Here is a 57,671-nt window from a genome sequence, read left to right as displayed (position 1 = left end):
GCTCTGTCGCTAAAGAAGCCGAACAGCTCTCATTACGTCAGGAAACGGCAATTCTTCTTTGTTCGCCGCCTGTCAGAATGTATGTGAAACAGCTTCTGGAACGATACTTCCCTGATCTTCCGGTACTTTCTTATAACGAACTTGAGGCAAATGTTGAGGTTCAAAGCATTGGAGTGGTGGATATTTAATGAAAATAAAAAAATTTACTGCTGCTTCAATGCAAGAAGCGGCACTACTCATCAGAAAAGAGTTAGGTAATGAAGCAGTCATATTAAATTCGAAAAAAATCAAAAAACGAAAATGGTTTGGCCTCATTAACAAGCCTGCTGTTGAAGTTATTGCCGTATTAGACCAGGATTTTCTTGAGCAAAAAATGCCTCAAAAAGCAGCTGAGCCGAAACAAATATTAAAAACTCCGGTCAGCAATCCGAAAAAAGAGGAGAGGATATTTCCTCCTCAAATTTCGGTGCAACAAGAGCCCGGTGATTTTTCAGCCTATCAATCCGTACTTCCTGAGCCGCTGCGAAAAGCAGAGAAGCTATTGCAAGAAACGGGAATTAAAGAGTCAGCGAAGACGAGCACTTTGAAAAAAATGCTTCGCTATTCTGTGGAGGCAGGCGGTCTGACGGAAGAAAACGTGGTTGGCAAACTTCAGGATATATTATGTGATATGCTGCCTTCAGCAGACAAGTGGCAGGAGCCTATTCACTCAAAGTATATCGTGTTGTTTGGTTCAACAGGAGCTGGAAAAACAACAACGCTGGCTAAGCTCGCAGCCATATCTATGCTTGAAAAACATAAAAAAATCGCCTTTATTACAACGGACACGTATCGGATAGCAGCTGTCGAACAGTTGAGAACCTATGCCGAGCTGCTGCAGGCTCCTCTGGAAGTGTGCTATACAAAAGAAGAATTCCAGCAGGCAAAGGAGTTATTTTCTGAGTATGATCATGTGTTTATTGATACAGCCGGAAGAAACTTCAAGGAGCAGCAATACATTGATGAATTGAAAGAAACGATTCCTTTTGAAAGCAGTATTCAATCATTTCTCGTTTTATCCGCGACTGCAAAATATGAAGATATGAAGCATATTGTCAAACGGTTTTCTTCCGTTCCTGTCAATCAGTTTATTTTTACGAAAATAGATGAAACGACTTCCTTAGGTTCTATATTTAATATTCTGGCAGAATCAAAAATAGGAGCAGGTTTTATAACGAACGGCCAAAATGTGCCGGAGGATATACAGACTGTATCTCCACTTGATTTTGTAAGGATGCTGTGCAGATGAACAGATTTGACCAAGCAGCAACTTTACGGGCGGAAATGGAAAAACGTCAGCATGTTCTGCCAAGGGTTTATCCGCAAAAAGCGAAGACAATTGCTGTTATAAGCGGCAAGGGCGGTGTCGGAAAATCCAATATTACCTTAAATATGGCCATCGCGCTTCAAGATAAAGGTAAGAAGGTGCTGCTCATCGATCTTGATATCGGGATGGGGAACATTGATATATTAATGGGAAACTCACCGTCCGCCACGATTATCGATGTATTAACTGACCGCAAGCCGTTAATGCAGTCATTATCCATTGGGCCAAAGGGTTTGCGGTATATATCAGGCGGAACCGGTCTTGATGTGATGTTTCAGTTGGATCAAAGAAAATGGACGTTTTTTTCCAATGAGCTTTCTCACGCGTTGGGCCAGTTCGATTATGTACTGTTTGACATGGGAGCGGGCTTATCAAAAGATCAACTGCCTTTTATTTTGTCGGCAGAAGATATTTTGATTATAACAACTCCCGAACCGACGGCCATCATGGACGCATACAGCGCTGTCAAGCATTTGGTTTTGACGGAGAATAAACTTTCAATGAAGGTCGCTGTCAATCGGTGCAGCGATCAAAAGGAAGGGCTGGACACTTTTACCCGTCTTTCCCGCACGATTCATATGTTTTTGGATGTTCAGGTTCAGTTTGCGGGCTCCGTTTCTGACGATGCGATCGTGAGCAAAGCGGTTGTCGAACAGGTTCCTTTTTTCATAAAAAACCCTCAGGCAAAAGCTAGCCGGTCAGTCCGACTTTTAGCGGACGCCTTGTTTGAAAGAGAAGAAACAAGACATAAAGAAGAAAAACAGACATTTATTGAGAAATTATCTTCTTTTTTAATGAGGAGGGCTTAATTTGATTCGTGTGCTTGTAGTTGATGATTCAGCTTTCATGAGAAAAATGATAAGTGATTTTCTAACCGAAGAACAGCAGATAGAAGTAATCGGAACTGCGAGAAACGGAGAAGAAGCACTTAAGAAAATTGAATTGCTAAATCCTGATGTTGTAACTCTTGATGTTGAAATGCCGGTCATGAATGGGACAGACACACTGCGCAAAATCATTGAGATTTATAACTTGCCGGTCATCATGGTGTCAAGCCAGACCGAAAAAGGAAAAGAGTGCACAATTAATTGTTTAGAGATCGGTGCCTTCGACTTTATCACAAAGCCATCTGGTTCTATTTCTCTGGATTTGTACAAAATTAAAGAACAATTAGTTGAGCGTGTCATGACGGCTGGGCTATCTGGCAAGAGGACACGTCCTGTATCGCAGGCGGCAGTACGGCCTGCACCTATCGTGCGTGCTGTAAAGCTTGAAAGCAGCAAACTGAAACCCGGCACAGGCAGACAAATTGTATGTATCGGCACATCAACTGGCGGTCCAAGGGCGTTACAAAAGGTAATACCGAAGCTCCCTAAAGATTTAGACGCACCAGTGGTTGTTGTTCAGCATATGCCTGAAGGTTTTACTGCTTCTTTGGCTGAGCGGCTGAATCATTTATCTGACATTCAGGTAAAAGAAGCGAAAGATGGTGAAGCGGCTCATAAAGGCTGTGTATACATAGCACCGGGAGGAAAAAACATATCCGTGATCAAAAACAGCGGAGGACTCCAAATTGTGCTTGATAACTTCGATACGCCAAGCCGTCATAAACCATCTGTTGATTATTTATTCCGTTCTGTCAGTAAACTGGAAGACTATGAAAAAACAGCGGTTATCATGACCGGCATGGGCAGTGACGGCACTGCCGGCTTAAAGGACATGCTTGCGGCCGGCAATGTGAAAGCCATTGCGGAGTCTGAAGAATCTTGTGTCGTATATGGGATGCCAAAAGCAGCTGTTAAAGCGGGCCTCATCCATGAGGTTAAACATGTGGAAGATATCGCAGCATCCATTGCTAGCTGTGTGAAAAAAGAGAGGGTGTGATTCAAATGGATATGAATCAGTATTTAGATGTCTTTATTGATGAAAGTAAAGAGCATTTACAAACATGTAATGAAAAGCTTCTCCTTTTAGAGAAAGACCCGACTGACCTTCAGCTCGTTCATGATATATTCAGAGCTGCCCATACATTAAAAGGGATGAGCGCAACGATGGGCTATACAGACTTAGCACATCTAACCCACTTGCTTGAAAACGTTCTGGATGCAATCCGAAACGGAGACATGGCCGTTACCCCAGAGTGGCTGGATGTTTTATTTGAAGCTCTGGATCACCTGGACGCTATGGTTCAGTCTATTATTGATGGCGGAGATGGTAAAAGAGATATCTCAGAAGTGAGCGCCAAGCTTGATGTAAATGGAGCGCACGCGGAAACGGCTGCCACTGCGGAAACTGCAGAAGCACAGCATTCAGCAAGTGATTGGGAATATGATGAATTTGAACGAACTGTCATACAAGAAGCGGAGGAGCAAGGCTTCAAACGGTATGAAATCAAGATTTCTCTAAACGAAAACTGTATGTTAAAAGCAGTTCGTGTCTATATGGTGTTTGAAAAACTTAATGAAGTCGGAGAAGTAGCCAAAACAATCCCGAATGCAGAAGTGCTTGAAACAGAAGATTTCGGCAATGACTTTCAAGTTTGTTTCTTAACACATCAATCAGCAGAAGAGATTGAACAATTAATCAATGGCATTTCAGAAATTGAGCATGTTGAAGTTATTCAAGGAGCTCCTTTAACATCAGCTGAACAGCCGGAAGCATCTAAGCCGGCAGATTCGCCTGCACCTGTATCTGCGAAGCAGGAGAAGCAAAAGCAGCCTGCTAAAAACGATGAACAGGCAAAACATACGGCCGGCGGATCTAAAACAATTCGTGTCAACATTGAGAGACTCGATTCATTAATGAATTTATTTGAAGAGCTTGTCATTGATCGCGGGCGCCTTGAGCAAATTGCAAAAGAACTTGAGCATAATGAACTGACTGATACGGTTGAACGAATGACGAGAATTTCGGGAGATTTGCAATCCATTATTCTTAATATGAGAATGGTTCCGGTTGAAACCGTTTTTAATCGGTTCCCGAGAATGATTCGCCAGCTTCAAAAAGAGCTGAATAAAAAAATCGAACTCTCGATTATCGGTGCGGAAACTGAATTGGATCGAACAGTGATTGATGAAATCGGTGATCCGCTCGTTCACTTGATCAGAAACAGTATCGACCATGGAATCGAAGCGCCGGAAACACGTTTGCAAAAGGGAAAAGCAGAATCAGGAAAAGTTGTACTTAAAGCCTATCACAGCGGCAACCATGTCTTTATCGAAGTCGAGGACGACGGTGCAGGCCTTAATCGTAAAAAAATTCTCGAAAAAGCGCTAGAACGCGGAGTCATTACGGAAAAAGAATCCGAAACCTTAGAGGATAATGAAATTTACGAATTGATTTTTGCGCCAGGGTTCTCAACTGCTGATCAAATTTCTGATATTTCCGGGCGCGGTGTGGGACTTGATGTTGTGAAAAATAAACTGGAGTCTCTTGGCGGTTCAGTCAGTGTGAGATCTGCCGAAGGCCAAGGTTCTCTATTCAGCATCCAGCTGCCGCTCACGCTGTCCATTATTTCAGTTCTGCTGGTCAAATTGGAAGAAGAGACATTTGCCATTCCAATTTCTTCAATCATTGAGACAGCAGTTATTGACAGAAAAGACATTTTGCAAACGCATGGCCGAGAAGTGATTGACTTTAGAGGGCACATTGTCCCTGTCGTTTATTTAAAAGAAGAGTTTAAAATAGAAGATACAAGACAAGATGCGGAACAGCTCCATATCATTATCGTGAAAAAAGGCGACAAACCTACTGCATTTGTGGTCGACTCCTTTATTGGCCAGCAGGAAGTTGTATTGAAATCACTCGGTGATTATTTAACAAACGTCTTTGCAATTTCCGGAGCTACTATTTTAGGAGACGGAGAAGTAGCGCTCATTATTGATTGTAATGCACTGATTATTTAACCATTCGAGGAGGTGTCTCACATGACTGCAGAAATTAAAACCGGCGAAAAAATGATTGTTTTTATGGTGAATGGCAAAGAGTATGCCATATCTGTCACTCAGGTGAAATCGATTGAAAAATGGCAAAAGCCAACAAGAGTGCCTGGTGTCGAACCATATATTTGCGGGGTAATCAATTTGCGCGGAGTGGTAACCCCGGTTATTGATTTAAGAAAACGCCTGAACTTGCCAGAGTATGAAATTACCGATGAAACACGAATTATCATTATTGCTTATCGTGATACTGAAATCGGCTGGATTGTGGATGAAGCGAATGATGTGATTACCGTGCACGAAAATGAAATTGAATCCGCACCAGAAAGCATTCAAAAAGATACGGATGTGTCAATCGAACAGATTGTAAAACAAGAGAACAGACTCTTAAATATTATTGATGCGAACGCGGTTTTGGATAAAGAATCATCTCAGTCCGCTGTGCCCGATCAAGCTTAATCTAAAGGGGTTATGACATGAGTATTTTTAATGGAATCAAAGAAGAGCAGATGGACATTTTGCGGGAAGTCGGCAATATAGGCGCCGGCCATTCCGCTTCTGCGATGGCCCAGCTGTTAAATAGAAAGATAGATATGGAAGTCCCGTTTGCAAAGCTGCTGTCTTTCGATGAGCTTGTCGATTTTTTCGGCGGTGCTGATACCCCGGTTGCCAGCATCTTTTTAAGAATGGAAGGCGATTTAACGGGTTCGATGTTCTTTATAATGCCTTTTTATCAGGCGGAACAGTTTATTAGAGAGCTGATCGGAAACCCCGATTTTGATATAGAAGACTTAGGTGAAGATCATATAAGCTCATCCGCTTTACATGAACTAGGCAATATTTTAGCAGGGTCATATTTAACAGCCTTGGCGGATTTGACGAAACTCCAGCTGTATCCAAGTGTTCCAGAAGTGTCATTGGACATGTTTGGTGCTGTGATCAGCGAAGGGCTGATGGAGCTCAGCCAGGTTGGAGAACACGCTATTGTTGTTGACGCGTCAATTTTTGACCAAAGCCATCAGCAAGAGCTGAAAGCGCATATGTTTATGCTGCCGGACTATGATTCATTTGAAAAGCTCTTTGTCGCTTTAGGTGCATCATTATGAGTACAAGTGAGGCTGTTGTTGTAAAGGTTGGAATTGCTGACGTGAAAATCGCCCGCTTTCCGGACACCATCAGGACCTCTGGGTTGGGATCATGTGTCGGACTGGTGCTTTATGATAAAGAAAAGCAAACGGCGGGGCTCGTCCATGTTATGCTGCCGGATTCGACGCTGTCAAAAACGCCAGAACTAAATCAGGCTAAGTATGCTGACACTGCCGTCAAGACAACGATTGATATGCTGATAGAAGCGGGTTGCCGGAAATTTGCATTAAAAGCAAAGCTGGCCGGCGGATCAGAGATGTTTAAATTTAAATCGACAAACGATTTGATGAAAATAGGACCGAGAAATGTTTTAGCGATAAAGGAACAGCTGTCTTTATATAACATTCCTATTGTGAGTGAAGATACGGGCGGCTCAAGCGGCCGGACGATAGAATTTGAACCGAAGTCCTGCATGCTGCATATTCGAACTGTTAAACAAGGTGAAAAAACGATTTAATTAAGGTATTAGGGGGATAACAATGCAATCCTTGAATTATGAAGATCAGGTGCTTTGGACGCGCTGGAAAGAGTGGAAAGATCCTAAAGCCGGTGATGATTTAATGCGCCGTTACATGCCGCTTGTCACATATCATGTAGGCAGAATTTCTGTCGGACTGCCGAAATCAGTGCATAAAGACGATCTTATGAGCCTTGGTATGCTTGGTTTATATGATGCCCTTGAAAAATTTGACCCCAGCCGGGACTTAAAATTTGATACCTACGCCTCGTTTAGAATTCGCGGCGCAATTATAGACGGGCTTCGTAAAGAAGATTGGCTGCCCAGAACCTCACGCGAAAAAACAAAAAAGGTTGAAGCAGCGATTGAACAGCTTGAACAGCGCTATCTCCGGAACGTATCGCCCGCAGAAATTGCAGAGGAACTCGGAATGACGGTGCAGGATGTAGTGTCAACAATGAATGAAGGTTTTTTTGCAAACCTTCTGTCAATTGATGAAAAGCTTCATGATCAAGATGATGGGGAAAACATTCAGGTTATGATCAGAGATGATAAAAATGTTCCGCCCGAAGAAAAGATCATGAAAGATGAATTAATTGCACAGCTTGCTGAAAAAATTCATGAACTCTCTGAAAAAGAACAGCTGGTAGTCAGTTTGTTCTACAAAGAGGAGCTGACACTGACAGAAATCGGACACGTATTAAATCTTTCTACGTCCCGCATATCACAGATCCATTCAAAGGCACTATTTAAATTAAAGAATCTGCTGGAAAAAGTGATTCAATAATCAATTTCATGGTTAGCGAGTGAAAAACATGTCAACACTATTATGGCTTTTAAGCTTTACGCTCCACGGCATTCTTCTGTACGCTGTCGTGATCCTGTATATGAGGCTCGCAGCTGTGAAGGAAACTGAAAAACAGCAAAAGAAAATACTTGAAGAGACGGAAAACACGTTGGCGGCATTTCTTCTTGAATTAAAAGAAGAAAATGAGAAATTGATAGAAAATACCCCTTCACCTTCAAGTCAAATGAAAGAAGAAACCCAAAAGACAGATCTTCGGCTCGCTGAAAAAAAGTCAGAACAGGAGGCAGTTCAAGAAGAAGAGAATTTTCTTGAACATATTGAAGGTCTGATTACTGAAGTTGAGCGTCAAGAAGAGAACGTAAACAGCAATACACAATCATTTGAAGACAAGGTCATGGAATTATATGAGCAGGGGTACTCAGCCAGTCAAATTGCTCAGAAACTGAAAAGCGGAAAGACAGAAATCGAGCTGTTTTTAAAATTTCGCTCCAAAGGTGTAAAGGATTCTTGATTGTCGGATAAAGCTGTGTTATATTATGTCTTGGTGTTAAATACACACGCTTAACGATTTATGCAGAGGGTGCTGCAGGCGGCAGTTCTGCACAAAAATGAATTAAGCGGAGGAAAAAAACCATTATATTAGGAGGAAATAACATGTCAGTCATTTCTATGAAGCAATTGCTTGAAGCTGGTGTTCACTTCGGTCACCAAACACGCCGTTGGAACCCAAAAATGAAGCGTTACATTTTCACGGAGCGTAACGGAATCTACATCATTGACCTTCAAAAAACAGTCAAAAAGGTAGAGGAAGCTTATAATTTCACTAAAAATCTTGCTGCTGAAGGCGGAAAAATCCTTTTCGTTGGAACAAAAAAACAAGCTCAAGATTCTGTTAAGGAAGAAGCTCAGCGCTCTGGCATGTACTATGTCAACCAACGTTGGTTGGGCGGTACATTAACAAACTTTGAAACAATCCAAAAACGCATTAAGCGTCTTAAAGACATTGAAAAAATGCAAGAAAACGGCACGTTTGATGTGCTTCCTAAAAAAGAAGTCGTTCAATTGAAAAAAGAATTAGAGCGTCTTGAAAAATTCCTAGGCGGAATTAAGGATATGAAGGGTCTTCCTGATGCATTGTTCATCATCGATCCTCGTAAAGAGCGTATCGCTGTTGCGGAAGCTCACAAATTAAACATCCCTATCATCGGTATCGTAGATACTAACTGTGATCCAGATGAAATCGATGTTGTAATCCCAGCGAACGATGACGCTATCCGCGCTGTTAAACTTCTAACTTCTAAAATGGCAGATGCAATCTTAGAAGCGAAGCAAGGCGAAGAAGAAGCGGAAGTTGCTGAAGAAACTGCACCAGAAACAGAAACAACAACTGCGTAACCTATTCAAAAGGTGATAAGAGGGACTGCCTTTTATCACCTTTTTTCAAGAAAAATGTGTAATATACATACTCTTGTTTAAACATATAAGGAGGAATACAAATGGCTATTACTGCACAGCAAGTAAAAGAACTGCGTGAAAAAACTGGCGCGGGCATGATGGATTGTAAAAAAGCGTTAACTGAAACTGACGGAGATATGGATAAAGCAATTGACCTTTTAAGAGAAAAAGGGATTGCGAAAGCAGCGAAAAAAGCTGACCGTATTGCAGCTGAAGGTTCTACTCTTATTAAAACTGACGGCAATAAAGGTGTTATCTTAGAAGTAAACTCTGAGACTGACTTCGTGGCGAAAAACGAAGGCTTCAAAGAGCTTCTTAATACGTTAGCTGACCACCTTCTTGCAAATACTCCAGCAGATGTTGAAGAAGCGTTGAAACAAAAAATGGAAAATGGCTCTACTGTTGAAGAGTACATCACAGGCGCAGTTGCTAAAATCGGTGAGAAAATCACTCTTCGCCGCTTTACAGTTCTTACAAAAGACGACAGCTCCGCATTCGGTGCATACCTTCATATGGGCGGACGCATCGGAGTATTAACTGTTCTGAACGGTACAACTGAAGAAGACATTGCGAAAGATATCGCTATGCACGTTGCTGCTGTTAACCCTCGTTACATTTCTCGTGATCAAGTGTCTGAAGAAGAAAGAAATCATGAGCGCCAAATCTTAACTCAGCAAGCCCTTCAAGAAGGCAAACCTGAAAACATTGTAGCGAAAATGGTTGAAGGCCGTCTGAACAAATTCTTCGAAGAAATTTGTCTTTTAGACCAAGCGTTCGTTAAAAACCCAGATGAAAAAGTGAAACAAGTTGTGGCAGCGAAAAACGCAACAGTTCAAACTTTTGTCCGCTATGAAGTGGGAGAAGGCATTGAAAAACGTCAAGAAAACTTTGCTGAAGAAGTAATGAACCAAGTGAAAAAATAATGGTGAAAAGATTTCGCGGCCTAGTCGCGTCTTTTCAGGCAGTATAGGGGACACACTTTGTGTTCCCTATTTTTAAAACTATATTTACAAACCTTTTTTTCTCTTGCATAATAGAAAACGGCAATGTTTACACTTGGAGGTTATCATGGAAAAACCAAAATACAAACGTATCGTATTAAAGCTTAGCGGGGAAGCATTGGCAGGAGAACAAGGAAACGGAATTAATCCAACTGTCATTCAATCCATTGCAAAGCAAGTGAAAGAAATCGCTGAGCTTGATGTCGAAGTGGCTGTTGTAGTAGGCGGCGGCAACTTATGGCGTGGAAAAACAGGAAGTGACCTGGGCATGGACCGTGCAACTGCTGACTATATGGGTATGCTGGCGACAGTTATGAATTCGCTTGCTCTTCAAGACAGCTTAGAAACACTGGGCATCCAGTCCAGAGTGCAAACATCCATTGAAATGAGACAAGTTGCTGAACCGTACATAAGAAGAAAAGCGATTCGCCACTTAGAGAAAAAACGTGTCGTTGTTTTCGCTGCGGGCACAGGAAACCCGTATTTCTCAACTGATACGACAGCTGCATTGCGGGCTGCTGAAATTGAAGCAGACGTTATTTTAATGGCTAAAAATAATGTTGACGGTGTGTATAACGCTGATCCTAGAAAAGATGAATCAGCTGTTAAGTATGAGTCACTTTCTTATCTTGACGTTCTTAAAGACGGCCTGGAAGTCATGGATTCAACAGCATCATCTTTATGCATGGATAATGACATTCCGCTTATCGTCTTTTCTATTATGGAAGAAGGAAACATTAAACGTGCCGTTATCGGTGAATCCATCGGAACGATCGTGAGGGGGAAATAACGTGTCAAAAGAAGTATTAACACAAACGAAAGAAAAAATGGAAAAAGCAATTGCTGCTTATCAACGCGAATTGGCTTCTGTGCGCGCAGGCCGTGCCAATCCATCTTTATTAGATAAAGTAACAGTTGAATATTACGGAGCACAGACACCTTTAAATCAGCTGTCTTCTATTAACGTGCCTGAAGCTCGTATGCTCGTGATTACACCATACGATAAAACAGCAATCGGAGATATCGAAAAAGCGATTTTAAAAGCTGATTTAGGTCTTACGCCAACAAGTGACGGCAATATCATTCGAATTTCGATTCCGGCATTAACAGAAGAAAGACGGAAAGAATTAGTGAAAGTTGTGAAAAAATATTCTGAAGAAGCGAAAGTAGCTGTCCGTAACGTTCGCCGTGATGCTAACGATGATCTCAAAAAGCTTGAGAAAAACGGAGACATTACCGAGGATGAACTGCGTACTTCAACTGAAGACGTTCAAAAACTGACAGATGAATATGTGTCAAAAATTGACAGTCTCACAAAAGACAAAGAAAAAGAAATCATGGAAGTTTAATGAAAAACTATGTACAATAGATAATAGTGAAAAGACCCTCTCATGTTTACAGGGGGTTTTTTTGTTAATACTGTTGATTACATTGATTATCAGCAGGGAATGCAACCTTTTTGGGTGACGGAGGAATCTCATGCTCAACATACTCAAAAATTGGAAGAACCAGCAAACTGCGGCTTCCAACTTAGAACGTTATACAAAAGAAGACATACTTAAGGGTGAAATACCCGAACACATTGCTATCATCATGGATGGAAATGGCCGTTGGGCTAAAAAGCGCTCTCTTCCCCGAATTGCAGGCCATCATGAAGGGATGAAGGTGGTCAAAAGGACAACGAAACTCGCAAACGCATTAGGTGTCAAAGTATTGACATTGTATGCATTTTCAACGGAGAATTGGAAAAGGCCGAAAATGGAAGTCGATTTCTTAATGAAGCTTCCAGAAGAATTTTTGAATACGTATCTTCCAGAGCTTGTTGAGGAAAATGTACAGGTCCGGATCATTGGAGATAAAACAGCTTTGCCGGCCCATACATTACGTGCGATTGAAAAGGCAGTGCGGGATACGGCGCAAAACGATGGAATGATCCTTAATTTTGCTCTTAACTATGGAGGACGTACTGAAATAGTTACTGCTGCAAAAATACTCGCGGAGAAAGTGAAAGATGGTTCTTTGAATATAGAAGACATTGATGAATCGATTTTTTCTAGCTATTTAATGACTGAATCTTTGCAGGATCCTGAACTTTTAATTCGAACGAGCGGTGAGATCAGATTGAGCAATTTTATGCTATGGCAGGTTGCTTACAGTGAATTTGTCTTTACTGACGTCTTGTGGCCTGACTTTAAAGAAGATCACTTTTTACAAGCGTTAGGAGAATATCAGCAGAGGGGCCGGAGGTTTGGCGGAATTTAGAGGATGGTGGACATGAAACAAAGAATTTTAACAGGTGTTCTGGCAGCAATTGTATTTTTATATTTGGTTATTGTCGGGAAATTGCCGTTCACCATATTAATTTATGCAATGGGCAGTGTGGCGCTTTTTGAACTTTTACGGATGAAAAAGCTGAAGCTGATTTCGCTGCCAGGTTTGATCGGTCTTTTATTATTATGGATGTTCTTATTGCCGAGCCAGTATTCATTTTTGGAAGCGGATGGAATTTCAAAGATGGAAATCGCTTTGTTTGCGGTATTGCTTTTGCTGATTTACACAGTGTTGGTGAAAAACACCTTTACTTTTGATGAAGTCGGTTTTATTACGCTTGCAGCAATTTATATCGGAATGTGTTTTCATTATTTTATAGAAATCAGAAATCTTGACCAATACGGGTTAACATACATTTTTTACGCGTGTGTTGTCATTTGGTCCACTGATTCTGGTGCATATTTTGTTGGAAAAGCGCTTGGTAAGCGAAAATTGTGGCCTGAAATCAGTCCGAATAAAACAGTGGAAGGATTTGCAGGCGGAATTGTTATTGCGCTTGTTCTGGCGACGATTTTTCAGTTGATTGCACAACTTCCGATCCCATATATCTATCTGCTGTTGATCACGCTGTTTTTATCTGTTTTCGGACAACTTGGAGATTTAGTGGAATCCGCCTTGAAAAGACATTACAATGTTAAGGATTCTGGGAAAATTCTTCCCGGGCATGGCGGTATATTAGACCGTTTTGACAGTTTCTTGTTTGTCATGCCTTTCTTGTACTTTCTGCTTGCCCTTTTTTCATAAAAAAGTCTAATATGAATTTGAGACTGATCATGCAGTAAAAAGAATAGGAGTAGTGGCAGCTTTGAAAAATATTTGTCTTTTAGGAGCAACAGGATCAATCGGCGAACAGACTCTTGACGTATTGCGTACACATCAAGATCAATTTCAGCTGGTATCTATGTCGTTTGGCAGAAATATTGATAAGGCCGTTCCGATGATAGAGGCCTTTAAGCCGAAGTTTGTCTCTGTCGGTGATCTGGATACATATCATAAATTAAAACAACTGTCTTTTTCTTTTGAATGCCAAATTGGGATGGGAGAAGAAGGGCTGATAGAAGCAGCCGTGATGGAGGAGGTTGACATTGTTGTTAACGCCTTGCTCGGAAGCGTCGGTCTTATCCCCACGTTAAAGGCAATTGAACAGAAAAAAACAATTGCGCTCGCAAATAAGGAAACTCTCGTCACTGCAGGGCATATAGTAAAAGAACATGCTAAGAAATACGATGTTCCGCTGCTGCCCGTTGACAGTGAGCATTCGGCCATTTTTCAAGCTTTGCAGGGCGAACAGGCTAAAAACATTGAGCGCCTCATCATTACGGCATCCGGCGGAAGCTTTCGGGACAAGACGCGGGAGGAGCTCGAATCAGTAACAGTCGAAGACGCATTAAAACACCCGAATTGGTCAATGGGTGCAAAAATTACGATTGATTCGGCTACAATGATGAATAAGGGCTTAGAAGTGATCGAAGCACACTGGCTTTTTGATATACCATATGAACAAATTGATGTGGTTTTACATAAGGAGAGCATCATCCATTCAATGGTTGAGTTTCATGACAAAAGTGTGATCGCACAGCTCGGAACTCCAGATATGAGGGTTCCCATACAATATGCGCTCACTTACCCCGACCGGTTGCCATTGCCAGATGCAAAAAGGCTAGAATTGTGGGAAATCGGCAGCCTCCATTTTGAGAAAGCTGATTTTGACAGGTTCCGATGCTTACAATTTGCTTTTGAATCAGGTAAAATAGGGGGAACAATGCCGACAGTGCTAAATGCGGCAAATGAAGTGGCTGTTGCTGCCTTTTTAGCCGGCAAGATATCGTTTTTAGCTATTGAAGACTGTATCGAAAAGGCACTATCCCGCCATCAGTTCATAAAAAAACCGAGCTTGGCGGATATTCAAGAAGTGGACAAAGATACCCGGGGATACGTCAATTCAATACTCACATAAGGTGGTATGTTCGTGAACACAGTTATAGCGTTTATCATTATTTTTGGAACGCTCGTTTTCTTCCATGAACTGGGCCATTTATTGCTAGCCCAAAGAGCGGGAATCCTCTGCCGTGAATTCGCGATTGGCTTTGGTCCAAAGATTTTTTCGTTCAAAAAAAATGAAACAGTTTATACGATCAGGCTCCTTCCAGTCGGCGGATTTGTCCGTATGGCTGGAGAAGATCCGGAAATGATTGAAGTGAAACCCGGTTACACGGTTGGGCTTCTGTTTAATAAAGAAGAGCAAGTTGAGAAAGTCATTATCAATCAAAAGGAAAAATATCCGGATGCCTTAGTCATCGAAGTGGAAACAGCGGATTTAGAGCATGATATGAAGATCACCGGCTATGAACAGGGGAAAGAGGAGGAACTCTCTGCCTTTACTGTCAGTGAAACTTCCTTTTTTGTTGTAGACGGAGAAGAAGTGCAAATTGCGCCGTATAATCGTCAATTTGGTTCCAAACCTGTATGGCAGCGGATTAAAGCGATTGCTGCAGGTCCGATTATGAACTTTATTTTAGCTTACGTCATTTTAGTGATGCTTGGGCTGATTCAAGGAGTGCCTTCAAATGAGCCTATGCTTGGGCAGCTTACTGACAATGGCCGGGCGGCAGAGGCTGGGCTAAAAGAAGGGGATCACATCCAAAGCATTAATGGAGATAAAATGAGGTCTTGGGCTGACATTGTCTCTACTGTAAAAGAAAATCCAGAAAAAGAAATGGATGTCGCTGTAAAAAGAGATAACAAAACGCTTCATATTTCAGTGACTCCGGAAGCTGTGAAAGATGAGAACAAAAAAACAATCGGGCGTTTCGGTTCCTATGCTCCGACTGAAAAAGGTGTTCTCTCAGCAGTTGCTTACGGTGCTACATCAACTGTTGATGTCACTAAAGCGATTTTAACCAACTTAAGCAAATTAGTAACAGGGCAATTTAAAATAGACATGCTGTCAGGTCCTGTCGGCATATACGACATGACAGACCAAGTGGCGAAAACAGGGTTGGTAAACTTATTCCAGTTTGCTGCGTTTTTAAGTATTAACCTTGGGATTGTCAACTTGCTTCCGATTCCGGCACTTGACGGAGGAAGACTGTTATTCCTATTTATTGAAGCGATTCGGGGCAAACCGATTAACAGGGAAAAAGAAGCATTTGTTGTGTTTATCGGGGTAGCTTTCTTAATGCTTCTTATGCTGGTCGTCACATGGAACGATATCCAGCGGCTGTTCTTGTAAACGAAAAGTAAATCAATTAGAGGTGCGAAGAAATGAGACAAAGCTTGACGCTTATTCCTACGCTCCGTGAAGTTCCAGCTGATGCCGAAGCAAAAAGTCATCAGCTTCTTCTGAGAGCAGGATTTATCAGACAGAATACAAGCGGGGTATACAGCTATATGCCTCTTGCGTATAAGGTGATTCAAAACATTCAGCAAATTGTTCGTGAGGAAATGGAAAAAATTGATGCTGTAGAAATGCTCATGCCCGCACTTCAGCAGGCTGAAACATGGCAGGAATCAGGCAGATGGTATACGTATGGTCCTGAACTAATGAGATTAAAAGACCGTCATGGCCGTGAGTTCGCTTTAGGGGCAACACATGAAGAAGTTATCACTTCACTTGTTCGTGATGAGGTTAAATCTTATAAGCGTCTTCCTCTGACTCTGTATCAAATTCAGTCTAAGTTCAGAGATGAAAAGCGTCCTCGCTTCGGTTTGTTAAGGGGCCGCGAATTTATTATGAAAGATGCATATTCTTTTCATGCTTCTGAAGAGAGCCTGGATGAAACGTATCAAAAAATGTATAAAGCCTATACGAATATTTTTGCCCGCTGCGGCATTAATGTTAGACCTGTCATCGCCGATTCAGGTGCAATGGGAGGAAAGGATACACATGAGTTTATGGCGCTGTCTGCCATCGGCGAGGATACGATTGCGTATTCTGATGAATCACAATATGCAGCAAATATCGAAATGGCTGAAGTCCTTTATCAGGAAGTTTCTTCAGATGAAGAACCTAAAGATTTAGAGAAGGTTCATACGCCTAATGTGAAAACAATCGAAGAGCTGACCGCGTTCCTGCAGGTTTCCGCTGAAGACTGCATCAAGTCAGTTTTATTTAAAGCGGATGAGCGTTTTGTCTTAGTGCTTGTAAGAGGAGATCATGAAGTCAACGATATTAAAGTGAAAAACTTGCTTCATGCAGAAATTGTAGAGCTTGCTTCCCATGAAGAGGTCATTCAGCAGCTCGGAACTGAGCCGGGTTTTGTCGGCCCTGTCGGTGTCAACCAAGATGTGGAAGTATACGCTGATCAGGCGGTGAAAGCAATGGTCAATGCTGTTGCCGGTGCAAATGAAGGAGACCAACATTATCGAAATGTCAACGTGAGCCGTGACGCGGAAATTAAGGAATTTGCTGATCTTCGTTTTATTAAAGAAGGAGATCCTTCACCAGACGGGAAAGGCACGATCCGTTTTGCAGAAGGAATCGAGGTCGGACAAGTCTTTAAGCTGGGAACACGCTATTCAGAAGCGATGAATGCGACATATTTAGATGAAAACGGGCGCGCACAGCCAATGCTGATGGGTTGTTACGGAGTCGGCGTGTCAAGAACACTTTCTGCTATTGCTGAACAGCATCACGATGAAAAAGGATTAATATGGCCAAAAAGCATTGCGCCTTACGATCTTCACATTCTTGCTTTGAATGTGAAAAACGATGGGCAAAGAGAGCTTGCTGAAAAGCTGTATGCTGAATTAAAAGCGGAAGGCTATGAAGTGCTTTATGACGATCGTGCTGAGCGAGCAGGGGTGAAATTCGCTGATTCAGATCTCATCGGCCTTCCAATCCGCATCACTGTCGGAAAACGGGCAGAAGAAGGAATTGTTGAGGTGAAAATCCGTCAAACGGGTGAGTCAACCGAGGTTTCAGTAGCCGAATTAGCTGCATTTATCAGCAAGCAGTAATCACCATGACGATTTACGAAAAAACATGTTAAAATAGAAATATAAGAAGGTACCTCATTGCCTGAGGTACCTTCACTTATGATGTTTTTAGGGAGGGATACTGTCTTAATGGAACAGTTATCAGTAAACAGAAGGCAGTTTCAAATTCTTCTGCAGCAGATTAATATGACAGATGATACCTTCATGACATACTTTGAAGATGGCGAGATTAAAAAATTGACGATCCACAAAGCGTCAAAGTCTTGGCATTTTCATTTTCAATTTAAATCTTTGCTGCCGTTCCAAATATATGACACATTAACAACAAGGCTGACGCAATCGTTTGCCCACATAGCAAAAGTTACATCTTCAATTGAAGTGCAGGATGCCGAGATCAGTGAGAGTCTAGTTCAAGATTACTGGTCACGCTGTATTGAAGAATTGCAAGGCATTTCGCCGCCGATTATCAGTCTTTTAAACCAGCAAAAACCGAAGCTGAAGGGCAATAAACTGATTGTCAAAACAAAAACAGACACAGAAGCAGCTGCCCTTAAGAACAAATATAGTTCCATGATTCAAGCAGGCTACCGTCAATTTGGTTTTCCGGATCTTCAGCTTGATGCCGACATATTTGTATCCGAGCAAGAAGTTCAAAAGTTCCGTGAGCAAAAGCTTGCAGAAGACCAAGAGCGGGCTATGCAGGCCTTGATTGAAATGGAGAAGAAAGATAAAGAAAGTGATGAAGATCAAGTGCCGTCTGGTCCGCTTGTCATCGGTTACCAAATTAAAGATAACGAAGAAATCCGGACGCTTGACAGCATCATGGACGAAGAACGGAGAATTACAGTCCAGGGTTACGTGTTTGATGTGGAGACCCGAGAACTGAAAAGCGGACGAACTCTATGCATCTTCAAGATTACAGACTATACAAACAGCATTTTAATTAAAATGTTTGCACGTGAAAAAGAAGACGCGGCACTGATGAAGTCTCTGAAAAAAGGAATGTGGGTAAAAGCACGCGGAAGCATTCAAAATGATACCTTCGTCAGAGATCTCGTCATGATCGCAAATGATGTAAACGAAATGAAAGCTAAAACCCGTGAAGATTCAGCACCTGAAGGAGAAAAAAGAGTGGAATTGCACCTGCATTCTCCTATGAGTCAAATGGATGCTGTTACGGGAGTTGGAAAGCTAGTTGAACAGGCGAAAAAATGGGGGCATGAAGCTATCGCTTTGACTGACCATGCTGTCGTGCAATCCTTCCCTGATGCGTATTCTGCTGCCCAAAAGCATGGCATCAAAATGATCTACGGGATGGAAGCGAATTTGGTTGATGATGGCGTGCCGATTGCTTATAATGCTGCACATCGTCTGCTCGAGGAAGAAACATATGTTGTTTTTGACGTGGAGACGACAGGGCTGTCTGCTGTATACGATACGATTATTGAGCTGGCTGCAGTAAAAGTAAAAGGCGGAGAAATTATTGATAAATTTGAGGCGTTTGCGAACCCTCATCGCCCGCTTTCCGCCACAATCATAGAGCTGACTGGCATCACTGATGATATGCTTCGCGACGCTCCCGATGCTGTAGATGTGATAAGAGATTTCAGAGAGTGGATCGGCGATGACATCCTTGTCGCTCATAATGCGAGCTTTGATATGGGATTCTTAAACGTAGCCTATAAAAAGCTTCTTGAAGTCGAGAAAGCTAAAAACCCAGTCATTGATACGCTTGAGCTTGGACGTTTTCTCTATCCAGAATTTAAGAACCACCGGTTGAATACGCTCTGTAAAAAGTTTGATATCGAACTCACACAGCATCACCGTGCGATCTACGATACCGAAGCAACTGCTTATTTGCTCTTGAAAATGCTGAAGGACGCAGATGAAAAAGGCATTCAGTATCATGACGAGCTGAATGAAAATATGGGGCAGTCCAACGCTTATCAAAGGTCAAGACCGCATCATGCAACATTGCTTGCTGTCAACAGCACAGGGCTTAAAAATTTATTTAAACTTGTGTCACTTTCCCATATTCATTATTTTTACAGAGTGCCTCGTATCCCGAGATCTCAGCTTGAGAAATACAGGGAAGGGCTTCTGATCGGTTCGGCTTGTGACAGGGGAGAGGTTTTTGAAGGAATGATGCAAAAGTCGCCTGAAGAGGTTGAAGATGTCGCGTCATTCTATGATTATCTTGAGGTTCAGCCTCCTGAAGTATACCGTCACTTGCTGGAGCTTGAACTCGTCCGAGATGAAAAATCGCTGAAAGAAATCATTGCAAATATCACGAAACTGGGTGAAAAGCTAAACAAACCGGTTGTTGCTACAGGAAATGTTCATTACTTGAATGATGAGGATAAAATCTATAGAAAGATTTTAGTATCCTCTCAAGGCGGAGCCAATCCGCTTAACAGGCATGAACTGCCGAAAGTGCATTTCAGAACGACAGACGAAATGCTTGAGGCATTTTCTTTCTTAGGCGAAGAAAAAGCGAAGGAAATCGTTGTCACCAATACCCAAAAGGTTGCTTCTTTAATCGATGACATCAAGCCGATTAAAGATGATTTGTATACACCGAAAATCGAAGGCGCGGATGAAGAGATCAGAGAAATGAGCTACAAGCGTGCAAAAAGTATTTACGGCGAACAGCTGCCTGAAATTGTCGAAGCGCGGATTGAAAAAGAATTAAAAAGTATCATTGGACACGGCTTCGCTGTTATTTACTTAATCTCTCACAAACTTGTTAAACGTTCACTGGATGACGGGTATCTCGTAGGCTCCCGTGGTTCCGTAGGATCTTCATTAGTTGCGACACTTACTGAAATCACTGAGGTGAACCCGCTGCCGCCGCACTATGTTTGCTCTGAGTGTCAGCATTCTGAGTTCTTTAATGATGGTTCTGTCGGTTCCGGTTTTGACCTGCCTGACAAGACATGTCCGCATTGCGGAACGCCTTTGAAAAAAGACGGCCATGATATTCCGTTTGAAACGTTCTTAGGATTTAAAGGGGATAAAGTACCTGATATTGATTTGAACTTCTCAGGGGAATATCAGCCGCAGGCGCATAATTACACAAAAGTATTGTTTGGCGAAGACAATGTATATCGAGCGGGAACAATAGGCACAGTTGCAGAAAAAACAGCCTACGGCTATGTCAAAGGCTATGCCGGAGATCATAATCTTCACATGCGCGGAGCCGAAATCGATCGGCTCGTACAGGGGTGTACAGGTGTAAAACGTACAACCGGTCAGCACCCTGGTGGGATTATCGTTGTTCCGGATTATATGGATATTTATGATTTTTCACCGATTCAGTTCCCGGCAGATGCCACAGGTTCAGAGTGGAAAACGACGCATTTTGATTTCCACTCCATCCATGACAACCTGTTAAAGCTGGATATTCTCGGACACGATGACCCGACCGTCATTCGGATGCTTCAAGACCTAAGCGGAATTGATCCGAAAACAATTCCAACCGATGATCCTGAAGTGATGAAGATCTTTCAGGGAACCGAGTCGCTTGGTGTGACACAAGAACAGATCGGCTGTAAAACAGGAACTCTTGGAATCCCTGAATTCGGAACTCGATTTGTCCGGCAGATGCTAGAAGATACAAAGCCGACAACCTTTTCCGAGCTCGTTCAGATTTCAGGCTTGTCTCACGGAACCGATGTATGGCTCGGCAACGCGCAGGAACTCATCCACAATAACATTTGTGAGCTGAGTGAGGTTATCGGCTGCCGTGATGACATTATGGTTTATTTAATCTATCAAGGGCTTGAACCGTCCCTTGCCTTTAAAATCATGGAGTTTGTGCGTAAAGGAAAAGGACTAACACCTGAATGGGAAGAAGAAATGAGAAATAACAATGTCCCGGACTGGTATATTGATTCTTGTAAAAAGATTAAATACATGTTCCCGAAAGCCCACGCTGCAGCCTATGTATTAATGGCAGTCCGGATTGCTTACTTTAAAGTGCATCACGCGCTTCTGTATTATGCGGCTTATTTTACCGTTCGTGCAGACGATTTTGATATCGATACAATGATCAAGGGCTCTACAGCAATCAAGGCGGTAATGGAGGATATTAACTCGAAGGGGCTTGATGCTTCACCGAAGGAAAAAAACCTTCTCACTGTGCTAGAATTAGCGCTTGAAATGTGTGAGAGAGGATTTTCATTCCAAAAAGTCGATTTGTACCGCTCAAGCGCTGCAGAGTTTGTGATTGACGGCAACAGTCTTATCCCGCCGTTTAACTCCATTCCTGGATTAGGGACGAATGCCGCTCTGAACATTGTAAAGGCTCGTGAAGAAGGTGAATTTCTTTCAAAAGAAGATTTGCAAAAAAGAGGAAAAGTGTCAAAAACGATTCTAGAGTATTTAGATCGTCATGGCTGTCTCGAATCACTGCCTGATCAAAACCAACTGTCACTGTTCTAACATGTAAAGCAGAATTTCTCTGGAAATTCTGCTTTTATGCATACATAAGCACAAAAAATGCCATCGTAATATTAGGGTTTCTGTCATTAGCTTAGCCATGAAGGTAAGCGCATATCCATTTGCAATAAAAATATGGTTATGGTATAGTTTTATTGGAAATGCTAACGATTACCGAGGCAAAGAGTGGGGAAACCCGCTCTTTTGTATTGAACAGGAGAATTTTGTCTCGACATGTTCATCGTTTACTTTTTAGCCCCTGCTCTTCTGAAGCAGGGTTTTTATGCAGAGTGACGAGATGAATATGATATCGACAGCACAAGGAGGAAGAACATGAGCAAAAAAGTGACTGACACCGTTCAAGAAATGGCTCAGCCAATCGTAGACAGCCTTCAGCTGGAACTCGTTGACATTGAATTTGTCAAAGAGGGTCAAAGCTGGTTCCTTCGCGTGTTTATTGATTCCGATGACGGTGTGGATATTGAGGAATGTGCCAAAGTAAGTGAAGCTTTAAGCGAAAAGCTTGATGAGGCAGACCCAATCAGCCAAAATTACTTTCTTGAAGTCTCATCTCCTGGAGCTGAGCGTCCGCTAAAGAAAAAAGCCGATTTCGAAAAATCACTTGGGAAAAATGTGTATATTAAAACGTATGAGCCTATAGAGGGCGTAAAAGTGTTTGAAGGTGAACTGGCTGAATTTGATGGACAAACAGTGACAGTTGAGATCACGATCAAAACAAGAAAGAAACGGATCAATATTCCGTATGAAAAGATAGCTAGTGCAAGATTAGCTGTTACATTTTAATGAATACAAATGTTTTAAGGGGGGAGACCGTTAAATGAGCAGTGAATTATTAGATGCTCTCACGATTCTTGAAAAAGAAAAAGGCATCAGTAAAGAAATTATCATTGAAGCAATCGAAGCTGCGTTAATTTCTGCTTATAAGCGGAATTTTAATCAAGCGCAAAATGTACGGGTGGATTTAAACCGTGATACAGGCTCCATCCGCGTATTTGCAAGAAAAGATGTCGTTGACGAGGTATACGACCAAAGACTGGAGATTTCTATTGAAGAGGCGCAAGGCATCCATCCGGAATATGTGGTCGGCGATGTCGTTGAAATCGAAGTCACACCTAAGGACTTCGGCCGCATAGCTGCTCAAACAGCGAAGCAGGTCGTCACACAACGTGTGCGTGAAGCTGAGCGCGGTGTGATATATACTGAATTTATCGACCGGGAAGAAGACATCATGACAGGTATCGTTCAGCGTCTGGATAATAAGTTTATCTATGTGTCTTTAGGCAAAATTGAAGCTTTGCTGCCGGTTAATGAGCAAATGCCGAATGAAAGCTACAAGCCTCATGACCGCATTAAAGTGTATATCACAAAAGTAGAAAAAACGACGAAGGGCCCGCAGATTTATGTGTCAAGAACACACCCAGGCCTGTTAAAGCGTTTGTTTGAAATCGAAGTGCCTGAAATTTATGATGGAACTGTCGAGCTAAAATCTGTTGCCAGAGAAGCTGGAGACCGGTCGAAAATTTCTGTCCGCACAGATGATCCTGACGTGGATCCTGTCGGTTCATGTGTAGGACCTAAAGGCCAGCGTGTTCAGGCAATCGTCAATGAATTAAAAGGTGAAAAAATTGACATTGTCAACTGGTCTAATGATCCTGTAGAATTTGTCGCGAATGCGCTCAGCCCTTCGAAAGTGCTGGAAGTCATCGTTGATGAAGAAGAAAAAGCGACAACTGTTATTGTTCCTGATTACCAGCTGTCTCTGGCGATCGGCAAAAGAGGACAAAACGCACGCTTGGCTGCTAAACTGACAGGCTGGAAGATTGATATTAAGAGCGAAACGGACGCAAGAGAACTTGGAATCTATCCGAGAGAACTTGAAGAAGACGATGAGCCGCTCTTTACGGAGCCTGAAACTGCTGAATCGGATGAATAAGAGGTGACCTTAGGTGAATAAACACAAAAAGATCCCGTTACGCAAATGTGTAGTGACTGGTGAAATGAAGCCTAAAAAGGAACTGATCCGAGTTGTACGTTCAAAAGAAGGCGATGTCTCAGTAGACCCGACTGGAAAAAAGAACGGGCGAGGTGCATATGTAACGCTGGATAAAGAGTGTATCTTAGCTGCAAAAAAGAAACACACTTTACAAAATCAATTTCAATCACAAATCGATGACCAGATTTTCGAAGAATTGCTGGAGCTGGCGGAAAAGGTGAAAAAATAAAATGTCTGGAATGGAATGGTTTCCCTTGCTGGGTCTGGCCAATCGAGCTCGTAAGGTCGTGTCAGGCGAGGACTTGGTCATAAAAGAAATCAGGAATGCGCGTGCTAAGCTTGTCCTGCTTACAGAGGATGCATCATCTAACACAGCGAAAAAAGTAACCGACAAGTGCAATTATTATAAAGTTCCTTATAAAAAAGTCGAGAGTCGCGCGGTTCTTGGACGCTCCATCGGTAAAGAAGCCCGTGTCGTTGTCGCCGTCACTGACCAAGGTTTTGCGAATAAGCTAATCAGCTTGCTCGATTAATATTTTTGGGGGTGAACGAATGGCTAAAATGAGAGTATATGAATATGCAAAAGCGTTAAATGTTTCAAGTAAGGAAATTTTGACCGCACTGAAAAACATGGATTTAGAAGTGAATAATCACATGGCCATGCTTGAAGAAAAGGCCATTAAACAGCTTGATGCCAAATTTAAAAAAAGCGGCGCAGCCGCTGCATCTCAAAAGCCAGCACAAACGAACAAAAACAAACAGCCGCAAGGGATCAATCAGCAATCAGCTGGAAATCAACCAAACAAAATTCGAGACGGAAAGAAGAATGACGTGCAGAATAATCAATTTAACAAAAACAAGAAAAATAACAACAACAAAAAAAATAAACGCAATAACAATAACAATAAAAACCAATATCAGCAAAAGCCTGTAAAGCCGAAAAAAGAGCTTCCTGAGAAAATTACATTCTCCGGAACATTAACAGTCGGCGCATTGGCTGAAGAGCTTGGCAAAGAGCCATCAGAACTCATTAAAAAGCTGATGCTTCTCGGTGTAATGGCAACCATTAACCAAGAGCTTGATAAAGACACAATCGAACTTATTGCATCAGAATATGGCGTTGAAACAGAAGAAGTTATTGTACTTGAAGAAACAGAGCTGGAAAAATACGAAGAGCCTGATAAAGAAGAGGATCTTGAAATCCGTCCTCCTGTCGTTACGATCATGGGGCACGTTGACCACGGGAAAACGACGCTTCTTGACAGCATCCGCAAAACGAAAGTTGTTGAAGGAGAAGCTGGCGGGATCACTCAGCATATCGGTGCTTACCAAATTGAAGAAAACGGGAAGAAAATTACGTTTTTGGATACCCCGGGGCACGCCGCATTTACAACGATGCGCGCACGCGGTGCAGAAGTAACTGATATTACAATTCTCGTTGTTGCTGCCGATGACGGTGTCATGCCGCAAACAGTAGAAGCGATTAACCACGCAAAAGCAGCTGAGGTTCCAATCATCGTTGCTGTGAATAAAGTTGATAAAGAATCCGCAAACCCTGACCGTGTGATGCAAGAATTGACGGAATACGGACTTGTTCCTGAAGCTTGGGGCGGCGAAACAATTTTTGTTCCTCTTTCCGCGTTAACTGGAAAAGGCATTGATGAACTCGTTGAAATGATTTTACTTGTCAGTGAAGTAGAAGAACTGAAAGCGAACCCGAATCGCCAGGCAAAAGGAACGGTGATTGAAGCACAACTTGATAAAGGCAGAGGTTCAGTTGCGACATTGCTCGTACAGACTGGAACACTGCATGTCGGTGATCCAATCGTAGTCGGCAACACATTTGGCCGTGTCCGTGCAATGGTTAACGACATTGGACGCCGTGTGAAAACTGCCGGTCCGTCAACTCCGGTCGAAATTACCGGTTTAAATGATGTCCCTCAAGCGGGCGACCAATTCCTTGTCTTTAAAGATGAAAAAACAGCTCGTTCTGTCGGGGAAGCCCGTGCTTCGAAACAGCTTGAAGAGCAGCGCAGTGATAAAGCGAAGCTCAGTCTTGATGACTTATTCGAGCAAATTAAACAAGGTGATGTAAAAGACATCAACCTCATCGTAAAAGCTGACGTTCAAGGATCTGCTGAAGCTTTAACGGCTGCGCTTCAAAAAATTGAAGTAGAAGGCGTTAAAGTAAAAATCATCCATACAGGCGTTGGTGCGATTACTGAATCTGACATTATCCTGGCATCTGCTTCCAATGCAATTGTTATCGGGTTTAATGTGAGACCGGACGGAAATGCTAAGAGTACGGCTGAAGCTGAGAATGTAGATATTCGACTTCACCGTATCATTTACAAAGTCATCGATGAAATTGAAGCTGCCATGAAAGGTATGCTTGATCCTGAATATGAAGAAAAAGTAATTGGTCAAGTAGAAGTGCGCCAAACATTCAAAGTATCTAAAATCGGTACCATTGCCGGCGGATATGTTACTGAAGGAAACATTACTCGCGACAGCGGTCTCCGGTTAATTCGTGACGGCGTTGTCATCTTCGAGGGTGAAGTCGACGTTCTGAAACGTTTTAAAGATGATGTGAAAGAAGTTTCACAAGGCTATGAATGTGGTATTACAATTAAGAAATACAATGACATTCGTGAAGGTGACATCATTGAAGCGTTTGTCATGCAAGAAATTGAAAGAAAGTGATCGGATTTGCGGAGTGTGAATGCATCATTTATGACGCAGGATCGCTAAAGGAAAAGCGTGCCGTTCTGAAGCGGATTTTAACCAGGGTTCAAAACAAGTTCAATGTTTCGATTTCAGAAATTGACTATCAGGACACATGGCAAAGGACCAGCTTCGGAATCGCCGCTGTTTCTTCCTCTCGCGTTCAAACAGAAAAAGAACTGCAGCGCGTCCTAGCGTTTATCGATTCTTTTCCTGAAATTGAACGGACGATCACTAGAACAGAGTGGTTTTAACTTAGAGGTGATTGAAATGAGTATGAGAGCAAACCGTGTTGGCGAGCAAATGAAAAAAGAACTCGGTGACATTATCAGCCGCAAGCTGAAAGATCCGAGAATTGGTTTTCTGACAGTAACAGATGTACGTGTATCAGGTGATTTGCAAATTGCAAAGGTGTATATCTCGGTTCTCGGCGACGAGAAAAAACGAGAGGATGCGCTGAAAGGGCTGGCCAAAGCGAAAGGATTCATCCGCTCCGAAATCGGCAGCCGCATCAGACTTCGAAAAACACCTGAAATTGAATTTGAGTTCGATGAATCAATTGATTACGGAAATCGTATCGAAACATTGATTCACGAAATCCATTCAGAGAATCCATCTGAATAAAAATGGAGAGGATAGGCGTATATCGTCTGTCCTCTTTTCTGCGTTTTGAAGAGAACAGTGAAAAGAAGGAGTGAAAGACAAATGGTTAACGGAGTTCTCCTTTTACATAAACCAATTGGCATGACATCGCATGACTGTGTCATGAAGATCCGAAAACTGTTAAAAACAAAAAAAGTAGGGCACACGGGAACGCTTGATCCAGAAGTATCAGGCGTGCTGCCGATATGTGTGGGAAGAGCGACAAAAATTGTCGAATACTTAACTGAAAAGTCTAAAACGTATGATGCGGAAATCACGCTTGGTTTTTCAACAACAACAGAGGATCAAACGGGTGAAACGGTTGAAACAAAGCCTGTTAACCAAAACGTTGATAAAGCCGAAGTGGAAAAGGTGTTAAACAGTTTAAAGGGGAAACAAGAACAAATTCCTCCTATGTATTCTGCGGTAAAAGTAAATGGCAAAAAGTTATATGAGTACGCAAGAGCAGGGATTGAAGTGGAACGCCCGAAACGTATGATTACTATTGAAGACATTACCCTGACGACAGAGATTAATCATAACGGAGAAACTGCGAGCTTCCGATTTCAAGTGACCTGCTCCAAAGGAACTTATGTAAGAACACTGGCGGTTATGATCGGTGAAAAGCTCGGATATCCGGCTCATATGTCTCATTTAATCCGTACGGCATCGGGAGATTTTTCACTTGATGAATGCTTTACCTTTGAAGAACTGGAAGCACAGGTTCAATCTGAAACCGTTGGCGAGCATATCGTTCCTATTGAGCGTGCGCTCAATCATTTGCCGAAATGGATGATAAGTGATACATTAGCTAAGAAAGTAGAAAACGGGGCTTTGCTAGAGTTGCCCGAGCAGTTTTCTGAAATGACAAGCGAAGACCGTATAGCTGTTTTTACTGAATCCGGAAGCTGTTTGGCGATCTATTTCCCCCATCCAGCAAAAAAAGGGCTGTTAAAACCGGCAAAAGTATTGATGCAAAAAAGCGAACAATAGAAAAAAGGTGACCGTTCTGTGAAGACGATACATATTACACATCCTCATCATTTAATAAAAGAGGAGCAGGCAAAGTCTGTGATGGCGTTAGGTTATTTTGACGGCGTTCATCTTGGACATCAAAAGGTAATCGGCACAGCGAAGCAAATCGCCGAAGAAAAGGGACTGGCTTTAGCTGTGATGACCTTTCATCCTCACCCTTCTCATGTATTGGGACGGGATCAGGAGCCAAAGGATTTGATTACGCCTCTGGAAGATAAAATAAACCAGATTGAACAATTAGGCGCAGAGATTTTGTATGTTGTTACATTTAATGAAGTATTTGCTTCTCTTTCTCCTAAGCAGTTTGCAGACCAGTATATTATCGGTCTGAATGTACAGCACGCAGTGGCGGGCTTTGATTTTACGTACGGCAAATACGGCAAAGGAACAATGGAAACCATGCCGCATGATTTAGACGGAAAAGCAGCGTGCACAATGGTGGAAAAATTAACGGAGCAAGATAAAAAAATCAGCTCCTCATATATCCGTACTGCGCTTCAAAACGGGAACGTTGAATTGGCGAATGTCCTGCTTGGAAAGCCTTATTTTATAAAAGGAATTGTCATTCACGGTGATAAAAGAGGACGGACCATCGGATTTCCGACAGCAAATGTCGGTTTAAATGACAGCTATATCGTTCCGCCGACAGGTGTATATGCCGTAAAAGCGGAAGTGAATGGTGAAGTCTTTGATGGCGTTTGTAATATCGGCTATAAGCCGACGTTTTATGAAAAACGTCCGGATCAGCCCTCCATCGAGGTCAATCTGTTTGAGTTCGATCAGGAGATATACGGAGCTGCTATAAAAATCGAATGGTATAAACGGATTAGAAGCGAGCGGAAATTTAATGGCATCAAAGAATTAACAGAGCAAATTGAGAAAGATAAACAGGAAGCTATCCGATATTTCAGCAATTTGCGGAAATAACATACAACGCACACAAATTTTATTCTAAAATATTTGCATATAGGCATGATTTTTAGTATGATAGTTTTCGTAGTCTTAAAACCATTGCTTGGCAATCCGAAGTCACCGACGGTTGCTAGGTAACTGGGGCTAAATATAATTTGGAGGTGAAACAGGATGGCAATTACTCAAGAGCGTAAAAACCAACTCATCAGTGAGTTCAAAACACACGAATCTGATACTGGATCTCCAGAAGTTCAGATCGCTATCCTAACTGACTCAATTAACAATTTGAACGAGCATTTACGTACTCATAAGAAAGACCACCACTCACGTCGCGGTCTTCTAAAAATGGTAGGTAAGCGTCGTAATCTTCTTACGTATCTGCGTAATAAAGACGTAACTCGTTATCGTGAGTTAATTAACAAACTAGGCTTACGTCGATAATCGTAAAAAGCGGGAGGATTCCCGCTTTTTTATCGTATTAAAGCGAAAATTATGATAACAAATCATTGAAATCCTTTTACATACTACTTTGACATTGATATGTTCAATTCATTTCGTTCATAATAGGAGTAATTGATTATTTCACACAACGAAGAGAGGAGTTCTTAATCGTATGGGACAAGAAAAACATGTCTTTACCATAGATTGGGCCGGAAGAACGCTTACCGTTGAAACCGGCCAGCTTGCCAAACAGGCAAACGGTGCTGTGATGATCCGCTACGGCGATACAGCAGTACTTAGTACAGCAACCGCTTCAAAAGAACCAAAGCCGCTTGATTTCTTCCCGCTTACTGTAAACTATGAAGAAAGATTATATGCAGTAGGGAAAATTCCGGGCGGATTTATTAAAAGAGAAGGACGTCCAAGTGAAAAAGCGATTCTTGCGAGCCGTTTAATCGACCGTCCGATCCGTCCATTGTTTGCCGATGGATTCCGTAATGAAGTGCAAGTCATCAGCATTGTCATGAGTGTTGATCAAGACTGCTCTTCTGAAATGGCTGCCATGTTCGGTTCATCTCTCGCTCTTTCTGTATCGGATATTCCGTTTGAAGGACCGATTGCAGGGGTTACTGTCGGGCGCATTGATGACCAATTTATCATTAACCCAACAGTTGATCAGCTTGAGAAAAGCGACATCAACCTTATCGTTGCCGGCACAAAAGATGCCATTAACATGGTAGAGGCGGGAGCGGACGAAGTTCCTGAGGAAATCATGCTTGAAGCTATTATGTTCGGCCATGAAGAGATTAAACGCCTGATTGCATTCCAAGAAGAAATTGTAGCAGCAGTCGGTAAAGAAAAATCAGAAATTGCACTTTATGAAATTGATGAAGCGCTTAGTGAAAAAGTAAAAGCTTTAGCGGAAGAAGATCTGCTGAAAGCTATCCAGGTTCACGAAAAGCATGCCCGCGAAGCTGCCATTAATGAAGTGAAAAAGACTGTTGTGGCAAAATTCGAAGACGAAGAGCATGATGAAGATACACTTAAGCAAGTGAAGCAGATTTTATCTAAGATGGTAAAAAATGAAGTGCGCCGCCTGATTACTGAAGATAAAGTAAGACCGGACGGCCGCGGCGTTGATCAAATCCGCCCGCTTTCTTCTGAAGTCGGTCTTTTGTCAAGAACACACGGATCAGGTCTGTTTACAAGGGGACAAACACAGGCCCTCAGCGTATGTACGTTAGGTGCTCTAGGGGATGTGCAAATCCTTGACGGTTTAGGTGTTGAAGAGTCAAAACGATTTATGCACCATTACAATTTCCCTCAATTCAGTGTTGGAGAAACAGGGCCAATGCGGGGACCGGGACGCCGTGAAATCGGGCATGGAGCACTGGGTGAGCGTGCGCTTGAGCCAGTTATTCCGTCTGAAAAAGACTTCCCTTATACTGTCCGTCTTGTATCAGAAGTGCTTGAATCAAACGGTTCTACGTCTCAAGCAAGTATTTGCGCCAGCACACTTGCAATGATGGATGCCGGTGTACCAATTAAAGCGCCGGTTGCTGGTATCGCGATGGGTCTTGTCAAATCAGGCGAACATTACACTGTTCTGACTGATATTCAAGGCATGGAAGACGCACTCGGAGATATGGACTTTAAAGTAGCCGGAACAGAAAAAGGTGTAACAGCACTGCAAATGGACATTAAAATTGAAGGCCTTTCCAGAGAAATTCTTGAAGAAGCGCTTCAGCAGGCGAAAAAAGGAAGAATGGAAATCCTGAACAGCATGCTTGCGACTTTAGGTGAATCAAGAAAAGAGCTTTCTCGCTATGCACCTAAGATTTTCACAATGGCTATTAATCCTGATAAAATTCGCGACGTCATCGGACCAAGCGGAAAACAAATCAATAAAATCATCGAAGAAACCGGTGTTAAAATTGATATTGAGCAGGACGGCACGATCTTTATTTCTTCTACAGATGAAAGCAGTAACCAAAAAGCGAAAAAAATCATCGAAGACCTTGTCAGAGAGGTTGAAGTCGGCCAGCTTTACCTCGGTAAAGTAAAACGAATCGAAAAATTCGGAGCTTTCGTTGAAATTTTCAGTGGAAAAGACGGTTTGGTGCACATTTCAGAGCTTGCGCTTGAACGCGTAGGAAAAGTGGAAGATGTTGTGAAAATCGGAGACGAGATTCTTGTGAAAGTCACTGAAATTGATAAACAAGGACGAGTCAATTTGTCCCGTAAAGCGGTTCTCCGTGAAGAGAAAGAAAAAGAAGAGCAACAATCACAATCTTAAATGAAAACATAAAAAGGAGCCTGGGAGACCCGGCTTCTTTATTTTGAAGCTTTAACAAAACAGGCGGGTTCTACCTTGTCCTTCTCTTTCATAATGTGAGATGAGGGGGGACTGACATGTACAAAAAATTTGTACCGTTTGCCGTTTTTTTATTTCTTTTTTTTGTTTCATTTGAGATGATGAAAAGTCCGCATGCACTTGATTATATTGGGGCAATGAAAAAAGATACGGTGACTGTCACGGCGTCCAAAGACCCGTTATATGAAGAATTGCTTGAAAAAGCGCCGGAGTATGAAGTTAAGCCCCAGAATGCAGTGATTGATAAAGTGTGGAAAAGGATTCCCGGCTATAATGGACTGAAGGTTAATATTGAGCAATCATATAAAAAAATGAAAAAGCATGGCGAGTTTCGGGAAAACGACCTGGTGTACAGCCAAGTAAAACCAAGCATTCACCTTGATTCTCTTCAGCCTGATCCTATTTATAAAGGAAATCCTGACAAACCGATGGTGGCTTTTTTAATTAATGTAGCGTGGGGGAATGAATATTTAGAAAAAATGCTCCCTATTCTGCAAAAGCACCAAGTGAAGGCTACGTTCTTTTTAGAAGGCAATTGGGTGAGAAACAATGAACGGCTCGCTAAGAAAATTGCGGAAGACGGACATGAAATCGGAAATCATTCATACAATCATCCGGATATGAGCAAACTGACTACAGGAAGAATTTCCGAGCAGCTTGACAAGACAAATCAGCAAATAGAGCAAACAATTGGTGTTAAGCCAAAGTGGTTCGCTCCGCCAAGCGGAAGTTTCCGAAAAGCGGTTGTCGACATTGCAGCCGAGAAACAGATGGGAACAGTCATGTGGACAGTTGATACGATTGATTGGCAAAAACCCGCTCCGCCTGTACTTCAAACGAGGGTGTTAAGCAAGATACATAATGGTGCCATGATCTTAATGCATCCGACTGACTCTACAGCCGAAAGTCTTGAAGCGCTGATTACAAAGATAAAAGATAAAGGATACGCGCTTGGAACAGTCACTGAACTAATGGATGAAACAAGACTGTTAAAGTAACAAATGCAGGCAGCTTGTCTTTGAATAGGAGGAACAAATTTGATTAAACGATATACGTGTCAAAATGGTGTAAGAATTGTGCTGGAAAATAACCCCACAGTCCGATCTGTCGCGATCGGTGTATGGATCGGCACAGGTTCGCGGCACGAAACGCCGGAAATAAACGGGATTTCTCACTTTTTAGAGCACATGTTCTTTAAAGGGACGAGCACAAGATCTGCACGTGAAATAGCAGAATCTTTTGATCGTATTGGCGGTCAGGTCAATGCGTTTACCTCAAAGGAATATACCTGCTACTATGCAAAGGTGCTTGACGAGCATGCGAATTACGCGCTGGATGTATTAGCAGATATGTTCTTTCATTCAACATTTGATGAAAACGAGCTGAAAAAAGAAAAAAATGTTGTCTATGAAGAAATTAAAATGTATGAAGACGCGCCAGACGACATTGTGCATGATTTACTGAGCAAAGCTACTTACGGGAATCATTCTTTAGGATATCCAATTCTGGGCACAGAAGAAACGCTTGCTTCCTTTAACGGCGATTCTCTCAGACAATACATGCACGATTACTACACACCGGACCGAGTAGTCATTTCGGTAGCGGGAAATATTTCTGAAAGTTTTATTAAAGATGTAGAAAAATGGTTCGGATCATACGAGGCGAAAGGCAAAGCGACAGGCCTTGAGAAACCGGAGTTCTATACGGAAAAACTGACGAGAAAAAAAGAAACAGAGCAGGCTCATTTGTGCCTCGGATTTAAAGGTCTTGAGGTTGGCAATGAACGCATCTATGATTTAATTGTCCTGAATAATGTGCTCGGAGGCAGCATGAGCAGCCGGCTGTTCCAAGATGTCCGCGAAGATAAAGGTCTCGCTTATTCTGTATACAGTTATCACAGCTCTTATGAAGACAGCGGAATGCTTACCATTTACGGCGGAACCGGTGCAAATCAGCTTCAGCAGCTGTCAGAAACAATTCAAGAAACCCTCAGTACATTAAAACGCGATGGCATTACCCAGAAAGAGCTGGAAAACAGCAAAGAACAAATGAAGGGAAGCCTGATGCTAAGCTTAGAAAGTACAAACAGCAAAATGAGCCGAAACGGAAAAAATGAACTGCTTCTGGGCAAACATAAAACATTAGATGAGATCATCAATGAATTAAACGCTGTAAACTTAGAGCGTGTCAACGGTCTTGCCAGACAGCTGTTTACTGATGACTATGCACTGTCACTCATCAGCCCTTCCGGCAATATGCCGTCTTAAAAAGGAAACGCCTGCTCCAAAATGGAGCAGGCATTTTTTTATCCCTTTGATCATACATAGTACAAGGGGGTGACAGACTTGCGGCTCAGTGAATTATCAGGAAAGGAAATTGTGGACATCAAAAAAGCTGAACGGCTGGGAGTGCTCGGCCAGACCGATTTAGAAATCAATGAACAGGATGGCCAGATTACAGCACTCCTCATTCCGACAATGAAGTGGTTTGGTTTGAGAAAACAAGGTCATGATATCCGTGTCCCCTGGCACCATATTCAAAAGATCGGATCAGATATGATCATATTAGACGTACCTGAGGAAATGTCTCCTCGACAAGAGTAAATGAAAAAGCCCAAAAAGACTGTCATGCGGGCTCTCAAGTAAACATCTGAAACATCGGCTCCGACAGCCGATGTTTTTTTATATGAAAAAAGGATGTTTTAATTCACCGGTAAATCCTTTTGATCATAGGATGAAGGGGAGCTTAACAACTAGAGATCCAGTATATACAAAGAAGGTGAACGTTTAGCATGTTAACCGGATTGAAAATGGCAGTTATCGGCGGTGACGCAAGACAGCTCGAAATTATAAGAAAGCTCACTGAACAGCAGGCTGACATCTATCTCGTCGGTTTTGACCAATTGGATCACGGTTTTACCGGAGCAGTAAAATGCAACATTGATGAAATCCCTTTTCAGCAAATAGACAGTATCATTCTTCCAGTATCTGCGACAACAGGAGAAGGTGTCGTATCAACTGTATTTTCGAATGAAGAAGTTGTGTTAAAACAGGAACATCTTGACAAAACGCCTGCACACTGTGTTATTTTCTCAGGAATTGCTAACGCTTATTTAGAAAATATTGCAGAGCGAGCAAACAGAAAACTTGTTAAGCTGTTTGAGCGGGATGACATTGCGATTTACAATTCTATCCCGACAGTAGAAGGAACGATCATGCTGGCTATTCAGCACACGGATTATACGATACACGGATCTCAGGTGGCTGTTCTCGGTTTGGGACGCACCGGGATGACGATTGCCCGTGCATTTGCCGCGCTTGGGGCAAATGTAAAAGTGGGGGCAAGAAGTTCAGCACATCTGGCACGTATCACTGAAATGGGGCTTATTCCTTTTCACACCGATGAGCTGAAAGAGCATGTCAAAGATATAGATATTTGTATTAATACAATACCGAGTATGGTTTTAAATCAAACGGTTATTTCTAATATGACACCAAAAACATTAATATTGGATCTAGCCTCACGTCCCGGAGGAACGGATTTTGACTATGCCGAAAAACAGGGAATTAAAGCACTTCTTGCGCCTGGTCTTCCAGGGATTGTCGCTCCTAAAACAGCCGGACAAATCCTCGCGAACGTCTTAAGTAAGCTTTTGGCTGAATTACAAGCTGAGGAGGGGAAATAAGGATGTCGTTATTAAAAGGAAAAAGAATCGGATTTGGGCTGACGGGATCGCATTGCACATATGAAGCAGTTTTTCCGCAAATTGAGGCGCTCGTCAATGAAGGTGCTGAAGTTCGTCCTGTTGTCACATTTAATGTGAAATCCACCAATACCCGATTTGGAGAGGGAGCAGAGTGGGTTAAAAAAATTGAAGACCTGACGGGATATGAGGCTATCGATTCCATTGTAAAGGCAGAGCCCCTCGGACCGAAACTTCCCCTTGACTGCATGGTCATTGCCCCTTTAACCGGTAATTCAATGAGCAAGCTGGCAAATGCCATGACGGACAGTCCAGTTCTGATGGCTGCAAAAGCGACAATCCGCAACAATAGGCCGGTCGTTCTTGGCATCTCGACAAATGATGCTCTCGGTTTAAATGGAACAAATTTAATGAGGCTCATGTCCACAAAAAATATCTTTTTCATTCCATTTGGGCAAGACGATCCCTTTAAAAAACCGAATTCAATGGTAGCCAAAATGGATCTGCTTCCGCAAACCATTGAAAAGGCGCTCGTGCATCAGCAGCTTCAGCCCATTCTTGTTAAGAATTATCAGGGAAATGACTAAATTTACAGAAAATCTTTCCCGAACTAAAAAATTCGGTCATTACCTGCAAATTCTATGGTAAAATAAAACGTAAAATCATAGTCAAATCAATTCAATGAAGCTGATTGGCGGAAGGAGTTTTACAGATGGGAAGAGGTTTACATGTAGCTGTTGTCGGAGCGACAGGGGCTGTGGGACAACAAATGCTGAAAACACTTGAAGACAGAAACTTTGAAATGGACACACTTACATTGCTATCTTCAAAACGCTCTGCCGGGACAAAAGTTACGTTTAAAGGTGAAGAGCTGACTGTTCAGGAAGCTTCTCCAGAGAGCTTTGAAGGAGTAAATATTGCGTTGTTCAGCGCTGGAGGAAGTGTATCACAAGCATTGGCACCAGAGGCTGTAAAACGCGGCGCTATTGTTATAGATAATACGAGTGCATTCCGTATGGATGAAAATACACCGCTTGTTGTGCCTGAAGTGAATGAGGCAGACTTGCATGAACACAACGGCATCATTGCCAACCCGAACTGCTCTACAATCCAAATGGTTGCGGCTCTGGAGCCGATCCGCAAAGCATATGGCTTAAATAAAGTCATCGTATCAACTTACCAGGCGGTATCAGGAGCGGGGAATGAGGCTGTAAAAGAGCTTTACAGCCAAACACAGGCGATTTTAAACCAAGAAGAAATTGAGCCAGCGATCATGCCTGTAAAAGGGGACGAAAAACACTATCAAATCGCTTTCAACGCGATTCCGCAAATTGACAAGTTCCAAGATAACGGCTATACGTTTGAGGAAATGAAAATGATAAATGAAACGAAAAAAATCATGCACGCGCCTGAGCTTCAAGTAGCGGCTACCTGTGTGAGACTGCCTGTTCAAACGGGACACTCAGAGTCCGTCTACATTGAGGTAGACCGTGATGACGCTACAGTTGAAGATATAAAAAATCTATTAAAAGAAGCACCGGGCGTGACACTTCAGGATGACCCGAGCCAGCAGCTATATCCGATGCCGGCAGATGCCGTCGGCAAAAACGATGTATTTGTAGGCCGCATCCGCAAAGATTTGGACAGAGCAAACGGTTTTCATTTATGGGTTGTTTCTGATAACCTATTAAAAGGCGCAGCATGGAACTCTGTTCAAATTGCAGAAAGCCTGAAAAAATTAAATCTCGTATAAAAGAGTGAATTTCCTAAAGGCGAATAGAAGAGAGTAAGGCATAATCAGCCTGCTCTCTTCTGTTACGTCCGAATAATTTGGAGTGAAAACAATGAAGATAATTGTTCAAAAGTTCGGCGGAACATCGGTAAAAGATGATAAAGGCCGCAAACTGGCTTTAGAGCATATTAAAGAAGCAATCAGTGAAGGATATAAGGTTGTTGTGGTCGTTTCAGCAATGGGCCGAAAAGGGGACCCGTACGCTACAGATTCTTTGCTGGGCCTGCTTTACGGCGATCAGTCAGCAATTTCTCCGCGAGAGCAGGATTTGCTCTTATCTTGTGGAGAGACCATTTCTTCTGTCGTTTTTACAAGTATGCTTCTTGAAAATGGCGTGAAAGCAGCAGCGCTGACAGGGGCTCAAGCTGGTTTTTTGACGAATGATCAGCATACCAATGCAAAGATCATGGAAATGAAACCGGAGCGTTTATTCGGTGTGCTCGCGAATCATGACGCTGTCGTTGTCGCAGGGTTCCAGGGCGCAACTGAAAAGGGTGATACAACAACGATCGGCAGAGGGGGCAGTGATACATCCGCAGCCGCACTCGGAGCAGCTATTGATGCGAAATACATCGATATTTTCACCGATGTAGAAGGTGTGATGACTGCTGACCCGAGAGTGGTAGAAAATGCGAAACCGCTTCCCGTTGTAACATATACAGAAATTTGCAACTTGGCTTATCAAGGGGCGAAGGTCATCCATCCGCGTGCTGTGGAAATTGCGATGCAAGCTAAGGTTCCGATCCGCGTTCGTTCGACTTATTCAAAAGATAAAGGCACATTGGTGACATCGCATCACTCCTCTAAAGTCGGCAGCGATGTTTTTGACAGACTGATTACGGGAATTGCCCATGTCAAAGATGTCACACAGTTCAAAGTGCCTGCCAAAATCGGCCAGTATAATGTTCAGACTGAAGTATTTAAGGCAATGGCTAACGCGGGAATCAGTGTCGATTTCTTTAATATTACACCTAGTGAAATCGTATACACGGTGGCCGGAAGTAAAACAGAAACCGCTCAGAGGATTTTAATGGATATGGGCTATGAGCCGACAGTAACAAGGGATTGCGCGAAGGTATCGGCGGTGGGAGCTGGCATTATGGGTGTTCCTGGTGTCACGTCTAAAATTGTTTCTGCTCTTTCCGAAAAAGAAATTCCGATCCTTCAGTCGGCTGACAGCCATACGACGATATGGGTGCTCGTCCATGAAGCGGACATGGTCCCTGCTGTAAACGCTTTGCATGAAGTGTTTGAACTTTCCAAGTAAATGTGATTGAATCATGATGAGGTGAATAAAATGAATTTCGGAAATGTGTCTACTGCGATGATTACACCCTTTGACAATAAAGGGAATGTAGACTTTCAAAAACTGTCTACACTGATTGATTACTTGTTGAAAAACGGAACGGATTCTTTAGTAGTAGCGGGAACGACTGGAGAGTCCCCAACTCTTTCGACTGAAGAAAAAATCGCGCTTTTTGAATATACGGTAAAAGAAGTGAACGGTCGGGTGCCGGTTATTGCAGGTACTGGAAGCAACAATACGAAAGCTTCTATCAAGCTGACAAAAAAAGCTGAAGAAGCGGGCGTAGACGCGGTCATGCTAGTCACACCGTATTATAATAAACCTTCTCAAGAAGGAATGTACCAGCATTTTAAAGCAATTGCGGCAGAAACGTCTCTTCCGATTATGCTTTATAATGTGCCGGGCCGCACGGTTGCTTCTCTTGCTCCTGAAACGACGATCCGTTTGGCGGCAGATATTCCAAATGTGATTGCGATTAAAGAAGCGAGCGGAGACCTCGAAGCCATTACAAAAATTGTTGCGGAAACGCCGGAAGACTTCTCTGTCTATTCAGGAGATGACGCCCTGACGCTGCCTATTCTCTCAATCGGAGGAAGAGGAGTTGTGTCAGTAGCAAGCCATATTGCTGGCTCTGATATGCAGCAAATGATTAAAAATTATACGAATGGGCAAACAGCTAATGCGGCACTGATTCATCAGAAACTGCTGCCGATTATGAAAGAACTGTTTAAAGCGCCTAATCCTGCTCCTGTCAAAACAGCGCTTCAGCTGAGAGGCCTAGATGTCGGTTCAGTGCGTCTTCCTCTTGTCCCGTTATCCGAGGATGAACGTTTGAGCTTAAGCAGCACGATCAGCGAACTGTAAGAAAAATTTCATACAGTGAAACAAACGCGGTCATTCTCACATTCAGCTGAGTTTGACCGTTTCTTATACATATTGGTTTTCCCTAAACCTTCTGCTTTATCTTGTTTTCTAAATTTACTTTCAGTTATAATAGGAACAAGTGATGATGGACGGGTATGAGATTAGGAGGATATAGATTTTGAAAAAGAAAAATACAGAAAACGTTAGAATTATCGCCCTTGGCGGTGTCGGAGAAATTGGGAAGAACCTGTATGTCATTGAAATTGATTCAGACATATTTGTCGTTGATGCGGGCCTCATGCATCCAGAAAATGAAATGCTCGGTATTGATGTCGTGATTCCTGACATATCATATTTGATTGAACGGGCTGACCGCGTTAAAGCAATCTTTTTAACGCACGGACACGATGAAAATATCGGCGGCGTTTTTTATTTATTAAACAAGCTGTCTGTTCCAGTATACGGAACAAAGCTGACGCTTGCATTGCTCAGAGAAAAATTAAAACAATACGGCCATAACCGAAAAACCGATTTAAGAGAAATTCACTCCAAATCTGTCATTACGTTTGAATCAACAAAAGTATCGTTCTTTAGAACGATTCACAGCATCCCTGATTCTGTAGGTGTGAGTCTTAAAACATCACTTGGCTCTATTGTATGTACGGGAGACTTTAAATTTGACCAAACGCCTGCACTTAACCAAACGTGTGACATTGGAGAGATTGCCAAGATCGGCAATAGCGGCGTACTCGCTCTGCTTTCCGACAGTGCAAATGCGGAGCGCCCGGGATATACACCATCGGAAGCGGCTGTCAGCGGAGAAATTTCAGATGCCCTGTATAATTCAGTGAACCGGGTAATTATTGCTGTTTTCGCTTCGAATATTAATCGAATTCAGCAAGTCATTCATGCAGCAGCACAAAATGGCAGAAAAATTGCCGTTGCCGGAAAAAATCTTCAATCTGTTCTGCAGCTGGCTAGAAAGCTCGGATATATTGAAGCAGATGATGAATTGTTTATTTCTGTACAAGATGTCAAGAAGTATTCGAAGCGCGAAGTGGCCATTATTACGGCCGGGAGTCAAGGTGAGCCGTTAGCCGCTCTGACAAGAATGGCAAACAAAGCCCACAAACAGCTCAACATCGAAGAAGGGGATACGGTTGTTATCGCGTCAACACCAATCCCTGGGCAGGAACTTATTTATTCTAAAACAGTAGACCTTCTCGCGAGAGCCGGCGCACAAGTCATCTTTGCTCAAAAGCGTGTTCATGTATCTGGCCACGGCTCACAAGAAGAGTTAAAGCTGATGATCAATCTGCTTAAACCAAAATATTTAATTCCCGTAAACGGCGAATACAGAATGCAAAAAGCACATTCAAGAATCGCTGAAGAAATCGGCATGAAGCGCAGCGACATTTTCTTAATTGAAAAAGGCGATGTGGTTGAATTCCGCGGTCAAAACGTAAAAATCGGGGATAAAGTTCCATACGGCAATATTTTAATCGATGGTTTAGGTGTCGGTGATATCGGCAATATCGTATTAAGAGACCGCCGCTTGCTTTCACAGGACGGAATTTTAATCGTTGTTATTACACTTGATAAACAAAAGAAACATCTTGTATCAGGACCAGAAATTATCACTCGCGGTTTTGTTTATGTAAGAGAGTCTGAAGGCCTGATTGTACAGGCGACTGAGATTGTCCGTTCTATCGTGACAGAAGCGACTGAAACATCAAATGTTGAATGGTCAACGCTGAAGCAGGCGATGAGGGATGCTTTGAACCAATTCCTTTATGAAAAAACGAAACGTAAACCGATGATCATCCCAATTATTATGGAAGTATAATATCTATCTGAAGACCGGAGTTGCTCCGGTCTTTATTTTTTGCCTTTTAAGCCGGGGATTGAATTGAATATCTTTGTTCATAATACAAAGAGAAACTCGGAAAGGGTGAAAGCGAGATGGATCATCGTATAGAAAACAAAGAAGAAGAGCGTCCTGAAAAAAATGATGCGAAAGACAGCATTATGAATAAAATACAGCAGCTAGGTGAAACGACGCTTCCACAGCTGCCCCAAGATACCAATATTCATTGTCTGACCATTATCGGACAAATAGAAGGTCATGTTCAGCTTCCTCCGCAAAATAAAACAACAAAATATGAGCACGTCATCCCGCAGATTGTGGCAATTGAACAGAATCCCAAAATTGAAGGACTGCTGATCATATTAAATACTGTCGGAGGAGATGTTGAAGCGGGTCTCGCAATAGCGGAAATGCTGGCATCATTATCAAAACCGACTGTTTCCATTGTGCTTGGCGGTGGGCATTCCATCGGTGTTCCGATTGCAGTATCATGTGATTACAGCTATATCGCTGAAACAGCCACGATGACTATTCACCCCGTTCGTCTGACAGGACTGGTGATTGGCGTGCCGCAAACCTTTGAATATTTGGATAAAATGCAAGAAAGAGTCGTGAAGTTTGTGACAAGCCATTCGAATGTAACCGAAGATAAGTTCAAAGAGCTGATGTTCTCAAAAGGAAATTTAACACGCGACATCGGAACAAATGTAGTCGGTAAGGATGCAGTTGAATACGGACTGATTGATCATACGGGCGGCGTCGGGCAGGCGATCAAGAAACTGAATGAGCTCATTGAAGAAGCAAGAGCAGAAGAAGGACGGATGATTCAATGATTTTGTATACAGTGATGCCGCAGGAAATTATTTTTGCTGAACAGAACCAACAGACTAGCGCGCATGAGCAAATTGAATATCGAGGCGTGCCGCTTCTTGTCGAGATGAAAGGCAAAGAAGCAGAAGTCATTCAAATCATGAGCACAAATCCGATGCATTTTCTGCACCCGGACATTTCCCCGGGACAAAAGCTGAAATTAAACGTATAAGATCCATCCCTTTTTTAAGGGGAAAATATGCTATAATAGGGGAATCCTACAGAAAAATGCAGCCTGTAAAACGGCTGCTTTCTTCATTATGAATGAACTTACATTTTTTAACGCAGTAAGGTGATGAGTGTGGCAAAGAAAAAAAGAAAATCTAGAAAAAAACAGGCAAAGCAGCTCAATATAAAATATGAACTCAACGGATTGCTGTGTATAGCCATTTCAATTATCGCGATTCTTCAGCTGGGGGTAGTCGGGCAAACCTTTATCTACTTGTTCCGCTTTTTTGCTGGAGAGTGGTTTATTTTATGCTTGTTAGGTTTATTGGTGTTAGGAGTCTCGCTGTTTTGGAAAAAGAAAACGCCAAGTCTATTAACGAGGCGAAAGGCCGGGATGTACTGTATTATCGCAAGCATATTACTTCTTTCTCACGTGCAGCTGTTTAAAAACTTGACGCATAAAGGGTCTATTGAATCCGCAAGCGTTATACGCAATACCTGGGAATTGTTTTTAATGGATATGAACGGAAGCTCCGCTTCACCTGATTTAGGCGGAGGGATGATTGGTGCATTGCTGTTTGCAGCTTCACACTTTTTGTTTGCGTCGACTGGTTCTCAGATCATGGCGATTGTTATGATTTTGATCGGAATGATTTTAGTCACAGGGCGCTCTTTGCAAGAAACACTGAAAAAGTGGATGAGCCCGATTGGACGCTTTATAACAGAACAATGGTTTGCGTTTATTGATGATATGAAATCCTTTAAAACAAATGTGAAGTCATCCAAAAAAACGAAAGCGCCGAGCAATAAACAAAAACCGGCACGCAAAAAACAGCAAACGGAACCGGAGCCTTCTGATGATGAAGAACAGGATTCGGAAACTGTACCGCCTCTTATTCATTCAGAGCCGATTATTTCAAGCTTTTCAGATCGTCAGGAACGTGATGAATCTCCAATCATAGAAAAACGAGCTGAACCTGTATCAGAGCCGCTTAAGGACATCCAGCCTGAAACAGGTGATCAGGAAACTGTTTCAGCTCCCGCTATGACCTTTACGGAGCTTGAAAATAAGGATTATGAGATGCCATCACTGGATTTATTGGCAGATCCGAAGCATACAGGACAGCAGGCAGATAAAAAGAATATTTATGAAAATGCGAGAAAGCTCGAGCACACCTTCCAAAGCTTTGGCGTCAAGGCGAAAGTCACACAGGTTCATCTCGGGCCGGCCGTAACAAAATATGAAGTGTATCCTGATGTCGGAGTGAAGGTTAGTAAAATTGTCAATTTAAGTGACGATTTAGCGCTGGCACTTGCTGCAAAAGATATTAGAATCGAAGCGCCAATACCAGGAAAATCAGCAATCGGAATTGAAGTGCCGAATGCAGAAGTGGCGATGGTTTCACTGAAGGAAGTATTGGAATCTAAATTAAATGACAGGCCGGACGCAAAGCTTTTAATTGGACTCGGCCGTAATATTTCAGGTGAAGCTGTACTGGCTGAGTTAAACAAAATGCCCCATCTTTTGGTCGCAGGCGCCACCGGGAGCGGGAAAAGTGTCTGCGTCAACGGCATTATTACAAGTATTTTGATGCGCGCGAAACCGCATGAAGTAAAAATGATGATGATCGATCCTAAAATGGTAGAGCTGAATGTCTACAATGGGATACCGCACTTGCTCGCTCCCGTCGTAACCGATCCGAAAAAAGCGTCACAGGCATTGAAAAAAGTTGTCAATGAAATGGAGCGGCGGTACGAATTATTTTCTCATACGGGCACAAGAAATATTGAAGGATACAATGATTATATAAAACGCGCCAACAATGAAGAAGAAGCGAAACAGCCAGAGCTGCCCTATATCGTTGTCATTGTAGACGAGCTTGCTGATCTCATGATGGTCGCTTCATCTGATGTGGAGGATGCGATTACGAGATTGTCTCAAATGGCGCGGGCTGCCGGCATCCATCTCATTATTGCGACACAGCGGCCTTCGGTAGATGTTATCACAGGGGTCATCAAGGCGAATATTCCATCACGAATCGCGTTCAGCGTATCTTCACAAACAGATTCAAGGACGATTCTGGACATGGGTGGCGCTGAGAAACTGCTTGGCCGCGGTGACATGCTGTTTTTGCCTGTCGGGGCTAATAAACCTGTTCGCGTGCAGGGAGCATTTTTATCCGATGACGAAGTGGAGAAGATTGTCGACCATGTGATTACACAGCAGAAGGCGCAATATCAGGAAGAAATGATTCCTGAGGAGATAACAGAAACTCATTCCGAGATTACAGATGATCTTTATGATGAAGCTGTTGAATTAATTGTTGGCATGCAGACGGCATCTGTTTCAATGCTGCAAAGAAGATTCAGAATCGGTTATACGAGAGCGGCGCGCCTGATTGACGCCATGGAGGAACGGGGTGTTGTCGGGCCGTATGAAGGCAGCAAACCTAGGGAAGTCTTATTATCAAAAGAGAAATATGATGAACTCTCTTCATAAATGAAGAGAGTTCAGTTTTCTTCGGTTATCAATAATAACATTATGTAAACTGAAAAACCTTTCTATTTATTTTTTCGACAAAACATGATATAGTTGTCCCAATTGTTCAATAATTTATCGAAAGTGGTTTACGGAGGGGAAACATGTCAACAAAAGCTGATAATCGGCACTTGTATTTGAAAGTAATTGAACGGATGAAAGAAGATATTAAAAATGGCATCTACACTGAGAAGGAAAAACTGCCTTCTGAATTTGAGCTTTCTAAAAAGCTCGGTGTCAGCAGAGCGACGCTTAGAGAAGCCTTGCGGATACTGGAAGAAGAGCATGTGATTATCAGAAGGCATGGTGTAGGCACTTTTGTCCATTCTAAGCCGTTATTTCTTTCGGGCATTGAACAACTGAACAGTGTAACAAAGATGATAGAACAGGCAAATATGACGCCTGGAACGATTTTTTTATCATCACAAGTGCTTATGCCGTCTGAAGATGATATGAACAGATTTCAATTGTCAGGCGGACAAGAAATTTTTTATCTCGAGCGAGTCAGGACAGCTGACGGACAGCCGATTGTCTATTGTATAGACAAAATTCCGATGAATATTTTACCGAATTCTTTTTCTCATCAACAAGAATCGATGTTTGACCTGCTTGAGAAAAATTCTGGCTCCGTCATCAGCTATGCTGTGACTGATATTGAACCGATCGGCTATCATGATACCATTTCTCCAGTGCTGGAATGCGATCCGGAAACAGCTCTTTTGCTGTTAAAACAAACCCACTATGATCAGCACGATCAACCGGTGCTTTATTCATTAAATTATTTTAGAGCAGATAAATTCAGATTCCATGTTTTACGTAAACGATTCTAAAACAGGCACTGTCATGTGTCTGTTTTTTTATTTGCACTGATTCATGTTTCTTTGTACATACTTTCACACCGGTTAACGCAATATATAAGGGATGACAAGAAAGTGAATGGGTGAAAATGTTGCGAGAGAAAAATGGAATGAAAAATATTATTGCTTTGTCTTCCGTACCGCTTGTGATGACACTTGGGAATTCCATGCTGATACCTGTTCTTCCAATGATGGAAAGAAAGCTGTCAGTAACTTCATTTCAGGTGTCTTTAATCATAACTGTCTATTCAGTAGTAGCCATTGTTTGTATTCCGATTGCCGGCTATTTATCGGATCGGTTTGGGAGAAAAAAAGTATTGCTCCCATGCCTTCTTATTGCAGGATTAGGCGGGTTGGTAGCTGCTTTTGCCTCAACCTATATGGAAAATCCCTATGCTATGATTTTGGCGGGACGGGTTCTTCAAGGGGTCGGCTCTGCGGGTGCTGCTCCTATTGTCATGCCGTTTATCGGTGATTTGTTTCAGGGAGACGATGAAAAGGTCAGCGCCGGCCTTGGTGATATTGAAACTGCCAACACGTCAGGGAAGGTATTGAGCCCCATACTTGGCGCCTTGCTTGCTTCCTGGTACTGGTTCGTACCGTTTTGGTTTATTCCGTTTTTCTGTTTGATCAGCTTTTTGCTCGTGTTGTTTCTAGTGGCCAAGCCTGAAGAAGATGAGGACGCGCCAGCGGTTTCTGAATTTATTAAAAGTGTGAAGAACATCTTTAAACAGGATGGTCGCTGGCTTTATACGGTTTTTATTATCGGATGTGTGATTATGTTTTTGTTATTTGGCGTATTATTTTATTTGTCAGATACGCTGGAGAACAAGTATGCCATTGACGGAGTGGCTAAAGGTGGGTTACTGGCAATTCCACTGTTATTTTTGTCAACCAGTTCATTTATAGCCGGCAAAAAAATCGGTAAAGATAAAGGCCGAATGAAATTTTGCGTTGTTACAGGCATGACTCTGTTAACCCTGTCGTTTATTGCCTTGTGGTGGAACCACAGTTTTTATTTTTTATTTGCCTTTTTAAGCTTTGGCGGGATTGGGATTGGAATGGCGCTTCCTGCTCTGGATGCACTGATAACCGAAGGCATTGAAACTGAGCAATGCGGAACCATTTCCTCCTTTTACAATAGCATGCGCTTTATAGGAGTAGCTCTCGGTCCGCCTGTGTTTGCGGCATTAATGTCACATGCAAACTGGCTGATTTTCATTCTATCGGCGTTTTGCAGTATCATCGCTTTATTCTTAGTGATTTTTACTGTGGATGCTAAAAAAAGTGAAAAAGAAGATAAAAACTTAGGGACGGTCTAGCCAGCCGTCTTTTTTTGCTGTGCTATTGCGGAAATCCTTCTCTCTTGCCGTGCCATCTGTCGTTCTGACAGCTGCAAACAGAGGGCCTTTATATACATCTCGTCCCAGTCGGGCGGAGGTTATTGTTTCCTTATAAATCCTACAGTTGCTATAATTACATGAAAGAGTGTTTCTGCGGATGCTGAAAATTGGTCATAATACATACTAATAAGAAATGAACGAAGGAGGCTCCATATGTCATTTGTAAATGAAATCAAAACAAAGCACGGCGGTTTAACCGCACACATTGTAGAAACAGAAAAATTCAAAACCGTATCGCTTATTTTTAAAATGCTTGCGCCGCTGACAAAAGACCAGGTCACGAAAAGAGCGCTGCTTCCGCATGTGCTTCTTCGCGGAACAAAAAGCCACCCGAAAACCTCAGAATTGCGTTCTTATTTGGATGAACTGTACGGCACGTCCGTTTCTGCGGATCTTTCGAAAAAAGGAGAGCGGCACGTTATTACGTTCAGGCTGGAAATCCCGAATGAAAAATATTTAAAAGACCAAACGCCGCTTCTTGAAAAAGGGCTGCAGCTTCTTGCAGAAATCGTCTTTTCACCTGCTTTAGAGGGAGGCGCTTTTCAATCACAATATGTTGCTCAAGAAAAACGCACACTCAAGCAACGGATCCAAGCAGTCTATGACGATAAAATGCGTTACTCGAATTTAAGGCTGATACAGGAAATGTGCAAAAATGAGCCTTATGCCCTTCATGTCAATGGTGAAATCGATGATGTCGATGCTATTACAGCAGATCAATTATACGAAACATACCAAAGCGCGATCCAAAGAGACCAACTTGATCTTTATGTCGTTGGCGATGTGGACGCAAATCAAGTGCAAAGTACAATTGATAAGTATTTCCAAACTGAAGAGCGCGCCCTTCGCTCAATTGAAAACAATCACGCCGAGCAAAAAGCCGAGCCGAAAGAAGTGATTGATGAAGAAGATGTCAAACAAGGAAAGCTGAATATCGGCTACCGAACCAACATCACTTATACGGATCTGGATTATCCTGCTTTGCAAGTGTTTAACGGATTGTTCGGCGGCTTTTCTCATTCCAAGCTTTTCATCAATGTGCGGGAAAAAGCCAGTCTTGCATATTACGCCGCTTCGCGAATTGAAAGTTTTAAAGGTATGTTAATGGTGATGTCGGGGATTGAAGTGCAAAATTACGAACAGGCTGTTTCTATTATCACTGAACAATTTCAAGCAATGAAAAACGGTGATTTCAGTGAGCAGGACATCGCTCAAACAAAGGCAGTCATTCGGAACCAAGTATTGGAGACGATTGATACTGCGTACGGTTTATCTGAATTTTTATATCAGCAGGCCGCTGCCCAAGTCGACATCCATATTGAAGATTTCCTCGCCAATATTGAGCAGGTCACAAAAGAGGATATCGTAAAAGCCGCTGAAAAGATTCAGCTTGATACGACATATTTCTTAAAAGGGACGGAGGGTGCATCTTGATCAAACCAATCGAATATGAACAGCTTCAGGAGACGCTGTACCATGAAAAAATGCCAAACGGCCTTGATGTTTACGTGTTGCCGAAAAAAGGCTTCAACAAGACATATGCCGTTTTTACAACAAAGTACGGTTCTATAGATAATAAGTTTGTTCCATTAGGTAAAAACGAGATGTCTCACGTGCCGGACGGCATCGCCCATTTTCTTGAGCACAAACTGTTTGAAAAAGCAGATGGAGATGTTTTTCAAGATTTCAGCAAACAGGGGGCTTCTGCCAACGCGTTTACGTCATTTACAAGAACTGCTTATCTTTTCTCAAGCACATCAAATGTAGAACGCAATTTAGAGACGCTTATCGATTTCGTTCAGGACCCTTATTTTACTGAAAAAACGGTTGAAAAAGAAAAAGGGATCATCGGTCAGGAAATTAACATGTATGACGATAATCCAGATTGGAGGCTTTACTTCGGACTCATTGAGAACATGTACAAAGAGCATCCTGTCAGAATTGACATAGCGGGAACAGTGGAAAGCATATCACATATTACAAAAGATCTTCTTTATGAATGCTATGAAACGTTTTACCACCCGAGTAACATGCTCCTCTTCATTGTCGGCCCTGTAGACCCTGAAGCGATCATTTCTCAGGTAAGAGAAAATCAGAAAACAAAGCCGTACACAGATCAGCCTGAGATCAAACGAGAAGAAGTGAAAGAGCAAGAAGCGGTTTTTCGAAAAGAAAAAGAAATCAAAATGAACGTGCAGGGGCCGAAATGCCTTGTCGGGCTGAAATCAAAGAACCCGTTTAGATTAGGCAAAGACTTGTTAAAGCATGAACTTTCCATGAACTTATTGCTTGAATCTTTATTTGGCAAAAGCTCCGCCCAGTACGAATCACTTTATGAAAAAGGGTATATTGACGAAACATTCAGCTTTGATTTCACTGCTGAACATGGATTCGGCTTTGCGGCAATCGGCGGCGATACGCCGGAGCCGGATCAATTGGCTGAAGACATCTCCGGTATGCTTCTGCGTGCCAGTGAACTGATTACTGCTGAAAAGATTGAACTTGCCAGAAAGAAAAAGATCGGTACATTCTTAAAAGCATTGAATTCACCTGAATACATTGCTAATCAATTTACCCGTTATGCTTTCTTGGATATGAGCCTGTTTGATGTTGTAACGGTTCTCGAGCGAATTACATTCGAGGACGTCCAGAACGTTATACAAGAGGAAATTGCTGCAGACAGACTGACTGTCTGCAAGGTTGTTCCTAAATCATAAACAAAACATCCCTCCAGTGCGAGGGGTGTTTTTCTGCGGAAAGAAGGAAAGAGGATGAACAAAACAGCACTAGTCACCGGAGCAAGCGGCGGCATTGGTAAAAGCATCAGCGAAACCCTTGCGGCAGCGGGATATAATCTGCTGCTGCATTACAATACCAATCAAAACGCGGCAGCAGAGCTTGCAGAAAAATTAACAAAGACGTTTGGTGTACATGCAGGGATTTTGCAGGCCGATTTGTCCGCGCCAGAAGGGGCGGACAAGCTGACAAATTCAATTAATCAGCCGATTAATGCGATTGTGTTAAATAGCGGCAGAAGCCATTTTGGGCTGATTACCGACGTGGATAATACAACGGTTCAGGAAATGGTTCAGCTGCATGTGGCGAGCCCGTATATGCTCACGAGAAACCTTCTTCCAGACATGATCCGAAACAAATCAGGAGCGATTGTGGCGGTCAGCTCGATCTGGGGAGAGACTGGAGCATCTTGTGAAGTGCTGTACAGCATGGCAAAGGGGGCTCAGCATTCGTTTGTAAAAGGGCTGGCCAAAGAGCTCGCGCCAAGCGGCATCAGAGTAAACGCTGTAGCGCCAGGTGCGGTTGATACAAATATGATGAATCAATTTACTCCAAGTGAAAAAGAAGAGATCGCTGATGAGATCCCGATCGGCCGGCTGGCGAAGCCGCAGGAAATTGCTGATGCAACAGCGTTTCTCCTGTCTGAAAAAGCGTCATATATTACAGGTCAAATTCTGTCGGTCAATGGCGGCTGGCACTGCTGATCTGAAAATATTCAGTGTATAGTTTCTTTTGTGGAGGACACAATAATCTTGTAACTTCACATGAAATGGAGGAGACGAGCATGTCAGTTTTAGAAAACTGGGATCACTGGAAAAACTTCCTTGGTGACCGTTTGAACTATGCGCAAGATAAAGGTATGAGCCAGGATACGATTACAGATCTTGCGACAGAAATCGGCAGTTACTTGGCTAATGAAGTGGAATCTAAGAATGAGCAGGAAAAAGTGCTTGCAGATCTTTGGAGTGTAGCATCAAAAGATGAACAGCAAGCCATTGCCAATATGATGGTTAAGCTTGTTGAAAATAACAGCACTCACTAGGAAGAGAGGATATTTTTCCTCTCTTTTTTATGTTTTCCTCATCACAGCAACATTCTTCTTTCTAATTAGAGTAAAATGCTTTATGATAAAAGGAGGTAAAATTTTGCCACAATGAAGGGGGTATATCATTTGGCAAAGCTCGAATGGTATTTTGAATATGAAATTCAAGTGAACCGTCCCGGATTGCTCGGGGATATTTCATCTCTTCTTGGGATGCTTTCTATTAACATCGTAACGATTAACGGCGTCGATCTTTCCAGAAGGGGAATGCTCCTCAGGTGCCGCCATATAGATCAAATTAAACGATTAGAATCAATCTTAAAAACGATGGAAACAATTAAAGTAACGAAGATGCGGGAGCCGAGGCTTCGCGACCGTCTTGCCGTACGTCACGGCCGGTATATTCAAAGGGATGCCGATGACAAGAAAACGTTTCGTTTTGAACGGGACGAGCTTGGCTTACTTGTCGATTTTATGGCCGAACTGTTCAAGAAAGAAGGCCATAAATTAATCGGAATTCGCGGTATGCCGCGTGTCGGGAAAACGGAATCGATTGTGGCCTCCAGTGTGTGCGCAAGCAAAAGGTGGCTTTTTGTGTCATCAACTTTGCTGAAGCAAACGATAAGAAGCCAGCTGATTGCCGATGAATACAGCACTGAAAATGTCTTTATTGTTGACGGAATTGTGTCCACACGAAGAGGGTCAGAACGCCATCTCCAGCTGGTCAGAGAAATCATGAGGCTGCCTGCAACAAAAGTGGTGGAGCATCCAGATATATTCGTTCAAAATACAGAGTATACACTCGATGATTTTGATTATATTATTGAACTGAGAAATGACCCTGATGAGGTTATTACATATGAACATGCCGAGGAACCCCAAATATTTGATCAATCCGGGTTTTCAAGCTTTGATTTTTAAAATTGGAAGGTGTTTGTTGTGACTGAACTAGGAATCCGGCTCAAAGAAGCCAGAGAGGAAAAAGCAATGTCATTGGATGATCTCCAAGCGGCAACAAAGATTCAAAAAAGGTATTTAACTGCCTTGGAAGAAGGAAACTATGACATTATTCCGGGGAAGTTTTATGTTCGGGCATTCATCAAGCAATATGCAGAAGCCGTTGGGCTGGATGCGGATCAGCTGTTTGAGGAGCATAAAAAAGATATCCCCAATACGTACCATGACGATGTGTCTGAAAAGATCTCCGGCATGAATCTTCAAAAAGAAATGCCAAAGCCAGCATCTAAGGCGCTTGAGCTGCTGCCAACAATACTTGTGATTCTCGGTGTGATTGTCGTGATTGCGATTATATACGCGATCATTCAATTTGCGAATCATAAAAACAGCGATGATCACAATGCGGCATCTGAAAAATCAATTACGCAAAGTGAAAGCAAGTATGAAATCCCTAAAGATTCAACCTTAAAAGAGAATCAAAATAACAGCTCTGAAAAAAAGCCAGACGCTAAAAAAGAAACAAAAGAAAAACAAGATAAAAAAGAAGAAAGTGACAGCAGCAAACTGGATATTAAAGCGGCTGGCACTGAAGGATCGTTAACGACTTATGAAGTGTCCGGCGCTGATAAAATCGAGCTTGAACTAAAAGCATCAGACAGCTCTTGGGTTCGAGTGCGCGATGAAAACAGCAGCTCGTTAAAAGAAGGGACGCTTAAAAAAGACGAAACCTTTAAAAAAGACATAACAGATCAGAAACAAGTTGACATCCGCACTGGATATGCACCTAATCTGAAAATAAAAATCAACGGTAAGGTTCTTTCGTACGAACTTGATCCGAAAAAAGTGATGGCACAAACCATAAAGATTGTAAATAAAAAGGAGGAAAAGTCATCTTGATTACTAGATGACTTTTCTTCACGTCCGAGTATGAAATTGGAGGGGCTTTATGTTTAACTTACCAAATAAAATCACACTAGCAAGAATTGCATTAATCCCGATCTTTATGATTATCATGCTGGTACCGTTTGACTGGGGCAGGCTTGAATTTGGAGACGAATCGATTCCGATCGCACACTTGGCGGGAGCGATTCTATTTATCATTGCATCCACAACAGACTGGGTCGACGGATACTATGCCCGAAAACTGAATCTCGTCACAAACTTCGGGAAGTTTCTTGATCCGCTTGCGGACAAACTGCTTGTATCCGCAGCATTAATTATTCTTGTTCAATTTGAACTTGCTCCAGCCTGGATGGTCATTGTGATTATCAGCCGGGAGTTTGCCGTGACAGGTTTAAGGCTTGTCTTAGCCGGGACAGGAGAAGTCGTGGCTGCCAACATGCTTGGTAAAATTAAAACATGGGCACAAATCATTGCGGTTTCTGCATTGCTTCTTCATAATCTTCCGTTTGAACTTGTGTCATTCCCGTTTGCTGACTTAGCGCTGTGGGTGGCTGTCTTCTTTACTGTCATCTCAGGCTGGGAATATTTCGTTAAAAACTGGGAAGCGCTAAAAACATCTAACTAAGAAAGAAGGACTAACGTCATGGAATTTCCAAAAAAAGCAGAAATTATTGCAGTCGGTTCAGAGCTGTTGCTTGGTCAGATTGCGAATACAAATGCTCAATTCATCAGCAAACAGCTTGCTGAAATCGGAGTGAACGTATTTTATCATACAGCAGTCGGAGATAATCCAGAGCGGCTGAAGCAGGTTATTCGCATTGCTGAAGAACGTTCTGACTTCATTATTTTTTCAGGAGGTCTCGGACCGACAAAAGATGACCTGACGAAAGAAACGATTGCAAATGCGCTTGGGCGTCCGCTTGTGTTAAATGATGAGGCATTCCAATCCATTGAAGATTATTTCAAACGAACAAAACGTACGATGTCACCTAATAACCGAAAACAGGCGCTTGTGATCGAAGGATCTGACGTACTGGCAAATCATTTTGGAATGGCACCGGGAATGCTCACTGAGCATGAATCACGCTTTTATATGCTTCTTCCCGGACCGCCGAGCGAATTGCGTCCAATGTTTGAAAACGAGGCAAAGCCTCTTCTGCTGAAAAAAATGGGTTCAAATGAGAAAATTGTATCAACCGTTCTTCGCTTTTTCGGTATCGGTGAATCTCAGCTTGAAGCCGATTTGGAAGATATTATTGATGCACAAACCAACCCGACAATTGCTCCTTTAGCGGCTGATGGAGAAGTAACGCTTCGTTTGACGGCCAAACATGCTGATGAAAAGGAAACAGAGCGTCTGTTAAAAGAAACAGAGGCTGTTATCTTAGAACGCGTCGGCGAATTTTTCTATGGCTATGATGATACTTCTCTTGTACAAGAGCTTTCTAAAGCATGTAAGGAAAAAGGCATTACGATTTCCGCGGCGGAAAGTTTTACCGGCGGATTGTTTTCTGAATGGCTGACAGATCTTAGCGGCGCTTCAACATTATTCGCCGGCGGTGTCGTTTGCTACACTAACGAAGTAAAACAGAATGTGCTTGGCGTTAAGAAGGAAACATTAGATCAATTTGGAGCTGTCAGCAAGGAATGCGCATCAGAGCTGGCAAAGGGTGTTCAAAAGCTCACAGGCGGCGACATCGGCATCAGCTTTACCGGTATAGCAGGACCTGATGCTCAAGATGGGCATGAACCTGGCCATGCGTTTATCGGCATTTCAGCAAATGGAAAAGAAGAGGTTCATGAGTTTCACTTTGCGGGTTCCAGAACAGGAGTCAGAAAACGCGGAGCCAAATACGGATGCCATTTACTCTTGAAGCTTTTAGAGCAAAAATAATATTTTCAACACGTTATCCTCCTAAAAAAACATGATTTCTTAGATGTGTTATGATATTTTGATAGGAATCACGCCAAGAAAAAATCCGAATATGCGTTCGCTTTTTTCTTGGCAAATCCCTTCAAACAAGGTATAGTATATGTAGTGGTAACATAAAGGAGGAAAAAATAGAATGAGTGATCGTCAGGCAGCCTTAGATATGGCTCTTAAACAAATAGAAAAGCAGTTCGGTAAAGGTTCCATTATGAAATTGGGAGAAAAGACAGATACAAGAATTTCTACTGTCCCAAGTGGCTCCCTCACCCTTGATACAGCACTGGGAATTGGCGGATATCCGCGCGGACGGATTATTGAAGTATATGGTCCTGAAAGCTCAGGTAAAACAACTGTAGCGCTTCATGCGATTGCTGAGGTTCAGCAGCAAGGCGGACAAGCTGCGTTTATCGATGCGGAACATGCATTAGATCCGGTATATGCGCAAAAGCTTGGTGTCGACATCGAAGAGCTTTTACTGTCCCAGCCTGACACAGGCGAACAGGCGCTTGAAATTGCAGAAGCTCTGGTTCGAAGCGGCGCAGTTGACATTGTTGTTGTTGACTCTGTAGCGGCTCTCGTTCCGAAAGCGGAAATTGAAGGCGATATGGGAGATTCGCATGTCGGTTTACAAGCGCGCTTAATGTCTCAAGCGCTTCGTAAACTTTCAGGGGCTATTAACAAATCGAAGACAATCGCGATTTTCATTAACCAAATTCGTGAAAAAGTCGGCGTTATGTTCGGGAACCCGGAAACAACTCCTGGCGGCCGCGCGCTGAAATTCTACTCTTCCGTGCGCCTTGAAGTGCGCCGTGCTGAACAGCTGAAACAGGGCAACGACGTAATGGGGAACAAAACGAAAATCAAAGTCGTGAAAAACAAGGTGGCTCCTCCGTTCCGTACAGCCGAGGTTGATATTATGTACGGAGAAGGCATCTCAAAAGAAGGCGAAATTATTGATCTTGGAACTGAACTTGATATCGTGCAAAAAAGCGGTTCATGGTACTCTTATGAAGAAGAGCGTCTTGGCCAAGGCCGTGAAAATGCAAAACAATTCTTGAAAGAAAATAAAGATATCATGCTAATGATTCAGGAACAAATTCGTGAACATTACGGTTTGGATAATAACGGAGCAGGGCAGCAGCAAGCTGGAGAAGCACAAGAAGAACTCGAATTTGAAGAATAAAAATAAAATAAGTTTGAAATGATACCAAAAGCTGAGTGAAAAACTCAGCTTTTTTGTATGTTTGCGATAAAATGATAAAAAATATTGCTTTTATTGACAACTTTTTCAGTGTTTTATTCGTCTAACAAAACGTGTGCAAATTGGAATTTATTTTGGGAGGAAAAAATGAATGACGAGCCCAACCAGCAGAAGAACTGCAAAACGCAGACAGAGAAAACTAAATAAAAGAGTCAGACTTTTGCTTGGTCTTTTAGCAGTAATGATTTGCTTTGTGATTTGGAATGCGTTTCAACGGAATAGTGAAGAAAACGAGCCGTCTCAAGAAACTGCAGCGGTATCAGATGGCAGTCAAAAAAAAGAGGTCAAAAAGAAAACCGCCAAGGAGCCGGAGAAACAAATCAAAACAGTCGACCGTAATCAAAAAATCAGCCGTTATTTAAAAGAGATCGGATTCAGCGGAACAGCCATGATTGTCAGAAATGGAGAAATCGTAACAAATAAAGGTTTTGGTTATGCAGACCGCAAACATCGTATTCAAAATAATCCGATGACATCTTATTATATCGGTTCATCACAAAAAGCACTGATTGCAACCGCTATTTTACAGCTTGAGGAAAAGGGGAAACTCCAGACAAGTGATCCGGTAAGTACATATTTACCGCATTTCCCTAACGGACAAACGATCACTTTGAAAAACCTGCTTACACATACATCGGGAATAAACGGACATATTGAAGGAAACGGTTCAATAACTCCGGACGATTTAATAAAAGATATAGAAAGTCAAGGAATCAAACGTCAGCCGGGCGTATGGGACTATAAGGATTCCAATTATTCTGTGCTTGCTTATATTATTGCTGAAGTCAGCGGTGAGTCCTATGAACAATACATAACAAATCACATTTTTAAACCAGCAAAAATGACGCATGCGGGCTTTTATAAAACATATGATAAAGAACCTTATCCAGCTGTCGGGTATAAGCTGAAGGGCAACAGAGCGGTGACACCGTATATGCCTGATTTATCTCAGCTGTATGGTGCAGGTGATATTTATTTGAGCGCTGCAGATATGTATAAATTTGACCAAGCACTGATCGACGGCAAACTGTATTCGCAAGAAAGCTACGAAAAAATGTTTACACCAGGAAGCAGCTCCACATACGGTATGGGATTTTATGTTGCCCCTGGAAGCTATTCAAACCATGGTGTCATGCCGGGCTTCAACATTTTGAACAGTTTTAGCAAATCTGGGCAAACCATTGTTGTTTTGTTGTCAAATATTCAAAATAACGCTAAATTAGGCCAAGTAAACAATAAAATATACCAGCTTCTGAATCAAGAGTGATTTATGATCTTCTATTGAAAGAATTGCTTCGGCTCGTTAAAAGATGGTGGGTCGGCAAACGTTAAGATGGCAAGCTTGACAAGTATTTCCGACACATTTACAATGAGGTTGTAACATTTGTTTT

General features: G+C 42.4%; 55 protein-coding genes (1 of these 55 only partly in view). All 55 read left to right on the top strand.

Translation table 11 applies throughout. The annotated features are described in order from the left end of the window. Positions 1-188, top strand: the 3' portion of a protein-coding gene (flhA, locus tag AAGG74_RS05500; protein WP_162101608.1) for a flagellar biosynthesis protein FlhA. Its footprint begins 1,846 nt before the window's first position; only the last 188 of its 2,034 coding nucleotides appear in the window; its start codon lies off the left edge, out of view; its stop codon occupies positions 186-188. After that, positions 188-1,288 (top strand): flagellar biosynthesis GTPase FlhF, encoded by a 1,101-nt coding sequence (gene flhF / locus AAGG74_RS05495; RefSeq protein WP_429674744.1) that lies wholly within the window; start codon positions 188-190, stop codon positions 1,286-1,288. Before flhA ends, flhF begins: the two co-directional genes overlap by 1 nt. Next, positions 1,279-2,175: a MinD/ParA family protein gene (locus tag AAGG74_RS05490; protein WP_429674743.1), complete on the top strand. Its 897-nt coding sequence runs from the start codon at positions 1,279-1,281 to the stop codon at positions 2,173-2,175. Before flhF ends, AAGG74_RS05490 begins: the two co-directional genes overlap by 10 nt. Position 2,176: 1 nt before the next feature. After that, positions 2,177-3,250, top strand: coding sequence for a protein-glutamate O-methylesterase CheB (gene cheB, locus AAGG74_RS05485; protein ID WP_429674742.1), 1,074 nt, complete (start codon positions 2,177-2,179; stop codon positions 3,248-3,250). Between the two features lie 5 nt (positions 3,251-3,255). Then, a complete protein-coding gene (gene cheA, locus AAGG74_RS05480; protein WP_225494044.1) occupies positions 3,256-5,271 on the top strand; it encodes a chemotaxis protein CheA in 2,016 nt (671 codons plus the stop codon). Positions 5,272-5,292: 21 nt separating this feature from the next. Next, the gene (cheW, locus tag AAGG74_RS05475; RefSeq protein WP_162101613.1) at positions 5,293-5,763 is read left to right on the top strand and encodes a chemotaxis protein CheW; all 471 of its coding nucleotides are present in this window, start codon (positions 5,293-5,295) and stop codon (positions 5,761-5,763) included. Between the two features lie 17 nt (positions 5,764-5,780). Beyond that, entirely contained in the window at positions 5,781-6,410 is a 630-nt protein-coding gene (gene cheC / locus AAGG74_RS05470; protein WP_162101614.1) for a CheY-P phosphatase CheC, read from the top strand. Further along, the gene (gene cheD, locus AAGG74_RS05465; RefSeq protein ID WP_162101615.1) at positions 6,407-6,907 is read left to right on the top strand and encodes a chemoreceptor glutamine deamidase CheD; all 501 of its coding nucleotides are present in this window, start codon (positions 6,407-6,409) and stop codon (positions 6,905-6,907) included. The genes cheC and cheD overlap by 4 nt, the downstream gene beginning before the upstream one ends. A gap of 22 nt (positions 6,908-6,929) precedes the next feature. Continuing rightward, a complete protein-coding gene (gene sigD, locus AAGG74_RS05460; RefSeq protein WP_162101616.1) occupies positions 6,930-7,694 on the top strand; it encodes an RNA polymerase sigma-28 factor SigD in 765 nt (254 codons plus the stop codon). A gap of 28 nt (positions 7,695-7,722) precedes the next feature. Continuing rightward, on the top strand, positions 7,723-8,226 hold the full coding sequence (locus AAGG74_RS05455) for a Swarming motility protein SwrB (protein ID WP_429674741.1): 504 nt from the start codon (positions 7,723-7,725) through the stop codon (positions 8,224-8,226). Positions 8,227-8,369: 143 nt separating this feature from the next. Next, positions 8,370-9,110 carry a 30S ribosomal protein S2 gene (rpsB, locus tag AAGG74_RS05450; protein ID WP_162101620.1) on the top strand — a complete coding sequence of 247 codons (741 nt, stop codon included), beginning with the start codon at positions 8,370-8,372 and terminating at the stop codon, positions 9,108-9,110. A 101-nt stretch (positions 9,111-9,211) separates the two neighbouring features. Next, positions 9,212-10,093 carry a translation elongation factor Ts gene (tsf, locus tag AAGG74_RS05445; RefSeq protein ID WP_429674740.1) on the top strand — a complete coding sequence of 294 codons (882 nt, stop codon included), beginning with the start codon at positions 9,212-9,214 and terminating at the stop codon, positions 10,091-10,093. A gap of 145 nt (positions 10,094-10,238) precedes the next feature. Continuing rightward, positions 10,239-10,961, top strand: coding sequence for a UMP kinase (gene pyrH / locus AAGG74_RS05440; RefSeq protein ID WP_162101622.1), 723 nt, complete (start codon positions 10,239-10,241; stop codon positions 10,959-10,961). Position 10,962: 1 nt separating this feature from the next. Next, entirely contained in the window at positions 10,963-11,520 is a 558-nt protein-coding gene (gene frr, locus AAGG74_RS05435) for a ribosome recycling factor (protein WP_162101623.1), read from the top strand. 130 nt (positions 11,521-11,650) lie between these two features. Continuing rightward, the gene (gene uppS, locus AAGG74_RS05430; protein ID WP_162101624.1) at positions 11,651-12,433 is read left to right on the top strand and encodes an undecaprenyl pyrophosphate synthase; all 783 of its coding nucleotides are present in this window, start codon (positions 11,651-11,653) and stop codon (positions 12,431-12,433) included. 3 nt (positions 12,434-12,436) lie between these two features. After that, complete coding sequence (gene cdsA, locus AAGG74_RS05425; protein ID WP_225494042.1) at positions 12,437-13,246, top strand: phosphatidate cytidylyltransferase; 810 nt, start codon at positions 12,437-12,439, stop codon at positions 13,244-13,246. Between the two features lie 61 nt (positions 13,247-13,307). Then, positions 13,308-14,459, top strand: coding sequence for a 1-deoxy-D-xylulose-5-phosphate reductoisomerase (gene dxr, locus AAGG74_RS05420; protein ID WP_225494041.1), 1,152 nt, complete (start codon positions 13,308-13,310; stop codon positions 14,457-14,459). 6 nt (positions 14,460-14,465) lie between these two features. Next, positions 14,466-15,734 (top strand): RIP metalloprotease RseP, encoded by a 1,269-nt coding sequence (gene rseP, locus AAGG74_RS05415; RefSeq protein ID WP_429674739.1) that lies wholly within the window; start codon positions 14,466-14,468, stop codon positions 15,732-15,734. A 32-nt stretch (positions 15,735-15,766) separates the two neighbouring features. Next, positions 15,767-17,461, top strand: a complete 1,695-nt coding sequence (gene proS / locus AAGG74_RS05410) for a proline--tRNA ligase (protein ID WP_429674738.1) — start codon at positions 15,767-15,769, stop codon at positions 17,459-17,461. A 108-nt stretch (positions 17,462-17,569) separates the two neighbouring features. Further along, complete coding sequence (locus tag AAGG74_RS05405) at positions 17,570-21,883, top strand: PolC-type DNA polymerase III (protein WP_429674737.1); 4,314 nt, start codon at positions 17,570-17,572, stop codon at positions 21,881-21,883. A gap of 330 nt (positions 21,884-22,213) precedes the next feature. Then, entirely contained in the window at positions 22,214-22,684 is a 471-nt protein-coding gene (rimP, locus tag AAGG74_RS05400; protein WP_162101637.1) for a ribosome maturation factor RimP, read from the top strand. A 34-nt stretch (positions 22,685-22,718) separates the two neighbouring features. Further along, a complete protein-coding gene (gene nusA, locus AAGG74_RS05395; RefSeq protein ID WP_162101639.1) occupies positions 22,719-23,834 on the top strand; it encodes a transcription termination factor NusA in 1,116 nt (371 codons plus the stop codon). A 13-nt stretch (positions 23,835-23,847) separates the two neighbouring features. Further along, on the top strand, positions 23,848-24,123 hold the full coding sequence (gene rulR / locus AAGG74_RS05390; RefSeq protein ID WP_162101640.1) for a glucose-induced regulator RulR: 276 nt from the start codon (positions 23,848-23,850) through the stop codon (positions 24,121-24,123). Position 24,124: 1 nt separating this feature from the next. Then, positions 24,125-24,427 (top strand): YlxQ family RNA-binding protein, encoded by a 303-nt coding sequence (locus AAGG74_RS05385; RefSeq protein ID WP_003220946.1) that lies wholly within the window; start codon positions 24,125-24,127, stop codon positions 24,425-24,427. Positions 24,428-24,446: 19 nt separating this feature from the next. Further along, positions 24,447-26,597, top strand: coding sequence for a translation initiation factor IF-2 (gene infB / locus AAGG74_RS05380; protein ID WP_162101642.1), 2,151 nt, complete (start codon positions 24,447-24,449; stop codon positions 26,595-26,597). Further along, positions 26,594-26,872 carry a DUF503 domain-containing protein gene (locus AAGG74_RS05375; protein WP_114150544.1) on the top strand — a complete coding sequence of 93 codons (279 nt, stop codon included), beginning with the start codon at positions 26,594-26,596 and terminating at the stop codon, positions 26,870-26,872. The genes infB and AAGG74_RS05375 overlap by 4 nt, the downstream gene beginning before the upstream one ends. 16 nt (positions 26,873-26,888) lie before the next feature. After that, entirely contained in the window at positions 26,889-27,242 is a 354-nt protein-coding gene (gene rbfA / locus AAGG74_RS05370) for a 30S ribosome-binding factor RbfA (RefSeq protein WP_162101643.1), read from the top strand. 81 nt (positions 27,243-27,323) lie between these two features. Next, positions 27,324-28,253, top strand: a complete 930-nt coding sequence (truB, locus tag AAGG74_RS05365) for a tRNA pseudouridine(55) synthase TruB (protein WP_429674736.1) — start codon at positions 27,324-27,326, stop codon at positions 28,251-28,253. 18 nt (positions 28,254-28,271) lie between these two features. Continuing rightward, a complete protein-coding gene (ribF, locus tag AAGG74_RS05360; RefSeq protein WP_429674735.1) occupies positions 28,272-29,222 on the top strand; it encodes a bifunctional riboflavin kinase/FAD synthetase in 951 nt (316 codons plus the stop codon). 156 nt (positions 29,223-29,378) lie between these two features. Further along, positions 29,379-29,648: a 30S ribosomal protein S15 gene (rpsO, locus tag AAGG74_RS05355; RefSeq protein WP_003154182.1), complete on the top strand. Its 270-nt coding sequence runs from the start codon at positions 29,379-29,381 to the stop codon at positions 29,646-29,648. Between the two features lie 172 nt (positions 29,649-29,820). After that, the gene (gene pnp, locus AAGG74_RS05350) at positions 29,821-31,944 is read left to right on the top strand and encodes a polyribonucleotide nucleotidyltransferase (protein ID WP_162101648.1); all 2,124 of its coding nucleotides are present in this window, start codon (positions 29,821-29,823) and stop codon (positions 31,942-31,944) included. 116 nt (positions 31,945-32,060) lie between these two features. Beyond that, positions 32,061-33,020, top strand: a complete 960-nt coding sequence (locus AAGG74_RS05345) for a polysaccharide deacetylase family protein (RefSeq protein WP_225494037.1) — start codon at positions 32,061-32,063, stop codon at positions 33,018-33,020. Positions 33,021-33,059: 39 nt separating this feature from the next. Continuing rightward, the gene (locus AAGG74_RS05340; protein WP_429674734.1) at positions 33,060-34,289 is read left to right on the top strand and encodes a M16 family metallopeptidase; all 1,230 of its coding nucleotides are present in this window, start codon (positions 33,060-33,062) and stop codon (positions 34,287-34,289) included. Between the two features lie 78 nt (positions 34,290-34,367). After that, positions 34,368-34,625: a YlmC/YmxH family sporulation protein gene (locus tag AAGG74_RS05335; protein ID WP_162101654.1), complete on the top strand. Its 258-nt coding sequence runs from the start codon at positions 34,368-34,370 to the stop codon at positions 34,623-34,625. 188 nt (positions 34,626-34,813) lie between these two features. Beyond that, positions 34,814-35,707, top strand: coding sequence for a dipicolinic acid synthetase subunit A (dpaA, locus tag AAGG74_RS05330; protein WP_429674733.1), 894 nt, complete (start codon positions 34,814-34,816; stop codon positions 35,705-35,707). Between the two features lie 2 nt (positions 35,708-35,709). Then, on the top strand, positions 35,710-36,312 hold the full coding sequence (dpaB, locus tag AAGG74_RS05325; RefSeq protein WP_225494036.1) for a dipicolinate synthase subunit B: 603 nt from the start codon (positions 35,710-35,712) through the stop codon (positions 36,310-36,312). Between the two features lie 125 nt (positions 36,313-36,437). Next, on the top strand, positions 36,438-37,478 hold the full coding sequence (gene asd / locus AAGG74_RS05320; protein WP_162101660.1) for an aspartate-semialdehyde dehydrogenase: 1,041 nt from the start codon (positions 36,438-36,440) through the stop codon (positions 37,476-37,478). A gap of 91 nt (positions 37,479-37,569) precedes the next feature. Continuing rightward, on the top strand, positions 37,570-38,784 hold the full coding sequence (gene dapG / locus AAGG74_RS05315; RefSeq protein WP_162101662.1) for an aspartate kinase: 1,215 nt from the start codon (positions 37,570-37,572) through the stop codon (positions 38,782-38,784). Positions 38,785-38,814: 30 nt separating this feature from the next. Continuing rightward, positions 38,815-39,687, top strand: a complete 873-nt coding sequence (gene dapA, locus AAGG74_RS05310) for a 4-hydroxy-tetrahydrodipicolinate synthase (protein WP_162101664.1) — start codon at positions 38,815-38,817, stop codon at positions 39,685-39,687. Between the two features lie 178 nt (positions 39,688-39,865). Continuing rightward, complete coding sequence (gene rnjB, locus AAGG74_RS05305) at positions 39,866-41,533, top strand: ribonuclease J2 (protein WP_162101665.1); 1,668 nt, start codon at positions 39,866-39,868, stop codon at positions 41,531-41,533. A gap of 116 nt (positions 41,534-41,649) precedes the next feature. Further along, on the top strand, positions 41,650-42,387 hold the full coding sequence (gene tepA / locus AAGG74_RS05300; protein ID WP_162101667.1) for a translocation-enhancing protein TepA: 738 nt from the start codon (positions 41,650-41,652) through the stop codon (positions 42,385-42,387). Next, positions 42,384-42,596, top strand: coding sequence for a YlzJ-like family protein (locus AAGG74_RS05295; RefSeq protein ID WP_162101669.1), 213 nt, complete (start codon positions 42,384-42,386; stop codon positions 42,594-42,596). Before tepA ends, AAGG74_RS05295 begins: the two co-directional genes overlap by 4 nt. 129 nt (positions 42,597-42,725) lie before the next feature. After that, positions 42,726-45,092 carry a DNA translocase SpoIIIE gene (gene spoIIIE / locus AAGG74_RS05290; RefSeq protein ID WP_429674732.1) on the top strand — a complete coding sequence of 789 codons (2,367 nt, stop codon included), beginning with the start codon at positions 42,726-42,728 and terminating at the stop codon, positions 45,090-45,092. A gap of 143 nt (positions 45,093-45,235) precedes the next feature. Then, the gene (locus AAGG74_RS05285) at positions 45,236-45,961 is read left to right on the top strand and encodes a GntR family transcriptional regulator (RefSeq protein ID WP_162101671.1); all 726 of its coding nucleotides are present in this window, start codon (positions 45,236-45,238) and stop codon (positions 45,959-45,961) included. Between the two features lie 137 nt (positions 45,962-46,098). Then, complete coding sequence (gene bcbE / locus AAGG74_RS05280; RefSeq protein WP_429674731.1) at positions 46,099-47,310, top strand: bacillibactin exporter BcbE; 1,212 nt, start codon at positions 46,099-46,101, stop codon at positions 47,308-47,310. A gap of 234 nt (positions 47,311-47,544) precedes the next feature. Then, positions 47,545-48,825 carry an EF-P 5-aminopentanol modification-associated protein YfmF gene (gene yfmF / locus AAGG74_RS05275; protein WP_162101672.1) on the top strand — a complete coding sequence of 427 codons (1,281 nt, stop codon included), beginning with the start codon at positions 47,545-47,547 and terminating at the stop codon, positions 48,823-48,825. Continuing rightward, positions 48,822-50,108, top strand: a complete 1,287-nt coding sequence (gene yfmH, locus AAGG74_RS05270; RefSeq protein WP_429674730.1) for an EF-P 5-aminopentanol modification-associated protein YfmH — start codon at positions 48,822-48,824, stop codon at positions 50,106-50,108. The genes yfmF and yfmH overlap by 4 nt, the downstream gene beginning before the upstream one ends. A 54-nt stretch (positions 50,109-50,162) precedes the next feature. Then, on the top strand, positions 50,163-50,891 hold the full coding sequence (gene ymfI / locus AAGG74_RS05265) for an elongation factor P 5-aminopentanone reductase (RefSeq protein WP_429674729.1): 729 nt from the start codon (positions 50,163-50,165) through the stop codon (positions 50,889-50,891). Positions 50,892-50,971: 80 nt separating this feature from the next. Further along, positions 50,972-51,229, top strand: coding sequence for a DUF3243 domain-containing protein (locus AAGG74_RS05260; protein ID WP_162101675.1), 258 nt, complete (start codon positions 50,972-50,974; stop codon positions 51,227-51,229). A gap of 129 nt (positions 51,230-51,358) precedes the next feature. Then, complete coding sequence (locus AAGG74_RS05255) at positions 51,359-52,150, top strand: DUF3388 domain-containing protein (RefSeq protein WP_162101676.1); 792 nt, start codon at positions 51,359-51,361, stop codon at positions 52,148-52,150. Between the two features lie 18 nt (positions 52,151-52,168). Next, the gene (gene rodZ / locus AAGG74_RS05250; protein ID WP_162101677.1) at positions 52,169-53,083 is read left to right on the top strand and encodes a cell shape determination protein RodZ; all 915 of its coding nucleotides are present in this window, start codon (positions 52,169-52,171) and stop codon (positions 53,081-53,083) included. 49 nt (positions 53,084-53,132) lie between these two features. Beyond that, positions 53,133-53,714, top strand: a complete 582-nt coding sequence (pgsA, locus tag AAGG74_RS05245; protein ID WP_162101678.1) for a CDP-diacylglycerol--glycerol-3-phosphate 3-phosphatidyltransferase — start codon at positions 53,133-53,135, stop codon at positions 53,712-53,714. 18 nt (positions 53,715-53,732) lie between these two features. Beyond that, the gene (locus AAGG74_RS05240) at positions 53,733-54,983 is read left to right on the top strand and encodes a competence/damage-inducible protein A (protein ID WP_429674728.1); all 1,251 of its coding nucleotides are present in this window, start codon (positions 53,733-53,735) and stop codon (positions 54,981-54,983) included. A 172-nt stretch (positions 54,984-55,155) separates the two neighbouring features. Further along, a complete protein-coding gene (recA, locus tag AAGG74_RS05235; RefSeq protein ID WP_162101680.1) occupies positions 55,156-56,202 on the top strand; it encodes a recombinase RecA in 1,047 nt (348 codons plus the stop codon). Positions 56,203-56,371: 169 nt separating this feature from the next. Further along, positions 56,372-57,547 carry a serine hydrolase domain-containing protein gene (locus AAGG74_RS05230; protein ID WP_429674727.1) on the top strand — a complete coding sequence of 392 codons (1,176 nt, stop codon included), beginning with the start codon at positions 56,372-56,374 and terminating at the stop codon, positions 57,545-57,547. The last annotated feature ends 124 nt before the right edge of the window (positions 57,548-57,671 follow it).

The sequence above is a fragment of the Bacillus mexicanus genome (assembly GCF_050445615.1).
In the GTDB taxonomy this organism is placed as follows: domain Bacteria; phylum Bacillota; class Bacilli; order Bacillales; family Bacillaceae; genus Bacillus; species Bacillus mexicanus.
Note: the sequence above shows the minus strand (reverse complement) of the source record. Positions and strands in the feature narration are given on the sequence as shown.

What these genes read in the sequence shown, in the direction of transcription:
- flhF (WP_429674744.1), top strand. Translation starts at nt 188, where the DNA reads ATGAAAATAAAAAAATTTACTGCTGCTTCAATGCAAGAAGCGGCACTA.
- cheA (WP_225494044.1), top strand. Translation starts at nt 3,256, where the DNA reads ATGGATATGAATCAGTATTTAGATGTCTTTATTGATGAAAGTAAAGAG.
- cheW (WP_162101613.1), top strand. Translation starts at nt 5,293, where the DNA reads ATGACTGCAGAAATTAAAACCGGCGAAAAAATGATTGTTTTTATGGTG.
- cheC (WP_162101614.1), top strand. Translation starts at nt 5,781, where the DNA reads ATGAGTATTTTTAATGGAATCAAAGAAGAGCAGATGGACATTTTGCGG.
- cheD (WP_162101615.1), top strand. Translation starts at nt 6,407, where the DNA reads ATGAGTACAAGTGAGGCTGTTGTTGTAAAGGTTGGAATTGCTGACGTG.
- sigD (WP_162101616.1), top strand. Translation starts at nt 6,930, where the DNA reads ATGCAATCCTTGAATTATGAAGATCAGGTGCTTTGGACGCGCTGGAAA.
- AAGG74_RS05455 (WP_429674741.1), top strand. Translation starts at nt 7,723, where the DNA reads ATGTCAACACTATTATGGCTTTTAAGCTTTACGCTCCACGGCATTCTT.
- rpsB (WP_162101620.1), top strand. Translation starts at nt 8,370, where the DNA reads ATGTCAGTCATTTCTATGAAGCAATTGCTTGAAGCTGGTGTTCACTTC.
- tsf (WP_429674740.1), top strand. Translation starts at nt 9,212, where the DNA reads ATGGCTATTACTGCACAGCAAGTAAAAGAACTGCGTGAAAAAACTGGC.
- pyrH (WP_162101622.1), top strand. Translation starts at nt 10,239, where the DNA reads ATGGAAAAACCAAAATACAAACGTATCGTATTAAAGCTTAGCGGGGAA.
- uppS (WP_162101624.1), top strand. Translation starts at nt 11,651, where the DNA reads ATGCTCAACATACTCAAAAATTGGAAGAACCAGCAAACTGCGGCTTCC.
- cdsA (WP_225494042.1), top strand. Translation starts at nt 12,437, where the DNA reads ATGGTGGACATGAAACAAAGAATTTTAACAGGTGTTCTGGCAGCAATT.
- rseP (WP_429674739.1), top strand. Translation starts at nt 14,466, where the DNA reads ATGTTCGTGAACACAGTTATAGCGTTTATCATTATTTTTGGAACGCTC.
- proS (WP_429674738.1), top strand. Translation starts at nt 15,767, where the DNA reads ATGAGACAAAGCTTGACGCTTATTCCTACGCTCCGTGAAGTTCCAGCT.
- AAGG74_RS05405 (WP_429674737.1), top strand. Translation starts at nt 17,570, where the DNA reads ATGGAACAGTTATCAGTAAACAGAAGGCAGTTTCAAATTCTTCTGCAG.
- rimP (WP_162101637.1), top strand. Translation starts at nt 22,214, where the DNA reads ATGAGCAAAAAAGTGACTGACACCGTTCAAGAAATGGCTCAGCCAATC.
- nusA (WP_162101639.1), top strand. Translation starts at nt 22,719, where the DNA reads ATGAGCAGTGAATTATTAGATGCTCTCACGATTCTTGAAAAAGAAAAA.
- AAGG74_RS05385 (WP_003220946.1), top strand. Translation starts at nt 24,125, where the DNA reads ATGTCTGGAATGGAATGGTTTCCCTTGCTGGGTCTGGCCAATCGAGCT.
- infB (WP_162101642.1), top strand. Translation starts at nt 24,447, where the DNA reads ATGGCTAAAATGAGAGTATATGAATATGCAAAAGCGTTAAATGTTTCA.
- rbfA (WP_162101643.1), top strand. Translation starts at nt 26,889, where the DNA reads ATGAGTATGAGAGCAAACCGTGTTGGCGAGCAAATGAAAAAAGAACTC.
- truB (WP_429674736.1), top strand. Translation starts at nt 27,324, where the DNA reads ATGGTTAACGGAGTTCTCCTTTTACATAAACCAATTGGCATGACATCG.
- rpsO (WP_003154182.1), top strand. Translation starts at nt 29,379, where the DNA reads ATGGCAATTACTCAAGAGCGTAAAAACCAACTCATCAGTGAGTTCAAA.
- pnp (WP_162101648.1), top strand. Translation starts at nt 29,821, where the DNA reads ATGGGACAAGAAAAACATGTCTTTACCATAGATTGGGCCGGAAGAACG.
- AAGG74_RS05345 (WP_225494037.1), top strand. Translation starts at nt 32,061, where the DNA reads ATGTACAAAAAATTTGTACCGTTTGCCGTTTTTTTATTTCTTTTTTTT.
- dpaA (WP_429674733.1), top strand. Translation starts at nt 34,814, where the DNA reads ATGTTAACCGGATTGAAAATGGCAGTTATCGGCGGTGACGCAAGACAG.
- dpaB (WP_225494036.1), top strand. Translation starts at nt 35,710, where the DNA reads ATGTCGTTATTAAAAGGAAAAAGAATCGGATTTGGGCTGACGGGATCG.
- asd (WP_162101660.1), top strand. Translation starts at nt 36,438, where the DNA reads ATGGGAAGAGGTTTACATGTAGCTGTTGTCGGAGCGACAGGGGCTGTG.
- dapG (WP_162101662.1), top strand. Translation starts at nt 37,570, where the DNA reads ATGAAGATAATTGTTCAAAAGTTCGGCGGAACATCGGTAAAAGATGAT.
- dapA (WP_162101664.1), top strand. Translation starts at nt 38,815, where the DNA reads ATGAATTTCGGAAATGTGTCTACTGCGATGATTACACCCTTTGACAAT.
- tepA (WP_162101667.1), top strand. Translation starts at nt 41,650, where the DNA reads ATGGATCATCGTATAGAAAACAAAGAAGAAGAGCGTCCTGAAAAAAAT.
- AAGG74_RS05295 (WP_162101669.1), top strand. Translation starts at nt 42,384, where the DNA reads ATGATTTTGTATACAGTGATGCCGCAGGAAATTATTTTTGCTGAACAG.
- AAGG74_RS05285 (WP_162101671.1), top strand. Translation starts at nt 45,236, where the DNA reads ATGTCAACAAAAGCTGATAATCGGCACTTGTATTTGAAAGTAATTGAA.
- bcbE (WP_429674731.1), top strand. Translation starts at nt 46,099, where the DNA reads ATGAAAAATATTATTGCTTTGTCTTCCGTACCGCTTGTGATGACACTT.
- yfmF (WP_162101672.1), top strand. Translation starts at nt 47,545, where the DNA reads ATGTCATTTGTAAATGAAATCAAAACAAAGCACGGCGGTTTAACCGCA.
- ymfI (WP_429674729.1), top strand. Translation starts at nt 50,163, where the DNA reads ATGAACAAAACAGCACTAGTCACCGGAGCAAGCGGCGGCATTGGTAAA.
- AAGG74_RS05260 (WP_162101675.1), top strand. Translation starts at nt 50,972, where the DNA reads ATGTCAGTTTTAGAAAACTGGGATCACTGGAAAAACTTCCTTGGTGAC.
- pgsA (WP_162101678.1), top strand. Translation starts at nt 53,133, where the DNA reads ATGTTTAACTTACCAAATAAAATCACACTAGCAAGAATTGCATTAATC.
- AAGG74_RS05240 (WP_429674728.1), top strand. Translation starts at nt 53,733, where the DNA reads ATGGAATTTCCAAAAAAAGCAGAAATTATTGCAGTCGGTTCAGAGCTG.
- recA (WP_162101680.1), top strand. Translation starts at nt 55,156, where the DNA reads ATGAGTGATCGTCAGGCAGCCTTAGATATGGCTCTTAAACAAATAGAA.
- AAGG74_RS05230 (WP_429674727.1), top strand. Translation starts at nt 56,372, where the DNA reads ATGACGAGCCCAACCAGCAGAAGAACTGCAAAACGCAGACAGAGAAAA.